We start from the raw sequence: 57671 nt of genomic DNA on the forward strand, positions 1-57671 counted from the left end.
CTAGAACAGGATGGCAAGAAATATCATCATATCATGGATCCTAATACAGGTTATCCTTTAGATAATAATATTTCTGGTGTTACAGTATTCGCACCTACATCTTTCGATGGCGATGCTTATTCGACCGCCTTATTCTTATTAGGAATTGATCAAGGTTTAGACTTGATCAATCGGCTCGATGGTTATGAAGTGGTTTATATTGATAAAGATAAGGGTGTTCACTTATCCGATGGATTAAAGGAAAGTTTCCAGCTAACCAATAAGGAGTATCATATTGTCAATGAATGAGTCAAAGAAGCATAGTTACATAAATCTATCGCAGTTCTTGGAATTCGTCGAGATTAAGACCAAATTAGCTAGTTTTTTCCCAATGCTTGTTGGTTTTCTTTGGTCAGCCTACCATTATCGGCATTTTAACTGGATTAATAGTCTGGTCTTCTTTATTGCTGCCAGTTTTTTTGATATGGCTACGACAGCGATTAATAACACCATGGATTATCTCAAGGCTGTCGATCAAGAGTATAAATATAAAGAGAACGTGATTGGTCGCCACCACTTAGATATTAATTTTATTATTTTTTTATTACTAGCCATTTTATCCATTGCCTTTGTTTTTTCGATTCATCTCGTCTGGTTAACCGACCCAATCCTCCTGTTAATTGGATCCATCTTCTACATAATCGGTATTACTTACACCTTTGGGCCTTTGCCGACCTCGCGTCTACCCTTGGGTGAAATCTTATCGGGTTTGACCATGGGACTAGGTATCTTCTTTTTAGCAATTTTTGTTAATAACTATTCAATTATTTTATCAACCACGTGGTCGAGTCATTTCATTCAAATAAATGTTTATTGGCAAGAATGTCTGCGGATTGTCTGGTTGGCCCTGCCTTTTGTCTGCCTAATCGCTAATATTATGTTGGCCAATAATATATGTGACTTAGCTACTGACCGCTTGAATCAACGATTTACCTTAGTCCATTATATCGGCAAAAAGTGGGCACTCGTTTTATACAGTGTCTTAAGTGGTCTACCTTGGTTATTCCTAATGATTTATGCTTTGTCAGGTCTATTACCGACTTGGAGTCTCATCTTCCTCATTTTTATCTGGCCGCATTATCGTAGCTTGCAACGATTTCGCCAGCAACAAATTAAGGATCAAACTTTTGTGGAGTCCATTAAATCTTTTGTCTTGTTCTCCTTGGTATATTCGCTGTCGGTAGGTTTAGCTTTAATTTTAACGTTTCTTTAGGAGATCTTTGCTTATCGCTCCTAATAAAAAACGAGCTTCCCTACCTAGCTAGAGAGGCAGAATCAGCTCGTCTTCTTCTTGGGGTCCTAAAACTTCGATAATCAATTGGTGGGGGAGACAGATCGCTGTTTGTCCAGGTTTAGAAATCCAACCGGTCAATACACCCACCTGGTCTGGACTATTATCTTCCTTAATCCGTATTTTATGATCCTCGACTTGGATGATATTGTATTGACCCGGATTAGGATGGTAAGTTTTTTCTGCTGCTTGTCCCGGCCCTAGGGTAAAGCGATCAACTTCTTCTCCCTTAATCTTGACGATGGCCACTAAAGTTTCTGTATCAGATCCCTGCTGAAATTGTAGGCCAGTAATTAGGTTAGGGAGAAAAGAAAGCATTAAGGCTAAGAGGATGAAAATATAGTCAAAAGGTTTCAATAAGTGAAAAATATTCTTCATAAGGCCTCCTCTCTAAGAATTACTCTATTTTACAAAATAATGGCAATTTATTCTAGCAATTTACTTTTATTTTTGATACTATAATGTATGTGCTAAAATGCCCATGTTTTTGGGTGAAAATTTTAGAATAAAGGAGAAACGTATTCATGAATTTAAAAGCAGTCCTAAGAAATGAAACAGGATCGTCCTCAGCTAAAAAAGCACGCCGTGAAGGACAAATCCCAGTATCTTTATATGGTAAAGAAGGCGAAGCCAGCTCTTTATTAATTGATAAACGCGAATTTGTAGCTCTTCTGAAGAAGGAAGGAACGAACGCGGTTTTCGATTTAGATTATGATGGCAAAACTCAAAAAGTTTGGATTAAAGATTTCCAAAAAGCAGCCTTAAAAGATGAAATTTATTCTGTCGACTTAGAAGCAATCTCTGCTGATCAAAAACTTGAGGTTGAAGTACCAATTGTACTATTAAATGTTGAAACCGTTAAGGTGGGTATTGTTGAATTGGTTATGAATACCGTGCTTGTAGAATCTAAACCAGATGCGATTCCTCAATCATTTGAAGTGGATGTTACGGGTCTTGAAATTGGGTCTACCTTAACGATTGCTGATATTGATGTTCCTGCAGATGTTGAATTGCTTGATGACTCAGAACAAACCATTGTCACTGTATCTGCTCCTCAAGAAGTTGAAGAAACTGAAACCGAAGAAGAAGCTGCTGAACCTGAAGTTATCGGTGAAACTGAAGAAGAGACTGAAGAATAATTATTCAAAGCATCAAGAGGTAGCTAAAGAGGCCACCTCTTTTTTTGATGAATGGATATAGATGGGAGGGCATCAATGGATCGCCAAAGCATAAAAGATAAAGTGATTGCTTACGCCAAATCCATTGGCATCGACAAAATTGGCTTTGCTTCGAGCCAGCCCTTCGACGATTTGCGTGAATCTTTAATAGAACAGAAAGCCAAGGGACATACCACAGGCTTTGAACATCCCATTATTGAAGAACGACTTTATCCCGATCGAATATTGCCCGGGGCTCAATCGATCATCTCGATTGGTCTGGCTTATCCAAGTCGAATACGTCAAGAAGTTCCCAAGGACAAACTGAATAAGCGCGGACAATTTGCCCGTGCGTCTTGGGGGCTAGATTATCACCATGTACTGCGGAATAAGTTACAACAATTAGATCAATTTCTTAAGGAATTATGTCCCCAAGCCCAAACCGAAATGATGGTAGATACTGGGGCCTTGATTGATGTCGCGGTAGCGGCGCGAGCGGGTCTAGGCTTCATAGGGCGTAATGGTTTGCTGATTAGCAAGGAATTTGGTTCATGGCTCTATTTAGGTGAGATGATTACAAACATAAATTTTGAACCCGATACCGAAGTAGCTTATGATTGCGGGCAATGTTTCCGTTGTATTCGTGCCTGTCCAACGCAAGCTCTGTTGGGTGATGGCAGGATGAATGCACAGAAATGCTTGTCTTATCAGACCCAGACTAAATCGATCATGCCGGAAGACTATCGACGTAAGATAAGTTCGGTGATCTATGGTTGTGATATTTGTCAACTGGTATGTCCCTATAATCAGGGGATCGATTATCATCTTCATGAAGAAATGGAGCCGATTGTCGATCAAGTTCAACCCCAATTAAAACCCTTGTTGACTTTGTCAAATCGTGAGTTTAAAGCTCAGTTTGGTCATTTGGCTGGCTCCTGGCGAGGTAAGAAGCCGATTCAACGCAATGCCATTATTGCCCTAGCTAACATGGGCGATAAATCTGCCATGCCAGAATTAATTCGAGTGATGGAAGATGATCCTCGGCCCGATATTCGCGCGATAGCAGCCTGGGCCTTGAGTCAAATCGAGAAATTCTATAATCCTGTGCTATTAGAAGCAGTGATTGCCCAAGCTGATAGCGAGACTGATTCTGCAGCCCTTACTGAATTTGATCAGGCTATCCAACATTTGAAACAAAAACGCCCTGCAAGAACGACCCATAGAAAGCGTGATGACTTATCATGAAGAATCATATTGCTCTATATCAACCTTTGATGCCCGCTAATACGGGGAACATTTCCCGGACTTGCGCAGCGACTAATACTGCACTTCATCTGATTCATCCTTTAGGTTTTTCAACGGATGATCGCATGCTAAAACGAGCCGGCTTGGATTATTGGCATCATGTTGAAATTATTGAACATCAGGATTTGCAAGCATTCTTAGATTACGTTGGTCAACGGCCTTTATATCTGATTAGTAAATTTGCTCCCCAGATTGTATCGGATGCGAATTTAGCCGAGAATTCTCAGGGAGAACAATTCTTCTTGTTTGGCAAAGAGACGACCGGTTTACCCATTGAATTAATGGAAGCCCATAAAGAACACTGCTTACGCTTACCGATGAACGATCAACATGTGCGCTCGCTAAATCTTTCTAATACAGCAGCCATTGTCATCTATGAGGCTTTACGGCAACAAAATTGGGCAGGATTAGATCGAACCCATCATTATCAAGAAACAGCAAAAGCCCGTGAACTGAATTGGTAAGCTCAGCGCATGTTTGACTTCGTTAACGAGGATGGAAGTTGACATTTAAAGATAAAATTCTTATAATAAACTTACAAATGAGAAGTGAATAGTAATAACTTATTTGCCAGAATAGAGATACAGTGGCTGGTGGAAACTGTACAAGTAAGTTGTGAATCCACACTTTATTCAACCTATGAACTCAAGTGATTGATTAAATAGCGTCGGCCATCCCCGTTATGGATAGTGAGTGTAAATAGTGGTTAAAGTCTTCACTATTTGAAATCGGGTGGTACCGCGAACGAGCCTTCGTCCCAGATGGGAGAAGGCTCTATTTTTTTAATGAAAATTATGGAGGGATTCGATGTTAGACCGCAAATTATTAAGAAATAATTTTGAACAAGTCGCTGAGAAATTATCGCACCGGGGTGTTGATCGGCAACTATTGGAACGTTATCTGGATTTGGACCAACAACGTCGTGATTTAATCGTCAAAGTCGAAGAAGCTAAGAAGACCAGAAATCAAGTGACCGGCGAGATTGCTCAATTGAAACGCCAACAAGCGGATGCCAGTGATAAAATCGAAGAAATGAAAGCAATCGGTGTCAATATTAAAGACATGGATCAAGAGTTAGAAACCTTAGTTCAGAAAATTGAAGCCATTGAATTTCGCTTACCAAATCTACCACATGAAGACGTGCCGATTGGTGAAGATGAAGATGATAATGTAGAAATTCGTCGATGGGGAGACCTTCCGGAATTCGATTTCCAACCGTTAAATCATTGGGATATTGCAGAAAATTTAGGCATTTTAGATTTTGATCGGGGAGCAAAAGTAGCCGGGGCGCGCTTTGTATATTATCGCGGGTTAGGGGCACGCTTAGAGCGGGCTGTTTATAATTTTATGTTAGATACCCATACCCAGAAAAATGGCTATCGTGAAATGATTCCACCATATATGGTAAATCAAACGGCGATGTTTGGTACTGGTCAATTTCCTAAATTTAAAGAGGATGTCTTTGAACTCAAAGATGATCGTGGCTTAGTCTTAATTCCTACAGCTGAAGTTCCTTTAACGAATTATTACGCTCAAGAAATCTTAGACCTTGAACAGCTTCCAGTGAAAATGACGGCCATGTCACCTTCTTTCAGGTCTGAAGCTGGCTCAGCGGGTCGAGATACCCGAGGCTTAATCCGTATGCATCAGTTCCATAAAGTGGAATTAGTCAAATTAGCTCATCCAGATCATTCATATGAAGAATTGGAAGAGATGACACAAGCAGCCGAGGGCATTTTACAAGCTTTAGAAATTCCTTATCGGACCATTGTTCTTTGTACTGGAGATATGGGCTTTTCTGCGGCTAAAACTTATGATATCGAAGCTTGGATTCCTGGTCAGGATACCTATCGTGAAATTTCTTCATGTTCTAATTGCGAAGACTTCCAAGCACGACGGGCGATGATTCGTTATCGGAACACCGATGGCAAGGCTGAGTACCTACACACCTTGAATGGATCTGGTCTAGCTGTAGGTCGAACAGTCGTCGCGATATTAGAAAATTATCAACAAGCCGATGGTTCAGTAAAAATTCCTCCAGTCTTAGTTCCTTATATGTCAGGAGTCACTGAAATTCGACCTGATAATGCCTTAGCCTAAAAGAATAGAATCGGATTTATATTCAATCAAGCTCGCTGATCTGTATGGTAATCTTTCTTTCTTTGCGTTAAAAAAGAATGCTACGATTCATGAGACCAAAAAAAAGATCTCCCAGACCAAGTCTAGGGGATCTTTTTGAAGTTAAGTAATCTTTTCAATAGGTTTAAGTTAAGCTTTATTTTGATAATTATAAGCTAACATTCTCAAACCGTTAAGAATGACCAGAATAGTCGAGCCTTCGTGACCAACAACACCAATCGGCAAGTTAATCGCTTGGAATAGATTGGAAATAATTAGTAAGACAATCACAGAGAGTGAGAAGATAATATTTTGCTTGGTAATCTGATGCATCTTATGTGATAGACCAATGGCGAATGGTAATTGATCTAGACTATCTTTAATCAAGACAATATCTGAAGTTTCCATAGCGATGTCGGTCCCTGAACCCATCGAGATCCCCACATTGGCAGTGGCTAAAGCAGGGGCATCGTTGATTCCATCACCGACCATGGCCACACTGTTATATTTCTCTTGCAAATCTTTCACATGGCTGACTTTATCCTGAGGTAATAGATTGGCCCGCACTTCATCAATTCCTAATTCTTTAGCAATATATTTGGCGGTTTTTTCTTGGTCTCCAGTTAACATGACGGTTTGAATCCCAAGTTTATGAAGTTCATCGATAGCTGATTTACTTTCAGCCTTTAATTCATCCATTAAAGCAAAGTAAGCCAGTAATTGATTATTGGCTGAAACGTAGATGACCGTGGCTCCTTGGGTTTGCAGCTCATCGATTTTGGCGAGAGATTCTTGGCCAATTTTTTCGGTTAAGTTATCAATAACGAAGTTTCTTGAACCAATCTTCCAAGATTGATTGAATGCTTGAACTTCTAAGCCTTTACCGGTGATATCTTTCACGTCATCTAATTGAATCAGTGGAGTATCTTCTAAATGATCCAATATTGCGGTGGCAATTGGGTGAGTGGATCCATTCTCTGCTGCTTTAATGACTTGATTAACGGCTTGACGATCAGCCGCTTCTTCATAGAATACTTCGTGGACTTCGGGTTTGCCAATCGTTAAGGTTCCTGTTTTATCAAAGATAATCGCTTTAAGATCAGTCAATTGCTCAACGGTATCCGCGCCTTTAAAGATAATTTCCTTCTTTGCCGCTCTTGAAATAGCTGATAAGTTGGTTGGGGCAGCTGAAGCTACTAGGGCACAAGGTGAAGCGACGGTTAATAAGACCATGCCTCGATAGAAGGCTTCTGATAAGGTCCAACCAAAGATAGATGGGGCTAGAATAATGAATAGGGGAACAGCAATTAAGACAATCTTGACATAGTTGTCTTCAATTCCTTTAATAAAACTATCAGTTTTTGAAGGAGAATTTTGCGCTTCTTCAACCATTTTAATAATTTTGGAAAAGAGGGTGTCCTCATTCTCAACACTGACTTCCATATCAAAGGTTTCTTCTTCATTGATGGTCGCGCCAATCACATCGTCACCTGTTTCCTTAGTCACAGGAACGGGTTCACCGGTAATGGAGGCTTCATTAATTACCGCATGTTTGCTAAGAAGTTTCCCGTCGATAGGAACAGATTCTCCTTTACGAACTTGAACCTTATCACCGATCTTTAATTCATTGGTGGGAACTTCAATAATTTGACCATCGTTATTATATTTGCGGGCGGTATCCGGTGTCATCTTCATTAATTTAGTAATGGCATCGCGACTTTTAGCCATGGCCATAACTTCAAGGGATTCTGAAAGTGAGAAGATAAAGATGAGCAAGGCACCTTCCGTCCAATAACCGATAATACAAGCACCTACTGCTGCTAGAATCATTAAGACGTCCACACTCAGATGATAATCTTGAACTAATTCTAAATAGGCGTTTTTAGCTGAATTATAGCCTCCAATTAAGAAAGCCAAGATAAAAATAGGCACACTTGTATCATTTGTTTGTGAATATTTAAGGATAAAGCCAATAATGATTAGCAGACCACTGATAATAGTCAGCGTCATTTCTTTATTTTCTTTAACCCAACTTTTTATTGATTGCATAAGCATAACCTCCTATAACCCTATTATACATTAGAATCATTCTAAATACAACTATCTCTTGAATCAATCTAAGTTTTCTTTTTATTGATGTTGGCAGGACTAATTTGGTTAATAGTATTGTTTTTTAAAATAACCCAGATCATAACAAAGCCGTTGGAGGGGCTTTGCCACGATCTAGGTTAGATGGAAGCTAATATACTATTATTTAAGCACAAAGTAGAGCAAAATCAGCGCACCGAGGATAATTCGATAATATCCAAACGCTTTAAAGTCATGTCGTTTGATATAAGATAAAAGGAACTTAATCGCTAAGATGGAAACGATAAAAGCAATGACCATACCGATGCCTAGATAAACATATTCTAGACTTGTTAAGCCAAAGCCTAATTTGACCAGTTTCATCAGACTGGCACCAAACATAATGGGGACACTCATGAAGAAAGAAAATTCGGTCGCAACGAAGCGAGACGCGCCGAGAATTAAGGCACCAATAATGGTTGAACCTGAGCGTGAGGTTCCTGGAATAATGGCTAAGGCTTGGAAGAGGCCAATCTTAAAGGCTGTGGCGAAAGATAAGTCAGCCAAGGTTTGAATTTGAAAGGCATGCTTACCTTGTTTGTGACTTTCAATCCAAATAAAGCCAATCCCATAGACAATCAAGGCAATGGCCACAACCACCGGGTTATAGAAATATTCATCCATATAATCATCAAGTACAAAGCCAAAGAGCACGGCTGGTAGCGAAGCAAAGGCGACCTTTAACCATAGAATCCAGGTTTGTTTCCGTTCTCCAGGGTCTTTACTTAAACTAAAAGGATTTAATTTTTGGAAGTAAAGGACCAAAACGGCGATAATGGAACCTAATTGGACTAAGACTAAGAAGAGCTCACGGAAGTTACTGCTTAAGCTTAGTGGCATAAAATCTTCAATCACAATCATATGACCGGTAGAAGAAATTGGCAACCATTCAGTAATTCCTTGAACAACACTAAGGATAATAATTTTAATTAATTCAAGTATATCTATATTTTCCATCGGCTACTCCTTTAAAAATTGATATTCAGAGAAATAATCCGAACTTATTTCAGTTCCGATAATAGAGTGTAACATAAGTTTATGTTAAAATGAAATAAATTTAAAGAGAGGATGAGAAGATGTTTGATTTTTTGAGAAAAAATAAAAACAAAGAAGAGAAAGTCAAAGAATTCGACCTATTTGCGATGGTTGATGGTGAATTAGTGTCGATTGAAGAGGTAGAGGATCCGGTCTTTGCTCAACGTATGATGGGGGACGGCTTTGCTTTCAAGCCTACCAATGGCGAAGTTCAATCACCTTGCCAAGCTGAAATCTTAAATGTCTTTCCAACTAAACATGCCATTGCTTTGAAAAATTCCGGAGTAGAAATTCTACTCCATTTCGGGATTGATACTGTGGCTCTAGAGGGGGCACCTTTTGAGGTTCAGGTTCAAGAAGGGGATCAGGTCTCTCCCAATACTGACTTAGCAAAAATCGACTTATCAGCGATTAAGGAAGCAGGCAAAGATGATATTATGATTGTTATTTTGACCAATGGCAATGAAACGGTTGAAGAAATGATTATCGATCAATATGGCCCGGTTAAACGTGGCGACAAGATTGGTAGCATCCGCGTTAAATAAATATAAGAAAGTCTATTAATAAAAATAACCCTCGCAGAAACTATCTGCGAGGGTTATTCGATATTATCGTTTCATTTTAGAAGGGAATGATAGATACACTTTCAGGAATTTCCGTATCATTATTGGCAAATTTCAAGCGACCATCTTGAGGATTGCGTCGGAATACACTGACAAAATCACTATCTTGGTGAGGAACTAATAAATATTCTTCATTTTCGTCAAGGGCGAAATCACGCGGAATTTGGCCAACGGTATCGATACTTTGAATCCGTTCTAACTGACCTTGTTCATCGACAGCAAAGACAGAAATGTAGTTGGCAAAACGGGTTGAACAGTATAGAAACTTACCATCGCGAGTCATTTTGATGGCTGCGCCACTAGCTTCTCTCAACTGATCTTGATCCAAGGCGGCAACAGCATCTTGCTCAATGAGTTGGTCATTTTCGTTGACGGTCATCCGATGAATATAATTGTCATATTCACCAATAACATAAATGATCGGTAATGTTGGATGGTGGATGAAGTGGCGCGGCCCCACACCTTCAGCTAAACTAAAGCTTTGCCGATAAACCAGTTGACCATCTTCTTTAATATCGAATAGTTCGATCAGGTCTTGCCCTAAATTACAGGCATATAATAGCTTTTGACTAGGATCGGCCCAGGTAAAATGCATTTGCACTGGCGCTGATAAGTCTGGGTGAAATTCTTTGACGGCCACTTTTTGAAGATGGCTTAATTGTTCCTGTTGAAATTGATAAACATCAATGCATCCTTGGTGATAATTCGCTAAGTAAAGGGTCTGGCAAGGTTCATAATAGCTAATATGGCAGGCATTAATTTGGCTGGCTAGACAGCGATCGATTTCTTGCCAACGCTGATCTTTTTCCTGTAAAGCAATAACCCCAGCTTGATTGCCATCCTGAATCAAGGCAAAAAGGGTGGAATGGGCTTTATCTGTGCAGACATAAGTAGGTTTATCTAATTTAAAAATCAAACGGGAGTTTTCTAATTTACCGGTTTCAGAATCAAGGATGGCCTCATGAATCCCTTGATTGATGCGTTTAGTATAGCCACCGAAAATAAATTTTTGTTTCATAAAGAACTCCTTTCAAGAGCATTGATACATTGATAAGTATAACATAAATATTTGCTAGATATTTTATTAAAAAAAGAAATTTCGGCCAAACTATGATAGAATAAGCAGAGCGTAAAGGGAAGGTGATCAGAATGAACCCCTCACAAAAAGAAAGTAAAAAACCATTTGTCGATCGCTTATTTAGTAACAAAACGATCGTCACTTTATTTGGTATTTTAATCTTTATTTTAATTATTTTTCTATTGACTCAAATATCCTACTTGTTTAGTCCCCTGGGACAATTATTTTCAATCATCGGTTTTCCGATTATTGGAGCTGGGGTCTTGTATTATTTATTTATCCCCATGATTGAAAGGTTGGAAGTCTATGGTGTGAAGCGCCAATTTTCCATTTGGATTATTTTTCTAGTAATTATTATTCTCCTGGTCTGGGGAAGTCTGAGCTTATTCCCAGTGCTACAGAATCAAACCAATTCTTTTATTGAGAATCTACCCTTCTATATTGAGCAATTTGGTAATCTTCTTGAGGATATGCGGAAGAATAGTAGCCAAGGAAATTCTGGAACTTTTATGAATAACATTCTAGAATCAATAGACTTGCAGGCTCTAGGGGAGAATTTAAATCAAATGATTACCCGTTCGATTGAAAACATTGGTGGCGTCATTGGGACCGTCACCCAGGTTGTGGCAGGACTGGTGACGATTCCAGTTGTATTATATTATTTGCTTCTGCAAGGACAGAATGTGCCTAACCAATTGATTAAATTGGTACCGAGCAAACAACGCGATTGGTTCAAGCGAGTCCTATACAATTGTAACTACCAAATTTCCCAATATATTCGTGGCCAGATTATGGTCGCCATTATTGTGGGAATTATGTTTGCTATTCTTTATGCCATCATAGGGTTAGATTACGGGATTTCTTTGGCGGTCTTAGCAGGAATCTTAAATGTGATTCCTTATTTGGGATCGATTATTTCATTTATTCCGGCCTTCTTTATTGCTTTATTTATGGGGCATATGATGGTCTTTAAATTTTTGATTGCAGTGATGGTTGAACAAACGATTGAAGGGCGGATTGTGGCGCCTCAAGTCTTAGGAAATAACTTACAAATCCACCCAGTCACCATTTTATTTATTTTATTAGGTGCGGGGAAATTATTCGGCTTAACAGGTGTGATTCTTGGGGTCCCAATTTATGCAGTGATTAAAGTGATTGTTAAAGAATTATTTGTGATTTATCAAGTGAAGTCAGGTTTGTATGACGAGAGTGATATTATCGGGGTGAATCATGAACAAACATCTAAATCCATGCCAATGGATTAGCTTATTTTGTGTATTATTAATCGGTCTCTCAACGGTGCTTAGGCCAGAAATTCAAGCACAAGTCAGTGAAACAGAGGAGCAGGAGCCGGTCTTTGATGTTCAAGATGTCTTGCCTTTTGATCTTCGCTTAGTTCCTGAGCTCCAAGAAGTTGATCAAGCTATCTTAGAGGATAATCACTATATCCAGATTCAGCGTGAATTTCAGAGTCAAAATGGCCCCCGTTTACTATTAAATGAGGGTCAAATTCAAGTTAACAGCATTTCTTTCTATGGCGTAAAAGGGCGGTCAGAATATCAAGATCGCCCCCGTCAACAGAATCAAGAGGGCTTGCTTTTGATTAATGTGGCGATAAGTAATTATGCTGAGCAAAATTTATATATTCCTAATAATTTTATCGGTCTCGAAGACGACAAGCCAGCAGAAAAGGCCACGGATAAATCTGTTTATCCATTAGAATTTGGTTACTTGGAAGCCATCTTGGACAATACAAAACGAGTCATAGAACCCGAACAAACGATTGAAGGCTATTTAATGTTTCAGCTGTCTGCTCGACAATATTTTACTGGAATGCGACAGGGTTACTTAGAATTAGTTCTAAAAAGTTGGCAAAATGAATTTAAACCGCTTCAATCGGAGACAAATGGGTTGGCCAGCCCAGAGGGAAACTATTCCTTAGTGCTCCCACTTAATCAGACCATTGCTGAACGCATTCTAGAAACACAACAATTTATTCAGGATCTACCTAGTCAGGAATGGTGGGGCGACAAGCAGCTCGTGAGTCGCCTTCAAGGACCTGAAAATCTTCAGCAGGGTTCAGTAAATCTTCAGCTGAACAAGATGGAATTGTGTGATTTAAAACTTAGACCTGAGTATCGTCAACTCTTTCAGCAATTTCCGCAGGGACAACTCCTACTCAGTGTGGACTTGCTTCTAGAGAATAAAGCCGATTCGATTTATTTACTAGAACCGCAAGATCTGACTTTGACTTTAGATTTAGCTGGCCGTCAATTTATGACGGAAGATAGTCTGGTTAAGAATGTTCTGCCCAAGTACATCGGTCCCCGCGACCAGCAAAAAATTCAAAAAGTTTTTGTCATCGATAAGGCGTTCTATCAGCAAAATTCCCAAGGTAAAGCCCTGACTTTAAAAGTCTATTTACCTACTAGTGGCTACGGTCGACTGCCAAATTTGCATCGTCTGGTCAAGCCTTTGACATCCGCATATATCTATGACGTATATTGGTCTCAACTCACCTTAGCCAATCAGTTAAGCTTTCAGGGCAATTATACCTGGCAGGTCAAAGCAGACATACTTTTCGACGAACATTTAAAAATGATTCATGATAAATAATTATTTTATGAAGGAGGAAATGGATTGGGCGCGGTTATTAATGCCATTGTTGTCACAGTGTCAGGTCTAATAGGCCTATTATTAAAAAAAGGAATTCCTTACAACCTCCATCAACGTCTCATGGAAGCCATCGGCCTGGCAATTATGGCCATGGGCATTGCCGGAATTATGCAAGGAAAGAATACTTTAGTTATGATTCTGTCTATGATATTAGGGGTATTTATTGGTGAACTTCTGGATATCGATGCTCGAGTGATTCAGTTTGCTAATAGTTTAGGTGCTCGACTGGTCCGTAGGAACAGTGCTTCACAAATCGATTGGGTTCAAGGATTTATCTCGGGAACAATGTTGACCTGTGTTGGCTCCATGTCGATTATCGGTGCCTTAGAAAGTGGTTTATTAGGCAACAATACTACTTTGTATACCAAGAGTATTATAGATGCCATTACATCGATTCTTTTAGCTTCTTCTCTGGGTCCAGGAGTGGTGTTATCCGCCTTTTCGGTATTGATCTTAGAAGGTGGTCTGATTCTAGGGGCCTCTTTTTTATCGCCACTCTTACCTCAACCGGTTATTAGTGAAGTGGTTTGTATGGGGTCTATCTTGCTCGTCGCCCTGGGTTTAAATATTCTTGAAATCACTAAATTTAAAGTTTTGAATTTTACTCCGGCCATTTTTATGCCTATCCTCTTGATGCTTTGGCTTGGTTAAAGTAGTCTTACCAGTTAATGATCATTCATCTCGGATGTTGTCAAGATCAAATTCTTTTTAAAATAGTAATTATCTTATAGCGTAAACAAGAGAAAGGATGAAGTCGATGGAAGCTCAAGACATTATTGAATTTTGGTTTACTGACTTAACGTACAGGGATTGGTTTAATAAAGATGATGATTTAGATCAGACCATTGCAGATCACTTTAAGGAGCTTCACCAGCAAGCCAGTCAAGCAGAATTATTTACTTGGCGGGCGACTTTATTGGGTCGTTTAGCAGAAATTATCCTGCTTGACCAATTCTCACGAAATCTCTATCGTGGTCAGGCTCGAGCTTTTAGCCAAGATGGGATGGCCTTAGTATTAGCCCAAGAAGCCATAGCTTATCATGATCTATCTGTGCTTAGTCCAGATCAAAAAGCCTTTATCTATATGCCTTTGATGCACTCAGAATCTATAACGATTCATGAACGGGCTCTAGAATTATTTGCTCAACCGGGCCTGGAACGTTATTTAAAGTATGAACAAGCTCATCGCGATATTATTCTTCAATTTGGACGATATCCACATCGCAATCAAGCATTGGGTCGAATTTCGACGCCTAGCGAAATTGAATTCATGGCTCAACATCCCGGATTTTAAAAAATACCCCATTGACTTAGTAAGATGAAGGATTAACCTTCAAAGATACTAAATCAATGGGGTTCTATGATTGGACGATCAATCAGTGTTTTATTCGCTTAAATAACCTTGTTGGATTAACAACTTACGGAATTCTAAGGTTGCTGTATAAGAGGCTAAGATATGAATTTGTCGACGTGGGCTGGCTTTTATCAATTCGATGATTTGGTCATAATCGCTGACAGGATGAATATTTTCTTGAGCAAAACCCGCTTGACTGAAACGTTCTTGAAGAGCTTGTGCTTGACTTCCTCCAGTATAGACTTGCTGGAAAGGTTGTTCCTTCAGACTTTCAAAATCAGCTTCATTGATCCAAGAAATATCGGTGCCATCTGCATAATTCGTATTGAAAATTGCCACCAAATCGCTTTCTTGTTTTTCTAATGAGAGCATGTCGACAATTTGATTAAAACCAACAGGATTCTTGACTAAGTTCATGGTAACTTGATGATCCGCAATATTAATCTGTTCTTGACGGCCGAAGACAGGTTTGATTTTTTTGAAGCCGACCGCGATATCTTGGGGTTCCACGCCAAAATAATGGGCTAGGGCAAAGGCAGCTAAAGCATTATAAATATTATAGATACCCGCTACCGGTATTTGTAGCGGAAACTCATTAATCGTAAATTGCGAACCTGATAGATTTAATTGATCGACCGAGGTCACTGCGTATTCCAATGGGGGTCGTTTAAAGAAACAGTGCTGACAATAATAATCCCCCAGCTCACCATACGTCCGTGCTTTATATTGCAAGGGGTGCTGGCATTTTGGACATGTTTGTTCTTTTGTCTCATTAGAAGCCAAATCTTGCGAATTTAATAATTGGAAACCAAAGTATTTGTGGGGATTTGGTGTATCTTTTGCTTGAAGGATTGGACAGTCACCGTTGGCAATCACCATGGCTTCAGGAACTTCGACGGCGGCCGAGGTTAATAGATCGAGCACTGCTTCAATACTGCCATATCGGTCGAGTTGGTCTTCGAATAAATTAGTATGAACGAAAACCTTGGGCTTAAGATATTTTACAACATGTTTGAGCGATCCTTCGTCAACTTCAAGCACCGCTAAACGACGTTCTGAGTGCGTCTTATTTTTAGCCCCAAGAAAGGTCGAGATAATCCCTTGAACCATATTTGAGCCAGAAGAATTGGTAAGCACTTCAGGATACTTCATTCTTAAAGCATGAACTGCTAGAGAGGTGGTTAAGGTTTTTCCATTGGTTCCGGTTACGATGGCCACATCATAATCTCTAGCCAGATGACTAAGGATTTCAGGGTCAATTGTCGCAGCTAATTTTCCGGGGAAACTTGTGCCTCCTTGGGTAAAACGATTGAGTGTCCAATATGATAACTTACCCAGTGTTTTGGCTAATTGACTTTTTAATGACATGGTTCTTCTCCTTTAATCGATAGATTTTCTATTGACTCATTTTACCTTATCTGGAAAAAACAAGCTATAAAAATTTTCGAACAGTCTATACTTCTAATATACCCTTGATTCGGCCAAATCACAAAGATTATAATAAAAGCTCGCCAGCCTAGATTGACGAGTCAGCAATCTTATTCTATTATAAGTACTTGAAAGTAAGTAAAAGGAGTGTTGGAGTGTGGCGAAGTTATATTTTAAATATGGGGCGATGAATTCAGGTAAATCCATTGAAATTATCAAGGTAGCTCATAATTATGAAGAACAGAATAAAGCGGTGAAAATTTTAACTTCAGCCATCGATAATCGAAAAGCCGTGGGGCAAATTGCCAGCCGAACAGGATTTGAACGGGCAGCGACTCCCGTCTACTCTGATACTGATATCTTCGAGTTAATTCAAGCTGAAGAAGAGGATTTATATTGCGTGTTAGTTGATGAATCGCAATTTCTGACCAAGGCTCATGTCTTGCAATTGGCTCGGATTGTTGATGACCTGAATATTCCGGTGATGGCTTTTGGTTTAAAGAATGATTTCTCCAACGAATTATTCGAAGGGTCTAAATATTTACTACTTTATGCTGATAAAATTGAAGAAATCAAGACAATTTGTTGGTTCTGTCATAAGAAAGCAACGATGAATTTACGCTTTCACGATGGTAAGCCGGTTTACCAAGGAGAACAGGTTCAAATCGGTGGCAATGAATCTTATTTACCCGTTTGCCGGAAGTGTTATAAAAATCCCGGCCGCTTAACTGATTAATTAAAGGAGTGACAATGTGTTTGAACAGTTAGATACTATCCTCATTAGATATGAAGAAATTAATGAATTATTAGCTGACCCTAGTGTAATTGCCGATACCCAACGTTTGCGTGACTTGACTATTGAAGAAGCAGACCTTCGTCCCAAAGTCGAAAAAATTAAACGATATAAAGAAGTTCTCTCTGAAATTACCGACACAGAAGAATTGCTCAATGAGAACAATTCTGCTGAGTTTACCGAAATGGCTAAAGAAGAATTGTCTTCTTTAAAAGAGGAGAAGGATAAACTTGAAGCTGATATTCGGTTATTGATGATTCCAGAAGATCCGAATGATGGTAAAAACATCATTATGGAAATCCGCGGAGCGGCTGGTGGTGACGAAGCTCAACTCTTTGCTGGAGATCTATTGAATATGTACACGAAATTTGCTGATCAACAGGGTTGGCGGACTGAAATTTTAGATGCCAATATCACTGGCATTGGTGGTTATAAAGAAGTCACCCTAATGATTACGGGTAACAAGGTGTATAGTAAATTGAAATATGAGAATGGGGCTCACCGCGTTCAACGGGTACCAGAGACTGAATCTCAAGGTCGGGTACATACATCGACGGCAACGGTCGTAGTCATGCCAGAACAAGAAGAGATTGATTTTGATTTGGATGAGAACGATATTCGGGTCGATATTTATCATGCTTCCGGAGCTGGTGGGCAGCACGTTAATAAGACGGCTTCTGCAGTACGCTTAACCCATATTCCAACTAACATTGTGGTCGCGATGCAGGATGAACGTTCGCAGTTAAAGAACCGTGAAAAAGCGATGAAAGTGTTACGGGCTCGTGTCTATGACAAAGTTACCAGTGAAGCTCAAGCGGAATACGATGCTGACCGAAAATTGAAAGTTGGAACGGGTGACCGGTCGGAACGCATTCGAACCTATAATTTCCCGCAAAACCGGGTGACTGACCATCGAATTGGCTTAAGTATTCAACAATTGGATAAGATTTTGAATGGAGAATTGGCTGAGATTACCGATGCGCTTATTTTATATGATCAAACGCAAAAATTGGAGGAACTGAATGGAAATCAGCTCTAAGTCAACTTTTAAGGAAGCTCTAGCATGGGCTTCCATTTTTTTGCGAACCCATCAGTTTCCAGCCGAACATAGTCGTATGTATTTGTTATGGTTAATGGATTGGACCTTGACTGATTATGTAAATAATAAAGACCAGACACTAGGTCAGCAAACCTGTTTATACTTGCAAGACGGCTTTGCTCGAATTGTTCAAGATGAACCTATCCAGTATATCGTTGGTTACCAAGACTTTAATGGGCGTCGCTTTCAAGTCAGTCCGGCAACTTTAATACCTCGTGAAGAAACGACGGGGATTTTAACCTTAGCTAGGTCCTTTTTATTAAAGCATCCTCAAGCCCGTGTTTTAGATATTGGCACCGGGACCGGTGTTTTGGCAATTAATTTAAAGCTAGATTATCCAGAAATTGACATGGTTGCTAGTGATATTTCAGCAGCGGCTTTAGAAATTGCGCGATTGAATGGTCAAAGTTACCAGGTTGATGTTCACTGGTGTCTTTCAGATCTTTTTAGCAATCTTGCCGAAGAAAGCTTTGATCTCATTGTCAGTAATCCACCTTACATTGGTCAGGATGAACTATATTTGATGGACCAAAGTGTGATAAAATATGAACCGAAAGTGGCTTTATTTGCTGATTATCATGGCTTAGTCATCTATCAAGACCTCGCCCAAGTGGCTAGCCAACACTTGAAACCTGGTGGGCAGATGATTCTGGAGATGGGTTACCAACAAGCTCAGGCGCTTAAACAAATCTTCCATAAACATTCTGATTATCGGCAAATCAGTATTCACCAAGATTTTAATGGCTTGGACCGCTTTATTACGATAGAAAGTTAGAAGGAGATAGTAGTGATAGATACTAAAGTCTATTATCCGAATCAATTAAAAGATGCCGCTGAACAACTCAAGGCAGGCCAACTCGTAGCCTTTCCTACGGAGACCGTTTTTGGACTTGGGGCAATGGCGAACAATGATCAAGCCATTGCCAAAGTCTTTGAAGTTAAGGGACGACCTGCAGACAATCCTTTAATCGTTCATGTATCGAGTATCGATTCGGTCAAGAATTATGTTACCGAAATTCATCCATGGGCCCAAAAATTAATGGAAGCTTTTTGGCCTGGACCTTTGACCATTATCTTTCCCACCAATGAACATTTGATTTCACCCTTAGCAACTAACCATCAACCTAGTGTTGGCTTACGAATGCCAAATCAAATTGAGACCCTATTATTAATTGATATGGTCGGCTTTCCTTTGGTAGGGCCGTCGGCGAATCTTTCGACCAAACCGAGTCCGACTCAGGTTGAGCATGTTCTACATGATTTTTCTGGCAAAATCGCTGGAGTGGTAGCTAATCGTCAACCCTTAACCGAAATTGGTGTCGAGTCAACCGTGGTCTATCCGACAGATGATCAGATCACCATTCTGAGACCGGGTTATATTACAGCTGACATGATTCAAGAATATGTTGATGTACCGGTGGTGGAAAAGACGGCCCAAGAACAACTTTCAGGTGAGAAAGTGATGAGTCCTGGGGTTAAATATAAACATTATGCCCCCAAACAGCCAGTTTATTTAGTGCCAGCGAGTGCAGACTTGGCTGATTGGCAGTTATTGATTGATCAATTGCCTAGCGCAATAGGACTTCTAGCTGATCAAAGCCTATGCGATCGCTTGAAAGACCAAGTAGCTGTCACTTATTCTTTAGGAGCTCCGGGTGATATCTTGACAGCGACGCGAAATTTGTATGCTGGTTTGCGTTATTTCGATCAACGACCGGTAGAAGTCATTATCGCGCAAGGCCTTGATTCAACGAATCCGCAGGCTCGCGCTTATATGAATCGATTAAGCAAGGCTAGTCAACATGTGCTATAATACAACAGATCAGATTGGTCAAGTTGGAAATAGATTAATATATAGGAGGAAAAATATGTCAAAATTTGTGATTGTAGATCATCCCTTAATTCAACATAAGTTAACCTTAATTCGGGATAAGGAAGCTTCGACCAAAGTCTTTCGTGAGGTAACGAATGAAATAGCTATGTTGATGGTTTATGAAGTGACCCGGGATCTTCCTCTAGAAAATTGCCAGATTGAGACGCCTTTAGTCACCACGACACAAAAAAGATTAGCCGGTAAAAAATTGGCAATCGTACCCATTCTACGAGCAGGCCTTGGGATGGTTGATGGGATTATTAATCTTATTCCAGCAGCTCGCGTAGGTCATATTGGGATGTATCGGGACGAAGAAACCTTAGAAGCGATTGAATATTTTGCTAAACTTCCTCAAGATATTGAAGAACGTCAAGTCTTTGTAGTTGACCCCATGTTAGCTACTGGGGGCTCTGCTATCGCAGCCTTGAATCAACTAACTCAAAAATACAAAGTCTTACCAGAAAATATCACCTTTGTTTGTTTGGTGGCTGCCCCTGAAGGCGTCATGGCTTTACAATCAGCACACCCAGATGTGGATATTTATGCAGCGGCTTTAGATGAAAAATTAAATGAAAATGGTTATATTATTCCTGGTCTAGGGGATGCTGGAGACCGGATTTTTGGTACCAAATAATAGAATGAAGTTGTCCACCCATTCTATCTAATGGGTGGATATTTTTATTTAGGAGGACGATAGTCGTGCAAGATTCTAAGTGGAGCGGCTTTTATAAATTATCTCGAGCAGAACGACTAGCCCGCTTAAATCAGCAAACGGGACTGACTGGTCAGGTGCCTGATTTACCCATTGAAGTTGCTGAACAAATGGTTGAAAATGTAATCGCTTGCTATAGCTTGCCTTTAGGCTTAGCGGTCAATTTTGTGATTAATGATCACGAATATATTATTCCGATGGCCGTCGAAGAGCCCTCCGTGATTGCGGCTGCCAGCCATGGAGCCAAAATTCTGGGAAATATCCGGGTAAGTCAAGAAGAGAAGACCTTGGTTGGCCAAATTATTATTGAAAACCTGCCAAATATACCACAAGCAATGGCCAAACTAATGGATCAAAGAGAAGAATTACTGGCGATCGCTCGCAGTTATTCACAAAGCATGGTAAATCGTGGGGGCGGACCACGGGACATTCGCTTCGAACAGAAACAAAACGTGATGGCGCAATATTTATGTTGTTATCTAAGTTTTGACCCATGCGATGCGATGGGCGCTAATGCGATTAATACTGTCTTGGAAGGCTTATGTCAACCTATTGAAGAAATAAGTTCAGGGAAAGTATTAATGGCCATCCTCTCAAATTATAATGAAACATCCTTAACTCGAGCTCAGGTTTCTCTTCCGTTTAAGCGTTTAGGAAAATCGGAAGCAGAAGGAGAGCACATTGCTAAACAAATTCAGAAAGCGAGTGATTATGCAAAAATTGACCCTTACCGGGCAACCACGCATAATAAGGGCATTATGAACGGGATTGATGGAGTTGTTTTAGCCACAGGGAATGATTTGCGAGCCACTAGCGCTAGCGCTCATGCCTATGCTGCTCGTTTAGGACATTATCAACCCTTGTCGACTTGGGAAATCCGCGAGCGATATCTTTATGGTGAATTAGAAATCCCCTTACCCTTAGCAACCGTTGGTGGATCCCTGGCTAGTCATCCGACTGCTCAATGGGTCTTGGATGTTTTAGGTCGTCCTTCAGCCAAAGAGCTAGCCATGATTGCAACGGCGGTTGGCCTGGCTCAGAATTTCTCGGCCGTGAAAGCCTTAGTGACCGACGGGATTCAAAAAGGACATATGACGATGCAGGCTCGTAATTTGCTGATGCAGGTCGGAGCCAAACCTGAAGAGGTCAGTCAAGTGGTTAAGGCCTTAGTTAAAGAGCCAAGAATGAATTCTCAGATTGCTTTGGAGGTTTTAAAACGGTTTCGTGGGCAGAAATAGCTTTGCACTTGTTTAAAATTTTAGTACAATGAACTTTATCTTATGATTTGAAATGAGAGGAGGTTCTTTCTTGTCAGTTGGAATTGATCGAATTAATTTTTATGTTCCGCGCTTTTATCTAGACTTGAGAGAATTAGCCCAGGCTCGCCAACAGGATCCTGATAAATATACCATTGGTATCGGCCAAGATCAAATGGCGATTGCGCCCTTGGAACAAGATATTATTGCTATGGCTGCCAATGCAGCTTATCCATTGTTAGAAGAAGATGATAAAGACCTAATTGATATGGTCTTGTTTGCGACGGAAACAAGCTTTGATTTTTCAAAGGCGGCGGCAGTCTATTTACATGATTTATTGGGTATCCAGCCCTATGCACGTGCGGTAGAATTTAAAGAAGCATGTTATGCGGGGACGGCTGCTTTGCAGATGGCCTGCGACTATGTGCGCTTAAGACCAGAGCGTAAAGTCTTAGTGTTGACTTCTGATATTTCGCGTTATGGACTAAGCAGCTCGGGAGAGGTCACACAGGGAGCAGGTGCCGTGGCTTTTGTGGTTTCTGCCAATCCTAGCATCCTAGCAATTTCTTCACAAAGCCTGGCTTACACTAGCAATCAATTTGATTTTTGGCGGCCTTATTATCGTCGTGAAGCTCTGGTCGATGGTAAATTCTCGAACCAATTGTATCAAGATATCTTTGTTCGCTTAATGGGTCAGTTTCTAAACATTGATCGGGAAACCATAGCGGAACTTGAAACAATTCATTTTCATTTGCCATATTCGAAGATGGGAATGAAGGCTTTGAAAGCCCTACGAGATCAGAACTCAGATTCACTGATTCAAGAAAAAGTTGACTTATGGCTGGAACGCTATCCACAGACAACATACTTAGGTAGAAGAGTAGGCAATATTTATACCGGATCACTTTACTTGAGTTTAATTTCTTCATTAATTTATCAAGAGAGCTTTGAACCAAGTCATAAATTAGCTTTGTTCTCTTATGGATCTGGGGCAGTGGCTGAATTATTAATTGGCGAGTTACAAGACGGTTACCAAAAACACCTGGACATCGAGTCTATGTTGGATCAGCTTGATCAGCGCCAAGCGCTGACTGTGGCGCAATATGAGCAGCTTTATCAAGAAAGTATCCCGGTTACGGAGGATGAATTTATCGTTTGCCAACAAGCCACAGAACCAGGCTTTTATTTACACCGAGTAGATGGCCATCGACGCTTCTATATATTTAATAAAATAAACCCTAATCCTAAGACAGAAATTAGGGTCGAGTGATTAAGCGTCCTTTTTAAAATAATACGAATCAGATATACTCGCAAGACACAAGAAAATCCATGCAGCTTACAAGGACTTAGCGACTTGTCGGTTAGAACTTGTCTAGAGGATTTAGTCCGGGAAAGTAAATGCTTTGAAGGACGGTCGCTTTTTAATTGTTTTAGTTAAATATTTTTGAGCGAGATTAGTTTTATTTGTACAGCGTGAGATTATTTGCTTACATCAGGTCATAGCTGGAGAAGAAAACCATCGGATCAGCATACTTTACCCACTCAGTCCCTTGAAGCCTGAGGCTTATGTGAAGTGAGCCCTAAAGTAAGTCTGGAGCTTATATTAATAAGCGGAAGACGGTGCCCGATAGTTTGATACTCCAGGTAAATGACCCAAGTAAGCAAATTTTTAATTTATTGAACAAAAAAGATTTAATCCCTTAGTTTTAGCTTAGTAATGGTGATTATGTTTATTAATATCATCTTGCTTTGTTACTTTTGATATCATTATGTAACCAAAAGTTATTTGAATTGCCTTTTTTTTGTGCTATTATGACAATGAGTCAGAAAGGTGGCTGGAATAAATGACGGTTTTTTATGGTATGGCAGTACTATTAATCCGAATTTTATTCATCTACATGAGTTATTTTCTCTTAGAGAAAGTTAACTGGCGACTAATCTTTAGTCAGAAGAATTACACCTATGCCCAATTTTTGTGTATTATCGTAAGTCTTTCAATCGGACACCTCGCTGGTTCATTTGTGATCACGATCATCGAGCTCTTACAAGATATCCTTTTGTCGAGCTTTTATTAATATGAAATTTACAGTCAGCCGTTCGCTCCAAAACGGTTGATTCATCCAAAGGAGAAAATTTATTATGGAAGAAATTCTAGTTCAAGGTGGCAAGCGTCTTGAAGGTGTTGTGAAGGTTGAGGGAGCTAAGAATGCGGTTTTGCCAATATTAGCAGCTTCGATTCTAGGTCAGACAGGTCAAAGCCACTTAGAAAATGTTCCAGTCTTATCTGATGTTTTAACAATTAATGCCTTATTAAACAATATTAATGTAAAAAATTCTTTTAATCACGAAACCAATACTATGGTTATTGATGCCAGTGGAGAGATTGATACGATTGCAGACTATGATTTCGTTAGCAAGATGCGTGCTTCAATCAATGTCATGGGACCTTTATTGGCTAGATTTGGTCATGCCAAAGTAGCGATGCCTGGGGGTTGTGCGATTGGAACTCGGCCGATTGATATCCACTTGAAAGGTTTTGAAGCTCTCGGAGCTAAGATAGAAGTTCATGCAGGTTATGTCGAAGCTTCTGCTGATCATCTCTTTGGGGCTCAGATTTATTTAGACTTTCCAAGTGTAGGAGCGACAGAGAATATAATGATGGCTGCTACTTTAGCTGAAGGCACGACCATCATTGAAAATTGTGCCAGAGAACCCGAAATCGTTGACTTAGCGAATTATTTAAATAAAATGGGTGCAAAAATTACAGGTGCCGGAACCGAAACCATTAAAATTGTTGGCGTGAGTTCAATGCATGGGGCTGAGCACACGATTATTCCTGATCGTATTGAAGCTGGAACCTTCATGGTTGCCGCAGCAGTAACTCAAGGCGATGTCATGATTGAAGGTGGCATTTCTGAACACAACCGACCTTTAATTAGCAAACTTAAAGAAATGGGCGTAAGCTTTATTGAATATGATGATGCTTTACGGGTTATCGGTCCAAAGGCTTTAAAAGCAACGAATATTAAGACCTTGCCTTATCCAGGTTTCCCGACAGACATGATGGCGCAAATGTCGATTGCTCAATTGGTAGCTGAAGGAACGTCAGTTACCAATGAAACTGTTTTTGAGAATCGTTTCATGCATTTTGAAGAATTAAGACGGATGAGCGCTCGCTTTAAAGCTGATCGTCAGACTGTCGTGATGTATGGTCCTTGTGAATTATCAGGAGCCGCGGTCAAAGCGACGGATTTAAGAGCAGCTGCTGCTTTGATTATTGCGGGATTAACCGCTAAAGGTTGGACTAGAGTTTCAGAATTGAAGTATTTAGATCGGGGCTATTACAAATTCCATGAGAAATTAGCCGCTTTAGGCGCATCGATCGAACGTTTAGACCTTAAACCTATCAAAGTAGAGGCTAATCCAACCACTCAGTATATTTAGTCAGTAAGAGTGGAGGATAGACTATGACCAAAGCCATTGGAATTGATCTGGGAACCACAAATGTTTTAATTCATTTAAAAGGACGGGGAGTTATACTCAACGAACCGTCCTTGGTTGCTATTGACAAAGAAAGTCAGTCGATCTTGGCCTACGGTAAAATGGCCTACGCTATGCTCGGTCGAACGGGTTCAAATGTTGAAGTCATCCGTCCTTTGAAAGCAGGAGTGATTGCTGACTTTGATTTAACTGAAGCCATGCTTCTTCATTATCTGGAACAAATTCATGGACGTCGCTGGTTTAATAAGCCAAATGTGTTAATTTGTACCCCGGCAGAGATATCAGAATTAGAACAAGCTTCATTAATCGAAGCGATTGAACGTGTTGCTGGCGGGAATATTTATCTTGAGGAAGAAGCCAAGGTTGCAGCAGTAGGTTCAGGGATTAATATCTTGTCTGCCAAGGGAGCGATGGTGATTGATATTGGTGGTGGAACGACTGATATTGCCGTCATTTCGGCTGGAAATATCATCGCCAGTCGATCTTTGAAGTTTGCTGGAAACCAGTTTGATGCAGCAATTATCCAATATTTTAAAGAACACCGACATCTATTAATTGGTGAAGCTAGTGCCGAGGCGGTAAAGATAGCGATTGCTACTGCAGAGCCTCTGTCCGCGAAATTGAATCAACATTATGATTTGCGTGGCCGTGACTTACTCACAGGCTTACCTCGATCGATAAATGTCGATGCCAATGAAATCTGTCAAGCTTTGCAACCATCACTTGATTTCATTGCACGCAATTGTCGAGAAGTGTTAGAAGAAGTTAGCCCTGAAATTGCTGGAGATATTATCGAGAACGGAGTAACTTTGACGGGTGGCAGTGCTTTGATTTATAATATGGATAGTTTTCTAAGCCAAACATTGAAAACCAGTGTGATTAAAGCAGATCAACCCATGCAAAGCGTCGTCTTAGGGACGGGCTTAATGCTAGAAATGATTCAAGCAGGTCGTTTTGATCAAAGCGAATCGACTTGGCAAGACAAGCTGAAACGTCGTTTGCGACGTTGGCGCCGTAGGATATTCGGATAAAGGAAGTTATACATGGAAGATACTTATCTAAAAGAATCGACCTTACTCAGAGGCCTAAAAGTTCTGGTTAAATTTTTAGTCTTTTTGTTATTGGTTATTCTATGCTTTATTATCGGTTTATTTATAGGGTATTCTGTGATTGGTGGCGGACCTTATTGGGAAGTGCTTAATCAAGAGACTTGGCAACATATTATTAACTTTATTAAATAATCAGATCCTCGATGATTAAATCGAGGAGTTTTTTAAATGGGAGGGATTCGATGATTAATCATTTTGTGTTTGGCGAAATTTTTCTTTATCTAGTCCCACCCTTGCTTATTTATTTATTACAAAATAAATTTCACTTTGTCTTAGATTATTTCAAAACATTTCGGATTAATCTGCAGATACTATTGTTGCCTTTATGTTTATCTTTGATTCAAAGCTTTTCAGTATTAATTTTTACCTATAGTCTGCTTCCTTTAGCCTTATTTTTAACCATATTTATTTTGTTTATTCACTTATATTATTATATTCAAGGAATTGCCATTTTTGATTTTAAAGAATATTTTCCAGGAGCAGCAAAATTAGCCTTTCTTTGTTTATCAAGTTTTTTACTGGGGTTAGTCATATTAAGAATTTATACTTATTTTATTCTATAACCCCCCACTTTTAATAAAATTATAAAGCTGATAAGATCAAGCTTTGCGGCCCATTACTTTGTGTAGTGGGTCTTTTTTTTAGGAAAAATTGGAAAAAGGTGGTTAGAAGTGGGGAATTGTGGTAAGATTTAAGTAACTTAGGGTAGAGGAGGATGATGGGTCGTGCTCATTGGCGAATATCAACATAATATTGACACCAAAGGTCGACTCATTATGCCGGCTAAGTTCAGACCAGATTTGGGAGAAAGATTTATTGTAACTCGCGGTTTGGATGGTTGTTTATTTGGGTTCCCACAGAAGAGTTGGGAGAATATTCAAGAGAAACTGAGCCAATTACCTGTTGCTAAAAAAGATGCCCGAGCCTTTACTCGATTCTTCTATTCAGCTGCCACTGAGGTAGAAATCGATAAGCAAGGGCGGATAAATTTGCCTAATAATTTAATTGAGTTCGCCAAGATCGATAAGGAATGTCGTGTGATCGGCGTATCAGACCGAATCGAGATTTGGAGCGGTGAACAGTGGGATGTATTTGCTGAACAAGCAGAAGAAGATTTTGAAAGTATTGCTGAAGATATGATTGATTTTGGCTTTTAGTCTGCCAATTTATAGGAGGGAATATCTTGGAGTTTGAACATACCTCAGTATTGTTGAAAGAAACAATCGATGGGTTGGATATTCATCCACGAGGCATCTATGTGGATTGCACCTTAGGTGGGGCAGGCCATGCGAAATATCTATTAAGTCAGTTATCTGATTCAGGACACCTTTATGCTTTCGACCAAGATGCGAGTGCGATTGAACACGCTAAAGTTGAATTAGCTGAAGAAATTGATCAGGGAAAAGTGACTTTAATCCATAGTAATTTTAGAAATATCAAAGAAAAATTAAATGAATATGACGTCAACTTGTTGGATGGCATCTATTATGATTTAGGAGTTTCTTCTCCTCAACTGGATCAAGGCGAACGAGGCTTCTCTTATCATCAGGAAGCGAAACTAGATATGCGTATGAATCAAAGTCAAAATTTGTCCGCTTATGAAGTGGTCAATCAATGGGATTATAATCAGCTCGTTCGAATTATCTTTCGATATGGAGAAGAAAAATTTGCTAAACGGATTGCTCGAGCCATAGAACGGGAGAGACAAGTCAAAGCGATTACGACAACGACACAATTAGCAGATATCGTTAAGGAAGCTATTCCGGCAGCAACCCGTAGAACTGGCGGTCACCCAGCGAAGCGTACTTTCCAAGCTATACGGATTGCAGTCAATGATGAGCTTTCTGCATTAGAAGAAAGTATTGAAGCCGGATTGGATTTATTGAAAATTGAAGGCAGAATGTCAGTAATTTCGTTCCATTCATTGGAAGATCGGATTGTTAAACAAATTTTTAAGCAAAAATCAAGCATCGAAGAAACACCGCCTAATTTACCAATATTACCAGATCAAGAAGTCGCTGAGTTTGCCTTAGTAAATCGTAAACCGATTACTGCAAGTGAAGCTGAATTAGAAAATAATAATCGGGCTCGCAGTGCCAAGTTGCGAATTATTGAACGCAAATTTATTAAGGATAATATTTAGAAAGGAGCCTTGTATGAACGAACAGAATTATCAAGAACAAGCTCCTTCAATCGCAGTATCCGTTTCGAATAAAGTTATGCGACCATCGCAAAGAACCTTTAATCGTGATATTTCTATGCCGTTGGATCGAATTTCTGCCGATGTTAGATTTCGCTCATTGAAATTTAGTCGAGCAGAAATGGCAATCTTAATAACCAGTTTGACCATGATGATCGTGATGATTGCAGGACTATTGTATTTGCAATATAATAATAGCCAACTGCTTGAAGCTACCCAGCAATATAAAGTAAATACAGCGGAAATCCAAAAGCAGTCAAATCTTATGACTGAATCAATTACACAACAGTTTAATTATGATAAAATAAAAGAGACTGCTGATGAGAATCAGATGTCAATTGATAAATCACGTGTAAGGACTGTCCATGAATGACTTATAACAAAGATCGAAATAAGAATATTTTACTGGTAGTTGCTTTTGTCTGTGCAACCTTTCTTGTCATGATATTTCGTATCTATCAACTTGCGATTATGAAGACAAGTAATGGTGTAGATTTAGCTAGCTATCATAGTGAAGAGTTTAATAGAAGTAGTATTGCATCAGCTAGACGCGGCAGCATTTATGATATAAATGGCTACCCGATTGCGATGGATACTACTTCTTATTCACTTTACGCTGTACTTCAGGGCGGAGATGGGGTAGAAGTGATTGATGATGTTGATCATGTGGCCAAGGTTTTAAGTCAATACATCGATTTGTCTCGCGATCAAATCCTCGAACGATTATTAACCCCAGACGCTTATCAAATCGAATTTGGTCAAGCCGGTCAAGACTTATCCCAAGATACCAAAGAAGCAATTGAAGCAGAACATTTAGCTGGGATTAAATTTCAAGAGAAGTCTAGACGAGTGTACCTCAATGACTATTTTGCCGCCCACTTGATTGGTTATTCTTCGGTGAATGAAGAATTATCTCAAGATTTACCCGTAGAAATTCAGACAGGTCAGATGGGTATTGAAGCAATGCTCGATGAAAAATTATCAGGAATCAAAAATTTCCGTCAACTGATTAAGCAAGATCCTAAATTAGATTATTTAAATGGTGAAGATGTCTACTTAACGTTAGATTCTCGTTTGCAGAACTATTTGGACGATTTAATGAATCAAGCTTATCAGACATATAAGCCAGAACAAATGATGGCTTACTTAGTTGAGACCAAGACTGGTAAACTAATCGCAAGTTCACAAAGACCTACCTTTAACCTGAATACCCGTGAAGGGATTGATCAAGAGTGGAAAAATGTGCTCGTAGAAGAAGCCGTTGAGCCCGGTTCTACTATAAAAATTCTGACCCTAGCCACAGCTAAGAACATGGGACTTTATCAAGACGGAGAACGGTTTAAATCCGGATCCGTCCAAGTCTATGATCAAATTGTTAAAGATTATAATGGCTATGGCTGGGGCGATATTACTTATGATGAAGGCTTGATTCATTCTTCGAATGTGGCTATGGTTAAATTAGTCGAAAAGATGGGAATCGATCAATGGGAAGACGCCTTAAGCCGTTTTGGCTTTGGTAAGTCTACCCAATCAGGCTTGCCTAACGAAGCCTCAGGTAATGTGGCGTTTGATAATCCAGTCAATGCAATTATGTCTGGATTTGGCCAGGGGGGGTCGGCTACCCCTCTTCAATTACTTCAAGCTTTCACAGCGGTAGCCAATCAAGGGAAAATGTTAAAGATTCAATTTATCGATGGCATCGGTAGTCGGGGAAATACATATAAATTACAAGAACTCGGGCAAGTCTTCAGTCCTGAAACGGCTCGACATGTTCTTAATGTGATGGTTCAGACGGTCGAGCATCCTGAAGGAACAGCTAAACCATTTAAGAATAACCAAGTAACCATCGCTGCCAAAACAGGAACCGCCCAAATTGCCGATCCTGATGGAGTAGGCTATTTAACCGGGCCCAATGATTATTATTTCTCGGTCGTTGCATTCTTCCCGGCGGAAGATCCTCAATATATGCTTTACATGGCTATTAAGCGACCAACCGATGATCATCAGAAGATGGGGAGTCAAATATTGGCCGAAATATTTAATCCCTTTGTCGATAATATTATGTTGACCAACTAGAAAGAAGGATAAAAATGAATCAAGTCAATTTATTATCAGTGATGAATAACAAAGAAATTTACGGCAAAAGTCCTAGTCATGAAACAGTTACCGCATTGGTAAATGATCACCGTCAGATTGTGCCAGGAGCTTGTTTTATTGCGATTAAAGGCCAAAATTTCGATGGTCACAGTGTTCTTGGTAAAGCCGTTCAATCCGGAACAAAGATTCTGATTGTTGAAGAACTTCCAATGCCCCTAATTTCAGAAGACGTTGTCTGGGTCCAAGTACCATCAACCTACCGGGCTCAAGCGATTCTGGCGAATCATTTCTTTGAAGAACCCTCAACAAAATTAGATTTGGTGGCAGTCACTGGAACCAATGGTAAGACCACCACGACGACGATGATTAGTGAATTGTTAACGAATCTCGGTCATCGGACAGGTTTAATTGGAACCTTGCATTATAAAGTTGACCAAACATACTATCCAGCCATTAATACGACGCCAGACGCCTTAAAGCTACAGTCATTATTTAAAGAAATGGTTGATCATGACTGCGATGATGCTATTATTGAGGCATCTTCCCATGCCTTAGCTTTGGGACGAATTTGGTATACTGATGTGAATTGTGCCATCTTTACCAATATTAGCCGGGAACATTTAGATTTTCATAAGACCATGGACCATTATGCCTATGCAAAAAGTTTATTGTTTGCTCATTTAGGTGAACATTTTGAGAAGGGACAAGCCAAACTAGCAGTAATTAATGCCGATGATGCTTATGCTGATTTGATGATGCAAGCCAGTGGCGCTGAAATAGCTACTTATAGTCTTAAAGACCCATCGGCTACGGCCTATGCTCATTCAATTGAGTCTTTAGAGGATGGAATTCGTTTTGTGTTAGACTTTAAGGGGCAAAGTCATTCGATTCAATTACCGATGTTAGGGAGTTATAATGTGGCTAATTATATGGCTGCTTTCTTATGTTTGGCGTTATATTATCATTTCTCTGTAGAGGATATTCTCCAAGCTACGGAAGACTTCACTGGGGTTCGCGGACGTATGCAGATGATTGATGAAGGTCAAGATTTCCAGGTCATCGTTGATTTCGCTCATACACCTGATGCCTTGGAAAATGTTCTGACCGATTTAAATCAACATAAACGGGGTCGATTAATTACCATGATGGGCCACTCAGGGGGGAATCGCGATTCAGGAATGCGCCCAGATCTGGGGGATATTTTATTTAAATATTCTGATTGGGTTGTATTAACTGCAGATAACCCTCGCCATGAGAATGTTACAAAAATTTGTCAAGAAATGCGCCAAAATCATGACGAAATACCTTATACCATTATAGAGGATCGTCAAGAAGCCATTGCCTACATTCTCGATCAGGTTGAAGCGAATGATACCGTTCTGTTTGCTGGTAAGGGTGGCGAACCTTATCAAGTCATAGGCGATGAATATGTGCCATTCGATGAAATTGAGATTGTTCGTCAATTATTGCATAATAGGGGGAACGAATAATGGTTAATTTCTTATGGCTTATACTAGCAATGTTGTTAACTTGGTTATTGATGCCTCAATTTATTTCCTTTTTCCAAGCTAAGAAATTAGGACAGACTACCCGAGAAGAAGGTCCTTTATGGCATGAAGCCAAAACAGGTACCCCTACCATGGGGGGCACCGTTTTTATTAGTCTTTCCATTCTGGTTATGTTATTGATGTTAATATTTACTCAAGAAATTATCTGGCCAAGCTTAACTTTATTGCTGACTTTATTTTTGTTCGGCTTGATTGGTTTCGTCGATGATTTCATTAGTATTTTTAAGAAACAAAATGAAGGGCTTAAAGCCAAACAAAAATTTGCCTTGCAAATAATATTTGCTTTATTAGTTAGCTTATTTGCCATCATGGGTGGCCAAACATTGACAGTACCGTTATTTAATTATCAAATCACCCAACTTTGGTTGATTGTTCCTTTTGCAATAATATGGATTAACGGTTTTTCAAATGCTGTGAATTTGACGGATGGTTTAGATGGTTTGGCTACCAGCTTAAATATTATCGCTTATGCCACTTATGCCTGCCTATCTTTTATAGAAGGAGAATGGCTCTTAGGACAATCTTGTTTAATCGTCGTAGGCTCATTAATTGCTTTTCTTTATTATAATCGTAAACCGGCCAGAATTTTTATGGGAGACGTAGGATCTTTAGCGCTTGGCGCCGGCTTAGCCGTCGTGTCTCTTCTATTAAATAATCCCTGGTCTCTGATCATTGTGGGTATTGTATTTGTCATCGAGACCTTGAGTGTAATTCTTCAAGTCTGGTCCTTTAAGACCCGAGGGAAACGAATCTTCAAAATGTCACCGATTCATCATCATTTTGAAATAATCGGCTGGTCAGAAAATAAAGTGGTGTTGCGTTTCTGCTTAGTGGGATTCCTTGCCAGTTTATTGATCTTAGTTTTGAATGTTTTGTAAGGAGTAAGTTATGTTAGCAGATCTAAATTTACAAGATAAACATGTATTAGTTCTCGGTTACGCACGTTCAGGGCGTAGCGTAGCAGAGTATTTGTTAGCTCAGGGAGCTAAAGTAACCATCAATGAAAAAAAAGATCTAAGCGGAGATCCATCGATCGAATCACTCGTGAAGCAAGGTGTTCAAGTAATTTGTGGCGATCATCCATTAAGTTTATTAGACCAAGGCTTCGACTTTATCGTGAAGAATCCAGGCATCCCTTATCAAATCCCTTTCTTACAACAAGCCCAACAACAGCAAATTCCGATTTACACCGATATTGAAATAGCTTCCTGGATTAATAAAGGAGACATTATTGGCATTACTGGTAGCAATGGAAAGACGACCATTACTCAACTTGTCTATGAAATCTTAAAAGCTGATAAACCGAAACAAACTCATTTGGCCGGGAATATAGGTATCCCAATTATGTCGCAAATCGACCAGGTTAAAGAGGGAGATGCCTTAGTCTGCGAATTATCTAGCTTCCAATTACAAGGAACCGCAAAATTTAGAGCTGAGATTGCCGTCTTTGCCAATATTTATTCAGCACATCTAGATTATCATGAAACACGGGCGAATTATATTCAAGCTAAACTTAATTTAGTTAGAAATAGTCGACCTGAAGATGTGATTATTTATAATTATGATCAAGAAGAATTGGCTGATTGGTTAAGTCCTTTTGCCGGTCAAAAAGTACCTTTTGCAAGCTCTCGGGTGGATGATTTTGTCCGTCAAAACGGCGCCTACATCGACCATAGTCAGCTCTATTTCCGTGATCAATGGATTTGTGATGTAGCAGATATTCAAATTCCCGGTCAACATAATGTGATGAATGTGCTCGCAGCCGTAGCTGTGGCTATCATCCGTTCGGTGGAGCCAAAGACGATTCGCCAAGTTATCTTATCTTATCAAGGGATGCCGCATCGTATACAACCCTTGGGTGAGTTTCATGGACGGAAATTCTTTAATGATTCTAAAGCAACGAATACGGTGGCGACCATTACCGCTCTCAAGAGTTTCGACCAACCTATTCATTACATTGGTGGAGGGTTAGATCGCGGCAATGGCTTTGACGACTTGATTGAACATCTATCTTACGTTAAAGCCGCCTACTTGTATGGGCAAACTAAAGAAAAGCTGGCCGACACCATGAATAAAGCTGGAATCGAATCGGTTCATCTGTTGGATGATTTATATCAAGCAGTTGAGTTAGCCTATCATGCGGCTAAAGCGGGTGAAGTGGTGCTCTTCTCTCCAGCTTGTGCAAGTTGGGACCAATTTGATAATTTTGAACAACGGGGCGATTTGTTCGTCGAAACCGTTCATGCTCTACAGGAAAAATATCCATATGCCTAGAAGGAGACAATTATGACTATGATTCAGCGGATTATTCTATCAGGTGGAGGGACAGGTGGCCATATCTATCCTGCATTGTCAATATACCGCCGCTTAAAAGAAATGAATCCAGATTTAGAGTGTTTGTATATTGGAACCGAGCGAGGGTTAGAGGCTCGAATTGTTCCCCAATCCGGGATTCCATTCGAAAGTATTGAAATTCAAGGACTTAAACGGAGTTTAAGTTTGTCTAATTTCAAGGCGCTCTGGTTAATGCTTACTGCCAGTCAGCGAGCCAAAAAAATGATTCAAAAATTTCAGCCAGATGTCATCGTCGGCACGGGTGGTTATGCCTGTGCTCCGGTCGTTTCTGCTGGAGCTGACCTAGGCATTCCTACATTGATTCATGAGCAAAACTCTGTGGCCGGTTTAACCAATAAGTTTCTAGCCAGGAAAGTTGATCGGATTGCTACATCTTTTAAAGCTGTTCACCATGATTTTGCTAAATATGCAGAAAAAATACGTTTTACGGGGAATCCTCGGGCGCAAGAAGTGTATCAAATTAAACGGGATCGGCAAATATTAGCCAGTCAATTCAAGCTTAAGTCAGACCAAGCTACCATTTTAATTTTTGGTGGTAGCCGTGGAGCTCCTTCAATCAATCATGCAGCTTTAGCGGCTTTAACTGATTGGTCAGCCAAAGATTATCAAGTAATTATTGCGACGGGTCAGGATCATTATCAAGCTTTGATGGCTGAAATCAAAGCAGATAATATAGGCGAGAACATTCGGATTGTTCCATATATCGAGAACATGCCTGAAGTATTTCAAGCGATTGATTTAGTGATCTGTCGGAGTGGGGCGACGACCTTGACTGAAATTATGGCCCTGTCTTTAGCTAGTATTTTGATTCCAAGTCCCTATGTGACCAATAATCATCAAGAAGCCAATGCGCAAGCTTTGGTAGATCAAAATGCGGCTATTATGATTAAACAAGATCAACTAAATCCTCAAATCCTGGTAAGTCAGGTGGATCAATTAATTCAGGATCCCGAAAAATTGAAAACCATGGGAAGCCAAGCTCGGTCGATGGCCGTGGTCGATGCGACCGATCAGATTATTCAACAATTGAGCGAAATTGTGGGTTAAAGTTAAGCTAAAAAGGGGGTGAGCGGATGAATTCGTGGTTTAGAAGAAATTACAATCAAAAAAATTACCGACGTGATCAAGAGGCGATGCAAGAAAGATTTAGTCAGCCTCGCCAAGGTAATTACCGGGTCGATCGAGCTGGACACCCCATTATTAATCAGGCTAATCCTATCGATGATCGTGACTATTTCGACCGGGCAAAGGAAGATAATCAGAATTCATCCTCACCTAAGTATACTGATTTTAAAGCGACCGATTATCAACGACGCCAATCTGTCTGGCATGCTCGAAATAATCAGCCCCAAAGTCAATATTCGACCTCGCCCAGACGACCGGCTAATTATCGAATTGATCAAAGAAGAACCGGTTCACCCGTAGCCAAGGCCAGTCAACAACCAAGTAGATTGGCCAAAAATTGGTATTATCGTTGGCAAGAACAACGAGGACAAAAGTATTCCAAAAGTAATAAAATGACGCCACCTAGGTATCCCTTACCTCAAAATCGGCTTCAATTATTAGCGGTTTTTGTGTTATTATTTTTCGGCTATCTGGTGACGGGTTGGCAATTGATACCGATGCGCCGACTTAATCAGCTCAGTGTTTCTGGGAATCATTATATTAATCAGGATGCTATTTTGAAGTCTTCTCGTCTAGATCCACTGGATCAATATGCCACAGTTTTGCAACAAAAGTCAGCCATAGAAGCTAAGATTAAAGAAGAAATCCCAATGATTGAACAAGTCGATTTTCAGCGAGATTCATGGCAGAATTTAAATTTAAAAGTGGTTGAATATGATATGGTGGCCCTGATGAATTTGGAGGGAAGACAAGTTCCGGTCTTAAGTAATGGAGAATTATTAATGGACGCTAGTGAACAAGCGCTGGTTCATAGTATGGGACAAAACTTACCTTTATTAGTAAACTTTGACCAAAAAGGAAAAGTTGTTGATTTAACTAATAATGCTTTACGCAACATTTCACCTGAGCTATTAAATCAAATCAGTGAAATTGAACTTTCTACTGAGCCTGAGAAGCCGAACACTATTTATGTTAAAATGGCGGATGGTAATCGTGTTGTTGCTATTATTAATACCTTCTCGCAGAAAATGAAATACTATCCGCAAATGGTAGAACAAGTCGAAGGTCAAAGAGGAACCTTTAATTTAGAGGTGGGGGCTTACTTTATCCCAGACAGTTCTGCCAATTCTGTCAAGTTAGATAATAATTAAGATAAAGGCATCCATTTATCTTTATTGATTAGATTTTTTTCTTCTCTAACATTTGCCTTTATGCTAAGATAAAAGAGTGTAAGCTAGTCTAAAGAATGGAAAATAAAGGAGGTCTATGCCTAAATGAGAAATCCGGAGATATATGTCAGTCTAGATATTGGAACCACTTCGATTAAAGTAGTGGTTGCAGAAACCAATAACGGACGCGTAAATATCATTGGTGTAGGCAATGAGAAATCTCGCGGTTTAAGCCGAGGGGTTATCGTAGATATTGATGAAACTGTTTATTCGATTCAACAAGCTGTTGAACAAGCAGAACGAAAAGCAGGCGTTAAAATTAATGAAGTGATCGTGGGTGTACCGAGCAATCAATTAGCCATTGAAGATTGTCATGGGATGATTGCGGTAGCCAGTGATAACCGAGAAATCACGGCTCGAGATGTTGATAATGTCATCTCAGCGGCCAAGGTCAGATCAGTGCCACCTGAACGAGAAATTATTTCGATTATTCCAGAAGAATTTATCGTGGATGGTTTTAATGGGATTCGAGATCCTCGTGGCATGATTGGGGTTAGATTAGAGTTATACGCCCGCTTAATTACTGGACCCAAGACGATTATTCATAATATTCGCCGTTGTGTTCAAAAAGCTGGGCTACAAATTTCAGAACTTGTCCTTCAACCACACGCCATCGCCCAAGTGGCCTTAAACCGTGATGAGCGAGAATTCGGTACGGTGGTCATTGACATGGGTGGGGGCCAAACTTCAGCCTCTATTTTATATGACAATCAGTTAAAATATTCTTTCGTTGATCAAGAAGGTGGCGACTTTGTTACCAAAGATATTTCCATCGTTCTTAATACATCATTAGATAGTGCCGAACGGGTTAAGAGAGAATATGGTTATGCGATTGCAAGTCAAACCTCTGCTGAAGAATATTTCCCAGTAGAAACTGTTGGTAAGAAAGAACCGATTCGTGTCGATGAACATTATTTGGCAGAAATTATCGAAGCCCGAATTGCTCAAATTTTTGAGACCATTCGTGAAGATCTTGAGCGGGTTGAAGCTTTGGATCTGCCTGGTGGATTCGTCATTACCGGAGGAGCTTCAGCATTACCGGGTGTCATTGATTTAGCTAAACGTTATTTTGGTGGTAAGGTACGAATTTTTGTTCCCGAAGAGATGGGGATGAGGAATCCTATCTATACGACAGGATTGGGACTGATTCAGTATGCAGCACAGTTAGATGATATTCATCGGATTGCTCAAGGAACTTTCCGCACGGTTCAGCCAGATCACAATGATAACAGACGACCTCAGTCAGGATTTGAGCGTCATGTACGTCAAGCGACTAGAGAACCTCTAGCCAGTCAAAATCAATATGGCTATCCAAGTCAGATGGAGGCTGAACCAAGATCTGAATATCCGGAACGCTTCGATTCATATCCAACTAGCCAAGTCGAAGACGATTTGGATGATAATGTTTATTATGAAGACTATTATGTGGATGAAACCAATCCTAATCATTCCGACCGCGTAGGTAATTTTACCGATAAAGTAAGATCATTTTTCCAAACATTTTTTGACTAAATTGACTAGATAATAGGAGGAAGACAGAATATGGAATTATCATTTGATTCGCAAGCATATAATCATGGCGCTGTGATCAAAGTTATTGGTGTCGGTGGTGCTGGAGGCAATGCTGTCAACCGTATGATTGCTGAAGATGTCAAGGGTGTAGAGTTTATTGTAGCCAATACAGACACCCAAGCCTTAGAAGGCTCTAAAGCTGAAACTAAAATTCAATTAGGTCCTAAAGTTACCAAGGGTCTTGGCGCAGGGTCTTTACCAGAAATTGGTTTGAAGGCTGCCGAAGAAAGTGAAGAACAATTAAGAAAAGTTATCGAAGGGGCAGATTTGGTCTTTGTTACCGCTGGGATGGGTGGCGGGACCGGAACCGGTGCGGCCCCTATTGTCGCTAAGATTGCTAAAGAATCAGGCGCTTTAACTGTTGGAGTGGTAACCCGTCCATTTACTTTTGAAGGCCCTAAACGTGGTCGCTTTGCTGCGGAAGGGTTGAAGAATTTAAAGGACAATGTAGATACCTTGATTGTAATTTCTAACAATCGATTATTAGAAATCGTGGATCGTAAGACACCAATGCTCGAAGCATTTAGTGAAGCAGACAATGTCTTGCGCCAAGGGGTCCAAGGTATTTCTGATTTAATTACTGCTCCAGGTTATATTAACCTTGACTTTGCCGACGTGAAGACCGTTATGCAGAACCAAGGTACCGCTTTAATGGGTATTGGGGTTGCTTCTGGTGAGAACCGTACAGCGGAAGCCACCAAGAAAGCTATTTCTTCCCCATTATTGGAAGTTTCGATTGATGGAGCGGAACAAATCCTATTAAATATTACTGGGGGCTCTGATCTTAGCCTGTTCGAATCCCAAGATGCGAGTGAAATTGTGGCCAATGCTTCTTCTGGAGATGTTAATATCATCTTCGGTACCTCAATTAATGAAGATCTAGGTGATGAAGTCATCGTTACCGTCATTGCAACCGGAATTCAAAATGATAAAAATGAACGTAAATCAGTAACACCTTCACAACCTCGTCGTACTTTTGGCAATCCAGATAATTCTGTCAACCAAAATACAAACTTGGTCAATAATGATAACCGACCAAGTGAAAAGATGACGAGTCCAAGTCGTCAGAAAGAACCTAGCAGAGATTTATTCTCTGATTGGGACATCAATCGTGAACAAAATACTCGTGATGTTGAGGCGCCTCACTTAGAGGTTGATTCACCGCGAAATTTTGAACCGTCACCATCTGAACCTATTAGCCGGACGAATGAAAGTAGTAACGAAGAACTTGATACCCCACCATTCTTTAGAAAACGTCACCGTAATTAATTAGACAAGATTGATGGAATTTTATTATGACTTCATAGTAAAATTCCATCATTTTTCTAAAGTTATCTCTGTAGTAAAGATTCATCTTTACGTGTTGAAGGAGTGAATGACTTTGTCATTATTTGTAGTTTATAAAGTAATTAATGAAGCAATCAATATTTATAGTATTATTTTAGTAATCTATGCCTTATTATCATGGTTTCCTAACGGACGCGAATCAGCTTTGGGACAGATTATCCGACGCTTAGTACGTCCTTATCTTGATATTTTCGACCGTTTGATTCCACCCATCGCGGGCATTAGTTTTAATGTGATCATCGCTATATTTGTTTTAGATTTAATTAAGCAAGGTTTATTTACTTTGCTAAGTTGGTTAGCCTAGAAGGAGTAATATGGACCACATCTATCAGCACTATCGACCAGAAGAATATGAATTTATTGACAAGGTGGCTGGTTGGATTGAACAAGTTGTATCTTCTTTTGCGCCCTATGTCACTTTGTTTCTTACCCCTAGAGAATTGATGATTGTTAAACAAATGGTAGCCAGCTCTGAAGATCTGCAAGTGAGTTCTTTTGGCGCTTATCAGGGTGCGGAACGTCAACGGGCAATTATTTATCCATTATATTATCAACCTTTAGAAGCGGACTACCAGTTAACTGCGTTAAATATCAATTACCCTCAAAAATTTGGGGAATTAAGTCATGGCAAAATCCTTGGAAGCTTAATAAATTCTGGGATTGAACGTGATCGTATCGGTGATATTATTACCGATGGTTCATCCTGGCATATCATATTGGATCAGACCATGGCCGATTATATTATGAATTCGGTTCGAAAGATTGCTAATGTTGGGGTGCATTTAGAGCCGATTGCCTTATCTGAAATCTTAGAATCCAATGAGACTTGGGAGGAGATCACAGTGATTGCTTCTTCCTTGCGGCTTGACACCTTACTTGGCAAAGTCTATAATTTTTCTAGGCAACGTGCTAAAAATTACATCGCAGCTGGCATGGTAAAGGTAAATTTTGTCCCCATGGAACGCCCTGATCGGGAAATTGGGGAGAATGATATTGTATCTTTAAGAAAGTTTGGCCGTTTTTGGATTGATCAAATGTTTGAACCGACTAAGAAGGGCAACTTTCGTTTAAATATAAGAGTCTTGCTTCGCTAGTATTATGATAATTAACTTCAATCAGGAAGGACGTGTTGGTTTTGGGACTTACCCCGAATGAAATTCTAAATAAGGAGTTCAATACTCGATTTAGAGGTTACGATACTGACCAAGTCAATGATTATTTGGATATTATTGTCGCTGATTATGAGCGCAATATTCAAGAAATTCATGATTTAAAACAAGAATTAGCCACTGCTAAAGAGAAAAATGCTTATTTTGCCCAACTACAAGAATCTTTAAATTCTTCCATTGTTGTGGCCCAAGAAGCTGCTGATCGTCTTAAACAAAATGCACGTAAAGAAGCTGAATTGATACTCTTTGAAGCAGAGAAAGAAGCCGACCGAATTGTTGGAACAGCTTCTGACCGGGCTCGAAATATTGTGACTGAGACTGAAGCCTTAAGACGATCAAGTAAGACCTATCGTCAACGGCTTGAGAACTTGATTCGCTCACAACTTGATATCGTCTCTGGTGAAGAGTATAAGGTACTCTTTGATGAAGCCTTTGAATCTGAGCTTAAAGTGGAAGATTTCCGTGAAGCTACGGAACGAGCTTCTCAACGTGTGGATCAAATCGAAAAGAATAGTCAAGAAGATTTTGACCAAGCAGAGCAAATGATTCCAGATAAAGATCAGACAATTTTTGTGCCTCGCGATATGTCCTATGTGTCTGAACGAGATAAGGTTGAAAATTCCGCGGATCAAGTGACTGAGAATATCGAAGAAACCAGTGCTGATCCAAACCATTTACATGTTGAAGGCACCGACTATACGGTTGAACCAGAAAAACCATCAGAAAGTGTTCTCGGCCAAACCATTCGAATTGATTTACCTAAACAAGATGACTAGTTTGAACAAGAATCTTATTTGATACGCTAAGCGAGTTAGGGAAGGTGGGAGCCTAACGGTTACTCATTTAAGATTTATCCTCAAACCTCTTTGCATTTATGAAAGGATGAGTAGTAAATGCCGCTCATAGCGTTATCATGATTGAGCATTCATTAATGAATGAAAATTGGGTGGTACCACGTTTTTGACGTCCCTTTGCGGGGGCGTTTTTTTATTGGATTTATTTTGGGATAGAAAGAAGGATTTCTAAATGAAAATGAAAGAGACGTTAAACTTAGGCAAGACAGATTTCGCCATGCGAGCCAACTTGCCTAAGAAGGAAGTAATTTTACAAGAGGAATGGACCGAGCAAAATATTTATCAAAAAATTCAAGAAAAGAATCAAGGAAAGCCTACCTTTATCTTGCATGATGGCCCACCTTTTGCCAATGGTAAGGTTCATATGGGGCATGCCTTGAACAAGGTAAGTAAGGATTTCATTGTTCGTTTCAAATCAATGAATGGTTTCCGAGCACCCTATGTTCCTGGCTGGGATACGCATGGTTTACCTATTGAAACGGCACTCGCTAAATCGGATAAAGTAGACCGCAAGACCCTATCAATCTCTGAATTTAGAAAGCTTTGTCATGATTATGCGATGAAGCAGATTGAAAATCAAAAAGCTGACTTTATGCGTCTAGGTGTGACCGGTGAATGGGATCATCCTTATATTACCTTACAACCTGAGTTTGAAGCACAACAATTAAGAGTCTTTGCTAGAATGGCTGAAGCAGGTTATATTTATAAAGGTATGAAGCCAATTTACTGGTCACCTTCAAGTGAATCTTCGCTAGCTGAGGCTGAAGTTGAATATCAAGATGTGACTTCACCGTCTATTTACGTGGCTTTTAAAGTGAAAGATGGCAAGGACCTTTTGCCTAAAGACGCTAAATTTATTATTTGGACCACTACACCATGGACTTTGCCGGCTAACCTGGGTATTTCGGCTGCGCCGCTCGCAGAGTATGTCTTGGTACAAGTAGGTCAAGAAAAATTTGTTCTGGCTCAAGATCTTTTGGCAGAAGTGAGTGAGATTCTAGATTGGACCAATGTCGAAATCCTAAACCGTTTCAAAGGACAGGATTTGGAATATATGACAGCCTACCATCCATTCTATGATCGTGAATCGCTGGTCATGGTGGGTGATCATGTTACTTTAGATACCGGGACCGGGCTGGTTCATACCGCACCAGGTCATGGGGAAGATGACTACTTAATTGGTAAACAGTATGGTTTGGACATCTTGTCGCCAGTAGACTATCGCGGTCACTTTACCGAAGAAGCTCATGGATTAGAAGGTATGTTCTATTTAAAAGGCCAAAAAGAAGTTTTAAAGATGATCGAAGAGAATGGTTCATTATTGCATTATTCAGAATTTGTCCATTCTTATCCACACGATTGGCGTACCAAGAAACCGGTGATTTATCGAGCGACTCCGCAGTGGTTCGCATCGATTGATGCTTTTCGAGATGAATTATTGGATACCGTCGACCATCAGGTTAAATGGCACCATCCATCTGGTCAAACACGGATCCATAATATGATTCGGGACCGAGGAGATTGGGTCATCTCCCGTCAACGTGCTTGGGGTGTTCCGCTGCCAATCTTCTATGCCGAAGATGGAACCGCGATTCTTGATCGAGCGGTCATTGATCATGTGGCTGACTTAGTTGAAGAACATGGTAGTGACATTTGGTTCGAATGGGACACTAAAGATTTGTTACCGGCTGGATTCACTCATCCAGCGAGTCCAAATGGCGAGTTTAGTCAAGAAAAAGATATCATGGATGTCTGGTTCGATTCGGGTACGTCTTACGCGGGTGTTCTTCAACAACGTGAAGACTTATCTTTCCCAGCTGATATGTATTTAGAAGGATCCGACCAATATCGGGGTTGGTTTAACTCCAGTTTGACGACTTCAGTAGCTGTGAATCATCAAGCGCCCTATAAAGAAGTCCTCTCTCAAGGATTTGTGATGGATGGTAAAGGCCAAAAAATGTCTAAATCGATTGGGAATGTTATCTTGCCGGAAGATATTATGAAGGAATATGGGGCAGACATCATTCGTTTATGGGTAGCCAGTGTGGACTATGAATCGGATGTACGTATTTCTAAAGAAATCTTGAAACAAATTTCTGAATCATACCGGAAGATTCGTAATACCATTCGCTTTATGCTGGCTAATACCAGTGACTTTGATCCGGAAAAAGATAAAATAGAAGAAGCTGACTTGAATCTAGTCGATCAATATATGCTGGCTAAGTTTAGAGTCTTAACGGATGAAATTTTAGCAGCTTATGAGCACTATAAATTCTCTGAAATTTATAAGAAAGTGATTAATTTCATTACCGTTGATCTTTCTGCCTTTTATTTGGATTTCGCAAAAGATATTGTTTATATCGAAGCCGCCAAATCAAAAGAACGATTAGCCATGCAAACCGTTATGTATCAAATTCTGCGCGATTTGATTCCAATGTTAACCCCTATCCTGGTTCATACGATGGAAGAAGCTTGGAAAGAATTACCAGGTGTAGATGGTTATGTTCAAGTAACTGAACTGCCTAAAGCCCACCATCGAGCTGAAGACCAAGCAATGATTCAACGTTGGGATATCTTCTTCCAAATTCAAAGTGTGGTCCGCAAAGGTCTCGAAGAAGCTAAGAACGATCAACAACATCCGATCAAAAAATCTTTTGAAGCTAAAGTTCAATTATTTACCGATGAAGAAACCATCAAACAATTATCAACTTTAAGTTCATCCTTAAATCAATTACTCATTGTCTCACAATTCGAAATCGATGTCCTGGATCGGGCACCTGAAGATGCTTTAGAATTTGATGGCATGAAAGTTAAAGTTGAGCCGGCGGATGGCCATGTTTGTCAACGCTGTCGGGCAGTCCGGCCAGAAGTGGGTAGCATTGCTCAAGCGCCAGACCTTTGTCAACGCTGCTATGATATTTTAACTGAGCATTTCCCAGAATATTTTGAAGAAGCCGTTGAATAATTGAACCCAGTGATTTAGCTACCAATTGTTATATAAGAGAATAAATTTATCGGAAAAACGCTAGAATACTCTGAAAACAAAGAGTAGACTAGCGTTTTTTGTGGAAATTAGATTCTGAATACGAGTTAAGTGACGCTAGATGACAGCAAAATAATATAAGTACTGTTAGTTGATAAATTCATCGAAGTGTTTAGGGAACAGGTCAATGAATGCGATTTTGCGCGAGCGAACCATTTTGAAAACCGGATTATCTTAGAATAATTCTAATTTGGTCTTGAAGGACGACGGAGAAATGATATAATAAAAGTAGAAATTGTTAACGGTTTCGAGAGGAAAGAAGGGATTAGATAAAAAATATCTGCGGTAGAGTTATTTACAATCATAGGAGGTAAAGAAATGAATAATCCAATGGATAAAAATAAAGTTGAACCTACTTCTAGTTTGAATAATCGTGTCAATTATGATAAATTCCGTCGTGCTGGTGGACAACCCGTAGATAATAATGAAGATGCCATGACCTCTGGTAAACGTGGTCATATTTCCATTCAAGATACCTGGTTATTAGAAAAACATGCTCATTTCAATCGCGAGGTCATTCCTGAAAGACGGATGCATGCCAAAGGTTGGGGAGCTTGGGGTGAGTTTAAGGTTACAAATGATATTAGCCAATACTCTAAGGCCAAAATATTCGATAAAGTTGGCAATACTTGTAAAGTATTTGCTCGTTTCTCTACCGTAGCTGGAGAACGCGGAGCAGCCGACGCTGAACGGGATATTCGTGGTTTTGCCGTTCGTTTCTTTACTGAAGATGGTAACTGGGATATCGTGGGTAATAATACGCCGGTCTTCTTCTTCCGTGATCCAATGAAATTTATCGACTTAAACCATGCGGTTAAACGTGATCCGAGAACCCATATGCGGAGTCCGAATACCAACTGGGACTTTTGGACTTCTCTACCAGAAAGTCTATTACAAGTGACGATTACCATGTCTGACCGTGGAATTCCTTCTTCTTTCCGCTATATGCATGGATTCGGTTCCCATACTTATTCTATGATGAATGCAAAGGGTGAACGGGTTTGGGTTAAATTCCATCATCGTAGCCAACAAGGCATTCAAAATCTAACCGACCAAGAAGCCGCTATGGTAAATGCTAATGACCGTGAAAGTCATGGTCGAGACTTATATAGTGCCATTGAACGCGGCCAATTCCCTAAATGGAAGTTATATATTCAAGTGATGACTGAAGAACAAGCCAAGGTCTATCCAGTAAATCCATTTGACTTAACCAAGATGTGGCCGAAAGACAAATTCCCATTCATTGAAGTCGGCGAGTGGGAACTGAATATGAACCCAGATAATTTCTTCCAAGACGTTGAACAAGCTGCCTTTACCCCTGCTAATGTGGTACCCGGGATTGCTTTCAGTCCGGATAGAATGTTGCAATTGCGGGTCATGTCATACGCCGATGCTCAACGTTATCGTTTGGGAGTTAACCACCATCAAATTCCAGTGAACTCTCCTCAAGGGGTTGAACATCCTCATGACTTCCACCGTGATGGCATGATGCGGGTCGATGGAAATAAAGGGAGTGAACTTCACTATTCACCAAACTCATATGGAGCTTGGCAAGATGACCAAAGTGCTGAACAAACGCCAGATGAAGGCGGAACAGTTAAGCGTTGGGACTTCCGTGAAGATGATTCCGATTATTATACACAACCTGGCCAATTATTCCGAGCGATGACCGCCGACCAACAATTGGTGCTTTGTGAGAATACTGCGCGCAATATGGGGGATTCTACTTTACAAATTAAGTACCGTCATATCCGTAATTGTTATGCAGCCGATCCTGAATATGGTAAGGGTGTCGCAATGGCCTTGGGTATCGAGATTAATGACGTTGATTTAGAGCCTAATGTATCTGATAGTCGCAAACAATGGGAAGAAGATCGTGACCGGGATAAAATGCTTCAAGAACCAACCGAACCAGCTTGGCCAGAATCTGCTAAAGACCTGCCAGCAGAAGGTCGCGATACCAATGTGGAAGATCCAAGTAGCCTATCTTCTTGGCAAGATGACCCATATGTGCTTTAATCGAGAATAGCTGAAATAAGAAAGGTATTTTGTCGATTTATCAAGCAAGAATTTGGTAGATGAATATAGGGTAGAATATAGAAAAAATAATAGCCTGTCGATTTTTTTAATCGACAGGCTATTGTTATGGGCTTGAAATTAAGTTGAGCTATTATGGCCAGACTTAGAAATTATAGGGATCTTGATCGGTATTGGGTTGAACTTGAGCACGTGCTTTCTGTTCATTAGAGATAGCCAATAATTTATTTCGTAATTCATTCTCCATTGAAGAAAGTTCTTGTTCAGCCAGACGACGTTGTTGACGACCAGTTTCCTGGATTTCCAAGGTTTCTTCAAGTGCACCGATTAGGTTAGCTTGGGTCTGTTTCAAGGTTTCTAAATCAATAATACCACGTTCAGCTTCACGAGCTACATCCACCGTAGATTGTTTAAGCATTTCTGAATTCTTCAATAGTAAATCATTCGTGGTATCAGAGACCATACGCTGTGAAGAAGAAACTTGTTGTTGACGCAATAGGGCTAAGGCAATAGTAATTTGATTTTCCCAAAGGGGAATAGCAGTATGAACCGATACTTGAATTTTCTCTGCCAAGACTTGGTTAGTATTCTGGATTAAACGGATTTGAGGAGCTTGTTGGATGGTCATTTGCCGGGTAAGTCTTAAATCATGCGTCCGTTTATCCAAACGATCAAGAAATTGATTGAGATCATTGACTTTTTGGACATCCATTTGACTTTGACTGTTACGCGCTTCTTCGATGGCTTGCGGAATAATTGTTTCTTGTAATTCCTTCATCTTGACTTCGCCAGCAGCAATATAGATATTCAAAGCCTCGAAGTAGTCTTTGTTTTTTTGATAGAATTGCTCTAACATTAAATTGTCGTTAAGCAGTTCATCTTTCTCCCGTTCTAATTTTATCGCGACCCGGTCAATCGAAGCACCGATTTTCTGATAGCGCATCTGGGTTTCGGAAATGGACTGGCGAACTTTACCAAAGAGTTTGCGGAAGATATTCGGTTCAGCTGTTAAGTCTTTCGGGTTAGTCGTTTGAAGTTGGCCCATCAATTCAGCAAGACTATCACCAATTTCACCGGTATCCTTAAATTGAACATGTTGGAGGACCGAGCGAGAGAACTCACTTAATTTCTTCTGAGCATTAGCTCCATAAGCAATAATGGCTGACATATTATCTTCATCAATCTGCTCGGCTAAAGCCAAAGCTTGTTTCTTTCGGTGTTGGGGGAGTCGATCAATTAAATGCTCATTGGAAACAGTTCTCTGAGCTAGAATTTCGGCTTGCGACAGATTTTGATTAAAGGATGGACTCTCCTTCTCAGCGGTATCAAAGGGATTCGCTAGTAAATCATCAATATCTCCTAAGGGATCTTGTTTCTGAATCATCTCTTCGAATAATTGATCATCCTTAGTGGTTGGCATGGTTTCTTGTTTGATTTCTTCCTTACTCATTCATTTCTCCTCCTGAATCTGTTTCTTGCTCATCTTGAATTAACTGATCGAGTAAATCATCGACGGATTGATCAAGGTTCTCTTGATGTTGGCGCCGTTCGATATTCCGGTGGGCGAGTTTAATTTCATCATTCAATTCATTAAAGGTATCTTGATGGAATAGAATATATTCATCAGTGATTTGCTGGCAGACTTGGTCGATTGTTAAGGCTGTCTTATCCAGAATTTGATAAGTTTGTTTATTTTTGGCGATATGTTGGTTAATTTCATTGTATTTAGCAATCAAATCCTGCAGAGAAGGCAAGAATTTGTAGAGAAATTGACTGGCATCGCTTAACCGCTTAGGCTGATTGACAATATCTTTAAAGAAAGACTGGCTGACTCGAATGGTATTATGTCGGGTTTCAATGGCTCGTAATTTAGCGGTTTGGGGAAATTCTTGAGTGATTGATTGAATTTGACTTTTGGCTTGAGCCATTTGCTCACGGAAATATTCAATTTCTTGGTTATCCAGACCTTGGGCTAGGTAATGTTCTTTCATATCTTTTGAAGTTTTGTGAATTTTCTGCTGATGTTTGCTAAAGAGTCCAGATTTATTCGCTGTATGACGTCTTTTTTTGGCCAAGAGATAGACTATTTTGCTTCCCACGAAGAGACAAAGGGCACAGATTAAACCAATGGCCAAAGCTATCAACGTCGAGCTAATAATCAAGATAAAATAGGGTTCTTCATAAAAATCATAATAATAATGATCTTGGGCGATGAAACTCATCATGAATGTCATCATCAGAATACTTATCCCATAATTTAACAGGGTAAACATCGTTTGTTTCTTCTGAGCGAAAAGGCCAAAGACAAAAGTGAGACCACCGGTGGCTAAAAATAAGCCAATGATGTTAGCCGTTAGATATCTGATTAAAGGAAAAACCCAAAAACCAATAAAGGAAAAGAAAATCGTTGAAATAAAACTTAATGCTAATATAATCAGACTAGGTTTCAAAAAGAAATGTCTGAAAAGTCCTTTGAAATCGATGGCACCCGATTGCGTCCATTGTATATAAATTCGATTCAAAAAAAGACAAGCTATAATAAGTAAGGGAAGTTGGTTGATTAAGAAAATCATGGCTATCCTCCTTGGACTGAAAAAAGTCTAATAATATTCTATGTATTTCCTTAGCTTCATAGTATCATGAATATGTGGAAATTAATCAGACCCAAGACCTATGTTCTCTAAAGATAAGGAAAAAACAATTTATGATAGCGGAAAGGAGTCCTTTGATGAAAACCAATCCAGCCTATATTAAATTCTTACAAGATCCGCGCTTAAGAAGTCAGCGAACGATCTATGATGGTAAAATATTTCAAGTTCATGCCAACCAAATTGAAATCGAACCTGGTGTGGAGGTTCAACGTGATCTGATTCATCATTTGCCAGCAGTTGCTATTTTAGCCACAACGGCTGAGAACCAAGTCATTCTGGTTAAACAGTATCGGCCGGCTACTGCCGGGAAATTATTAGAAATCCCAGCGGGTCTCCTAGACATTGTAAACGGACAGTTGGAAGAACCCCTGCAAGCAGCCAAGCGTGAACTTGAAGAAGAAACAAATTATCGAAGTGAAGATTGGCAAACTTTAGGTTCTTTTTGGGTGTCACCCGGATTTACTGATGAAGTGATTCATTTATTTTGGGCCAAGCAGGCTTATCTGGTAGATTCAGAATTAGAGCAAGATGACTATGAGAATGTGACTACCTCTTTGTCTACTCAAGAAGCGGTGTCATCTTGGTTACGTCAACAAGAAGCGGTCGATTTGAAGACACGCTATGCGCTTGAAATTTGGTTAAAGCAAGGAGAAGATCATGAAACTCTTTAAACGATTAAGAAATAAGACAGCTAGAGAGGAAGAGCGTCAGTCTAATTTTTCTGACCTGAATCCAAATTCCTTGGAGAGGGATCCTTATTCTGCCCAGGATAATCAATTAGATGAGGATTACTATGAATGGATTCAAGATGATATGGCCGAGGGTCAAGAAAAGTATCAGGATTTCGGTCGCCAAGAGTTAATATCTTCAAGACAAGATTGGCCGGATGAAGTACACCAATGGGATGATGCAGACTTAGACCAAGCTAAATGGAATTCAGAAGGCCAGACAATTCAAGAATCCGAAGCTTATGATGCCTATAATGAAACGAATCAAGAACTCTGGCCAGAGGGCAGTGCAGGTCCATCTCGTCTTGATAAATATGATTCTCAGCAGATGGGGCACCGGGCTAAGTATTCAGCTAAGATTGACCGCTTTCTAAATAACGGAATTATCATCGTCGGCATATTGTTGCTAGCAGTTCTGTTAATAGCATTTCTAGTCTAAAAGGAGGAAAAGATGAAGTACGGAATTATCGGCGCCATGGAAGAAGAAATTTCATTGCTGAAAGAACGCTTAAGTAAAATAGAAATGATTCAGGTGGCCAATTTTGAAATTGTGACAGGTTACCTCGGCAAACATCAAATTTATTTAATGAAGTCAGGCATTGGTAAAGTCAATGCTACTATTTCGACAACTTTGCTTATTCAGCATTGTCAGCCTGATGTCATTATCAACACCGGCTCAGCAGGGGCTCTGGACCCTGGTTTGAAGGTGGGCGATATTGTGATTGGCCAGGCCTTTCGTTATCACGATGTCGATGTGACTAGCTTTGGCTATCAGCTAGGTCAGATGGCTGGTATGCCAGCGGAATATTTCCCTGATAGTGTCTGGGTTCGGTCCGCTCAAACTCAAGCCCGTCTGTTAAATAAAGAACCGGTCATCTGTACGATTGTATCGGGCGACCAATTTATTGGCAATCAAGCTGGACGTGAGAAAATCCGCCAGAATTTTCCCCGGGCGCGGGCTTGTGAGATGGAATCCACAGCCATTGCCCAAACTTGTAGTATTTTCAACGTACCTTTTGTCATTATTCGGGCAATTTCAGACCAAGCTGATGGATCGGCTTCAATCGATTTCGATCAATTCATTATCGAAGCCGGACGCACTGCAGCCAGTTTGGTCGAAGCCATGATTATGGCAAGTTAATGATTGATGTGTTTGAAAGTTGACTTTAACTGAATAAATTTAATTTAGTCCTTGCGTCTGGTCCGAGCTTATGTTATATTATCCTTTGTGTAAAATAATGCAGCGTAAAAAAAGAAAGCGCGTCAACAGTTGACAACCAAAAGGGATATCAGTAACTGCGGCTGCAAGGGTGAAAGTATCGTGGCAACTGCACGCATTCGGTTTTTTATCAATTATTTTACTCCAAATCAAATCATGGAGGAATAATATTATGTCAAGATATACTGGACCATCATGGAAAAGATCTCGTCGATTAGGTATTTCATTAACTGAATCTGGAAAGGAATTGGCTAAACGTCCTTTCCCACCAGGACAACATGGTAATGCACGCCACAAATTATCGGAATATGGTATGCAATTGCAAGAAAAACAAAAATTACGTTTTATGTATGGATTAAATGAACGTCAATTTGCTACTTTATTCAAGAAAGCTGGCAAAATGGAAGGTAAGCACGGTGAAAACTTCATGCGCCTTCTAGAGACTCGTTTAGATAACTTAGTGTTCCGCTTAGGTTTTGCCGCTACTCGCCGTCAAGCCCGTCAAATGGTTAACCACGGTCATATTTTAGTGGATGGCAAACGAGTTGATATCCCATCATACTTGGTTCAACCGGAACAAGTCATCTCAATTCGTGAAAAATCACAAGATTTAGCAATGATTAAAGAAAATCTTGAGAACTTGGTATCTCGTTTAGACTTCGTATCATATGATGAAGCGAGCAAATCTGGTAAGATGACTCGTTTACCAGAACGAAGCGAACTTAATGCCGAAGTTGATGAAGCCCTTGTCGTAGAATACTACAACAAATTAGGTTAATCATAAAGTATCTTAGGCAGGTAGGAATCGTTGATTCTTACCTGTTTTCTTTTTTGAATGGCTATGTTTTGTCGAAATAAGTTGACAGAGGCATTTTTGCCTTTAAATAAGGGTAATTGAATGATATAATTTAGGATGATAATCCATACTCATAAACCACATGGGATAGGCAATTGATAGTAGAGGAGCGGAAACATGTCACTAACATTTACCGATATATTATTTATCTTAGTGATTTTATTCGTTGTAGTTCTCGGCATTATATATTATTTAAAAACACAACGGAACAAAGAAATTACTGAATTAGAAGAACGTAAAGAAGCCATGATGAGTGTCTCTGTGGCAGATCAGCTTTTCACCCTCAAGAATATGGATCTTGCTGGTCAAACCAAACGTAAGTATGAAAGTTTGGTGGCTTCTTGGCAAACGATGACTAATTTCAAATTTACTGAGATTGAAGCTGCCTTGGTAGGCGCAGAGCAATATACCGAGCAGATGAATCTTGGTCGAGCTAAGAGAGCCCTAGATGAGGCTCGCGAAATGCTCGATGAAACAGAAAGCGCGGTCTACGAGCTTCATGAAGAGCTGACTGCCTTACTCGAACTACCAGAAACCAACCATGAACGTCATGAAGGTTTCTTAGATCGATACAATAAAGCACGTAAGAATGTGATGAACCATAGTTTTGATTATGGACCAGCTATTGAAACATTGGAGAAAAACTTACAATATATGGAACTCAACTTCACTCGTTATAATGAAGTGACCACGGAAGGGGACCATATCGAAGCCGAAGCCATGTTGGATCAAATTGAAACAGAAATTTCGACTTTAGAAGACATTTTGGAAAAAATACCGAAAATGTACGAAAAGATTAAAGATGATTACGAAGATGCCTTAGATGATTTAAAAGATGGCTATCAACAAATGCTAGACCAACATTTCAACTTTGAGAATCATCATGTCATCGAAGATATTGACGAAATTCGTGAGAAATTAAATGAAGCCAAATCAGAAATAAAGAATGCCGATTTAGCCGATGCCCAAATCCTGATGGATAAATCTCAACGTGAAATCAATGCTTTGTATGAATACTTAGAGTCAGAAATTCAGGCCAAGGACTATGTGAATAAACATTTGAACCAACTTAAAGCACAGATTGAAGCTGTGATGGAACACAATCGTTATGCAGGCATCGAGGTGGATCGTATCGCTCAATCTTACTTATTACATGAGAATGAAGTGGATCAAATCAATGAACTCACCGATCAAATTTCTGCCGAGCATCGCAAGTATATAGACCTAGATAATTCACTGGTTGAAAGAGATGCCGTTTATTCCAATGTCGCTGAAATGATCCGCAAAATTGGTCAAAGACTTAGCGACATTGATGAAAAACAACAAGCCATTATCGCCCGTCTAGGAGAATTAAATAAACGCGAGAAAGAAGCTAAATCTAATCTCGATTTATATGAGCTGGATATGCGTAATATGAAGCGCCGACTTGAAAAGCAACACCTGCCTGGTTTACCAGAATCGTACTATAGTAAATTCTATAATGTGACAGACCAAATTGAATTTCTCTCTCAGCAGTTGAATCGGGTTCGAATTGATATGAATGAGATTGAACAGATTGCTGACAAATTAGAGAACGATCTGAGCGAGTTGGAAGAAACGACTGAGCAAATTGTCGATGCTTCTGCTCTTACGGAATACATGATTCAACATTCCAATCGTTTCCGCTATGATGTGCCGGAAATGGATCGGGCCATTCGTGATGCTGAACATTATTTCTATGATGAATTTAGATATCCAGAAGCTTTAAATGTAATTGAGAAAGTTCTTCGGCGGGTGGATCCAGATGGACCAACTCAAGTCCGTCGCATGTATCACCAAGAGAAACAAAGCCGTCTGTAGATTTAACCGAAAAACGGATCGTAGGTCATCGACTTATGATTCGTTTTATTCTTTTTGATTGTTAATTTGATAAGGGGGAACTCTATGTATTATTTTGATAATAGCGCCACCACCCAACCCTTAGAGGAAGTCTTGACGACTTATCAAAAGGTGGCTGAAAGATATTTCGCCAATCCTTCCAGTGCCCATCGTTTAGGTGAAGAGGCCAAGGCTTTATTAAATCAAGCCCGGCAACAAATTGCGGATATTTTGGCTTTTAAGGAAGATGAGATTTACTTCACTGCTTCGGGAAGTGAGGCCAATAATTGGTTCTTAAGAGCGGTAGTGCCGGCTTTGAAAGAGCGCCGTTCGAAGAATCAAGCCAAAGTCTTAATATCGGCGATAGAACACCCTTCGATGTTGAGACAACTGGATATCTTATCGAATTTTGCTTGTCAATTCGAACTCATTCCAGTCGATGACCAAGGCCAAATTGACTTAATCGCTTTGGAAGAGGCTTTGAAAGACGAGCATGTACTAGCGGTGTCGACAATGGCAGTCAATAATGAAGTAGGTAGTCGACAGCCTTTAACCAAGATTGGTCAAATATTGAATAAATATCCACAAATCATCTGGCATGTTGATGCAGTTCAAGCCGTAACAGCTTGCCTGAATGATTTACACCATCCAAGAATTGATTGCTTGTCTTTATCCAGTCATAAATTCTATGCTGTTCGTGGGGTAGGTATCTTTGCTAAGAGACAACGGGTGGCCTCTCAACCGATGATTTATGGAGGTGGCCAAGAAAGATCACTGCGTTCTGGTACCGAGAATTTAGCGGGGATTGTAGCTACGGCTAAAGCTTTGCGCTTGGCGGCAGAACGGCAACATCAAACGCAAGCAAAGTTGAGCAACTTTCGCCAACAAATAATTGAACAATTCGAAACGTGTGGCTGGCACGTTTTTGCTAAAGAGCAAGCTAGTCCGCATATCATCTGTGCGGCTCTGCCACCGATTCCTGGTGAAGTGCTTCTCCATGCCTTTGAACAGGCTGATATATTTATTTCAACAACCAGTGCCTGTTCCAGTCGCCAACACCGAGCCCACGCCAGTTTAACGGCAATGGGAGTACCGGCTGAGATTTCGAATTCCGCTGTTCGACTGAGTATGTCACAATATACCACTGAAGACGAACTGAACTATGTACTTGGCCAAATACCTAAGATTAGTCAAGCATTCCAAGCCTAGAAAGGATGTCCTATGAAACGTATTGTTGTTCACTATGGAGAGCTCTCAACAAAGGGACGAAATCGCAAGTTGTTCCAACAGAGACTGGCCGACCATATTCGCTATCAGACCAAAGACTTAATAGGCCCGATCAAAATCAAACCTTGGTATGACTTTATGCATATCGAGTGGGAAGAAGAAAGCTATCAAACCATGATTGAAATATTGAAGAAGATTCCTGGCATTACTCGCTTTGAACCCTCATATCAGGTTGCCAAAGATATAGAAGCAATTAAAGACCAAGCTCGCCAGCTTTTCCAAGCCTTGAATCTCAAAGAGGGGGATTCTTTTAAAGTAGTGGCCAAGCGATCTGATAAGACCTTTGCTTATGATAGCTATGATATTCAGCGGATTGTTGGTGGAGATTTAGATGATCATTTTGCAGAACTCAATGTTTCTTTGAATCATCCCGACTATGTTTTGACGGTCTCCATTCATCAGGGCGATTATGCCTATTTAAGTCTAGATTCTTATCAAGGGATGCAAGGATTGCCTTATGGATCTAGTGGCAAAGGAATGTTGATGTTATCAGGCGGTTTTGACTCGCCGATTGCGGGCTACTTGATGATCCGACGGGGGATGGAACTTGAGATGGTTCATTTCTCCAGTCCACCTTATACCAGTCCCCAAGCTTTAGAGAAAGCTAAGAAATTAACGGCCCAGTTAAGTAAATATGCCATGCCGATTACTTTCCATGCGGTTCCTTTTGCTCGGATTCAAGAGGCTATCCGTGATCAGGTCCATGAGAATGAATCCATGACGGTCATGCGACGGATCATGTTGAGAATTACTGAAGCATTGATGCATCAACAAAAAGGTCAGGCCATCATTAATGGGGAGTCCTTAGGTCAAGTGGCTTCGCAAACCTTAACCAGTATGCAGGTGATTAATGAAGTGACTTCCACACCGATCTTAAGACCGCTGATTGCAACCGATAAGAATGATATCATTAAATTAGCCGAAGAAATCGGCACTTATGACTTGTCCAATCAACCTTACGAGGATTGTTGTACAGTCTTTGCGCCTCGTTCTCCTCATACCAAGCCCAAATTAGCAGTCATCGAAGACCAAGAAGCTAAGTTAGATTTGGAATCTTTAATTGAAGAGGCTTTGGCCAATGTCCAAACCACAGTGATTGATCCAGCATACCTCTTAAAAGAACAGCAAGAATTTTCTGACCTGCTTTAATATAATTAAAATCAGATATATTGCAAAACGACTTAGATTATCTGATAATTAAGTTATGAAGAAGGAAAGGATGATTTGAATGCAAGTAACTTTTAAAGGGAAACCCATTGAAATTCAAGGAAATCCAGTTCAAGTAGGAGAACAAATTCCAGACGTACAAATGAAGAATGGACAAGGCGAATTAGTTAGCCTACATGATTTGCTAAAAGGTAAAGTCACTGTATTAAGTGTCGTTCCAGATGTATTAACTCGTACCTGCGAATTGCAGACGAAACATTTTCAAGATGCGACGAAAGATAAAGGGTATCAATTTATCACAGCCAGTCGAAATTCGGTTGATGAATTTAACCAATGGAATCGCGATAATCAATTGAATGTGGCTAGTTTATCTGATACCAATCAAGAATTCGGTCAAGCCATGGGGATTGAAATTGATTTAGGTGGCAAAACTGTCTTAACGCGATCAGTCTTTGTCGTCGACCCTGAATTACATATTGTTTATGCTCAATATGTCCCTGAAATTGCGGAAGAACCCGACTATGAACCGGTCCTTACGGTGGCCGACCAAATTAAAGAATAATTACTCAAGCTGGCTTAAAAAGGCCAGCTTTTTTGGTGTCTTGATTCATTTACCCAAATTGTTAGCAGATTCAGCCACCTTGACTTATAATTAAACTAAGTCATATTAGGAGGTAATTTATGGAGATTCAGCAGAAGATTAAAGCATTGAGCCAGGATTTTGAAAGTTTCTATC

Annotated in this window: 55 protein-coding genes and 1 other annotated feature (2 of these 56 cut by a window edge); of the genes, 48 read left to right on the top strand and 7 right to left on the bottom strand. The window is 40.0% G+C overall.

The window, feature by feature from the left end; genetic code table 11:
• Together BMX34_RS05965 and BMX34_RS05970 are read left to right on the top strand one after the other, a co-directional pair.
• A protein-coding gene (locus tag BMX34_RS05965) for an FAD:protein FMN transferase (RefSeq protein ID WP_234971685.1) crosses the window boundary here: on the top strand, positions 1 to 288 show its 3' portion. Its footprint begins 702 nt before the window's first position; 288 of the gene's 990 nt are visible here — the last part of the coding sequence; its start codon lies off the left edge, out of view; the stop codon is at positions 286 to 288.
• Positions 281 to 1252, top strand: coding sequence for a 1,4-dihydroxy-2-naphthoate polyprenyltransferase (locus BMX34_RS05970; protein WP_092571935.1), 972 nt, complete (start codon positions 281 to 283; stop codon positions 1250 to 1252). The genes BMX34_RS05965 and BMX34_RS05970 overlap by 8 nt, the downstream gene beginning before the upstream one ends.
• Positions 1253 to 1300: 48 nt before the next feature.
• Here the strand turns inward: BMX34_RS05970 and BMX34_RS05975 are convergent, their stop codons facing one another.
• Entirely contained in the window at positions 1301 to 1708 is a 408-nt protein-coding gene (locus tag BMX34_RS05975; RefSeq protein ID WP_092571861.1) for a NusG domain II-containing protein, read from the bottom strand.
• A 146-nt stretch (positions 1709 to 1854) separates the two neighbouring features.
• Here BMX34_RS05975 and BMX34_RS05980 point away from each other — a divergent pair, with 146 nt between their 5' ends.
• The 4 genes from BMX34_RS05980 to serS all read left to right on the top strand — a co-directional run bounded on the left by BMX34_RS05980 (position 1855) and on the right by serS (position 5892).
• On the top strand, positions 1855 to 2469 hold the full coding sequence (locus BMX34_RS05980; protein WP_092571863.1) for a 50S ribosomal protein L25: 615 nt from the start codon (positions 1855 to 1857) through the stop codon (positions 2467 to 2469).
• A gap of 75 nt (positions 2470 to 2544) precedes the next feature.
• Complete coding sequence (gene queG / locus BMX34_RS05985; protein WP_092571866.1) at positions 2545 to 3732, top strand: tRNA epoxyqueuosine(34) reductase QueG; 1188 nt, start codon at positions 2545 to 2547, stop codon at positions 3730 to 3732.
• Positions 3729 to 4256 (top strand): tRNA (cytidine(34)-2'-O)-methyltransferase, encoded by a 528-nt coding sequence (locus BMX34_RS05990; protein ID WP_092571869.1) that lies wholly within the window; start codon positions 3729 to 3731, stop codon positions 4254 to 4256. The genes queG and BMX34_RS05990 overlap by 4 nt, the downstream gene beginning before the upstream one ends.
• Before the next feature lie 69 nt (positions 4257 to 4325).
• Positions 4326 to 4555, top strand: a binding site (T-box leader).
• A gap of 44 nt (positions 4556 to 4599) precedes the next feature.
• A complete protein-coding gene (gene serS, locus BMX34_RS05995) occupies positions 4600 to 5892 on the top strand; it encodes a serine--tRNA ligase (RefSeq protein WP_092571871.1) in 1293 nt (430 codons plus the stop codon).
• A gap of 168 nt (positions 5893 to 6060) precedes the next feature.
• On the opposite strand, the gene BMX34_RS06000 is transcribed toward serS, so the two are convergent.
• Together BMX34_RS06000 and BMX34_RS06005 are read right to left on the bottom strand one after the other, a co-directional pair.
• On the bottom strand, positions 6061 to 7959 hold the full coding sequence (locus tag BMX34_RS06000; RefSeq protein ID WP_092571873.1) for a heavy metal translocating P-type ATPase: 1899 nt from the start codon (positions 7957 to 7959) through the stop codon (positions 6061 to 6063).
• A 201-nt stretch (positions 7960 to 8160) separates the two neighbouring features.
• On the bottom strand, positions 8161 to 8994 hold the full coding sequence (locus BMX34_RS06005) for an undecaprenyl-diphosphate phosphatase (protein WP_200793419.1): 834 nt from the start codon (positions 8992 to 8994) through the stop codon (positions 8161 to 8163).
• 119 nt (positions 8995 to 9113) lie between these two features.
• Here BMX34_RS06005 and BMX34_RS06010 point away from each other — a divergent pair, with 119 nt between their 5' ends.
• The gene (locus tag BMX34_RS06010) at positions 9114 to 9617 is read left to right on the top strand and encodes a PTS sugar transporter subunit IIA (RefSeq protein ID WP_092571875.1); all 504 of its coding nucleotides are present in this window, start codon (positions 9114 to 9116) and stop codon (positions 9615 to 9617) included.
• Positions 9618 to 9693: 76 nt separating this feature from the next.
• Here the strand turns inward: BMX34_RS06010 and BMX34_RS06015 are convergent, their stop codons facing one another.
• On the bottom strand, positions 9694 to 10713 hold the full coding sequence (locus BMX34_RS06015; RefSeq protein ID WP_092571878.1) for a lactonase family protein: 1020 nt from the start codon (positions 10711 to 10713) through the stop codon (positions 9694 to 9696).
• 131 nt (positions 10714 to 10844) lie between these two features.
• Between BMX34_RS06015 and BMX34_RS06020 the strand changes: the two genes are divergently transcribed.
• From BMX34_RS06020 to BMX34_RS06035, 4 genes are all read left to right on the top strand, one after another.
• Positions 10845 to 12038, top strand: coding sequence for an AI-2E family transporter (locus tag BMX34_RS06020; RefSeq protein WP_092571881.1), 1194 nt, complete (start codon positions 10845 to 10847; stop codon positions 12036 to 12038).
• A complete protein-coding gene (locus BMX34_RS06025) occupies positions 12004 to 13389 on the top strand; it encodes a hypothetical protein (protein WP_092571883.1) in 1386 nt (461 codons plus the stop codon). Before BMX34_RS06020 ends, BMX34_RS06025 begins: the two co-directional genes overlap by 35 nt.
• A gap of 24 nt (positions 13390 to 13413) precedes the next feature.
• The gene (locus BMX34_RS06030) at positions 13414 to 14100 is read left to right on the top strand and encodes a DUF554 domain-containing protein (protein ID WP_092571884.1); all 687 of its coding nucleotides are present in this window, start codon (positions 13414 to 13416) and stop codon (positions 14098 to 14100) included.
• 106 nt (positions 14101 to 14206) lie between these two features.
• Entirely contained in the window at positions 14207 to 14743 is a 537-nt protein-coding gene (locus BMX34_RS06035) for a DUF924 family protein (RefSeq protein ID WP_200793420.1), read from the top strand.
• A 90-nt stretch (positions 14744 to 14833) separates the two neighbouring features.
• Here BMX34_RS06035 and BMX34_RS06040 read toward each other — a convergent pair whose 3' ends face one another.
• Entirely contained in the window at positions 14834 to 16171 is a 1338-nt protein-coding gene (locus BMX34_RS06040) for a MurT ligase domain-containing protein (RefSeq protein ID WP_092571886.1), read from the bottom strand.
• Positions 16172 to 16388: 217 nt separating this feature from the next.
• Here BMX34_RS06040 and BMX34_RS06045 point away from each other — a divergent pair, with 217 nt between their 5' ends.
• The 28 genes from BMX34_RS06045 (at position 16389) to BMX34_RS06180 (ending at position 47152) form a co-directional block, all read left to right on the top strand.
• A complete protein-coding gene (locus BMX34_RS06045) occupies positions 16389 to 16967 on the top strand; it encodes a thymidine kinase (RefSeq protein ID WP_092571887.1) in 579 nt (192 codons plus the stop codon).
• Between the two features lie 16 nt (positions 16968 to 16983).
• Complete coding sequence (gene prfA / locus BMX34_RS06050) at positions 16984 to 18063, top strand: peptide chain release factor 1 (RefSeq protein ID WP_092571888.1); 1080 nt, start codon at positions 16984 to 16986, stop codon at positions 18061 to 18063.
• Positions 18047 to 18898, top strand: coding sequence for a peptide chain release factor N(5)-glutamine methyltransferase (gene prmC, locus BMX34_RS06055; protein ID WP_092571889.1), 852 nt, complete (start codon positions 18047 to 18049; stop codon positions 18896 to 18898). Before prfA ends, prmC begins: the two co-directional genes overlap by 17 nt.
• Before the next feature lie 12 nt (positions 18899 to 18910).
• The gene (locus tag BMX34_RS06060; protein WP_234971681.1) at positions 18911 to 19936 is read left to right on the top strand and encodes an L-threonylcarbamoyladenylate synthase; all 1026 of its coding nucleotides are present in this window, start codon (positions 18911 to 18913) and stop codon (positions 19934 to 19936) included.
• A gap of 55 nt (positions 19937 to 19991) precedes the next feature.
• The gene (gene upp, locus BMX34_RS06065; protein ID WP_092571890.1) at positions 19992 to 20630 is read left to right on the top strand and encodes a uracil phosphoribosyltransferase; all 639 of its coding nucleotides are present in this window, start codon (positions 19992 to 19994) and stop codon (positions 20628 to 20630) included.
• Between the two features lie 65 nt (positions 20631 to 20695).
• The gene (locus BMX34_RS06070) at positions 20696 to 21946 is read left to right on the top strand and encodes a hydroxymethylglutaryl-CoA reductase, degradative (RefSeq protein ID WP_159428867.1); all 1251 of its coding nucleotides are present in this window, start codon (positions 20696 to 20698) and stop codon (positions 21944 to 21946) included.
• A gap of 70 nt (positions 21947 to 22016) precedes the next feature.
• On the top strand, positions 22017 to 23234 hold the full coding sequence (locus BMX34_RS06075; RefSeq protein WP_092571892.1) for a hydroxymethylglutaryl-CoA synthase: 1218 nt from the start codon (positions 22017 to 22019) through the stop codon (positions 23232 to 23234).
• Positions 23235 to 23862: 628 nt separating this feature from the next.
• Positions 23863 to 24039: a DUF1146 family protein gene (locus BMX34_RS06080; RefSeq protein ID WP_234971686.1), complete on the top strand. Its 177-nt coding sequence runs from the start codon at positions 23863 to 23865 to the stop codon at positions 24037 to 24039.
• Positions 24040 to 24103: 64 nt separating this feature from the next.
• Positions 24104 to 25408 (top strand): UDP-N-acetylglucosamine 1-carboxyvinyltransferase, encoded by a 1305-nt coding sequence (murA, locus tag BMX34_RS06085; protein WP_092571894.1) that lies wholly within the window; start codon positions 24104 to 24106, stop codon positions 25406 to 25408.
• Positions 25409 to 25431: 23 nt separating this feature from the next.
• Positions 25432 to 26496, top strand: a complete 1065-nt coding sequence (mreB, locus tag BMX34_RS06090) for a rod shape-determining protein (RefSeq protein WP_092571895.1) — start codon at positions 25432 to 25434, stop codon at positions 26494 to 26496.
• A gap of 12 nt (positions 26497 to 26508) precedes the next feature.
• Complete coding sequence (locus BMX34_RS06095) at positions 26509 to 26706, top strand: DNA-directed RNA polymerase subunit beta (protein ID WP_092571896.1); 198 nt, start codon at positions 26509 to 26511, stop codon at positions 26704 to 26706.
• 50 nt (positions 26707 to 26756) lie between these two features.
• The gene (locus BMX34_RS06100; RefSeq protein WP_092571897.1) at positions 26757 to 27137 is read left to right on the top strand and encodes a hypothetical protein; all 381 of its coding nucleotides are present in this window, start codon (positions 26757 to 26759) and stop codon (positions 27135 to 27137) included.
• Between the two features lie 162 nt (positions 27138 to 27299).
• Positions 27300 to 27731 (top strand): division/cell wall cluster transcriptional repressor MraZ, encoded by a 432-nt coding sequence (gene mraZ, locus BMX34_RS06105; RefSeq protein WP_092571898.1) that lies wholly within the window; start codon positions 27300 to 27302, stop codon positions 27729 to 27731.
• A 23-nt stretch (positions 27732 to 27754) separates the two neighbouring features.
• The gene (gene rsmH, locus BMX34_RS06110) at positions 27755 to 28717 is read left to right on the top strand and encodes a 16S rRNA (cytosine(1402)-N(4))-methyltransferase RsmH (RefSeq protein ID WP_092571899.1); all 963 of its coding nucleotides are present in this window, start codon (positions 27755 to 27757) and stop codon (positions 28715 to 28717) included.
• Between the two features lie 13 nt (positions 28718 to 28730).
• Entirely contained in the window at positions 28731 to 29147 is a 417-nt protein-coding gene (locus tag BMX34_RS06115; RefSeq protein ID WP_092571900.1) for a hypothetical protein, read from the top strand.
• Complete coding sequence (locus BMX34_RS06120; protein ID WP_092571901.1) at positions 29144 to 30850, top strand: peptidoglycan D,D-transpeptidase FtsI family protein; 1707 nt, start codon at positions 29144 to 29146, stop codon at positions 30848 to 30850. Before BMX34_RS06115 ends, BMX34_RS06120 begins: the two co-directional genes overlap by 4 nt.
• A 14-nt stretch (positions 30851 to 30864) precedes the next feature.
• Positions 30865 to 32361, top strand: a complete 1497-nt coding sequence (locus tag BMX34_RS06125; RefSeq protein ID WP_234971682.1) for a UDP-N-acetylmuramoyl-L-alanyl-D-glutamate--2,6-diaminopimelate ligase — start codon at positions 30865 to 30867, stop codon at positions 32359 to 32361.
• Positions 32361 to 33317: a phospho-N-acetylmuramoyl-pentapeptide-transferase gene (mraY, locus tag BMX34_RS06130; RefSeq protein ID WP_092571903.1), complete on the top strand. Its 957-nt coding sequence runs from the start codon at positions 32361 to 32363 to the stop codon at positions 33315 to 33317. Before BMX34_RS06125 ends, mraY begins: the two co-directional genes overlap by 1 nt.
• A gap of 10 nt (positions 33318 to 33327) precedes the next feature.
• Positions 33328 to 34713, top strand: a complete 1386-nt coding sequence (murD, locus tag BMX34_RS06135; protein ID WP_092571904.1) for a UDP-N-acetylmuramoyl-L-alanine--D-glutamate ligase — start codon at positions 33328 to 33330, stop codon at positions 34711 to 34713.
• Positions 34714 to 34725: 12 nt separating this feature from the next.
• Positions 34726 to 35841 (top strand): undecaprenyldiphospho-muramoylpentapeptide beta-N-acetylglucosaminyltransferase, encoded by a 1116-nt coding sequence (gene murG, locus BMX34_RS06140; protein ID WP_092571905.1) that lies wholly within the window; start codon positions 34726 to 34728, stop codon positions 35839 to 35841.
• A 26-nt stretch (positions 35842 to 35867) separates the two neighbouring features.
• Positions 35868 to 37070: a cell division protein FtsQ/DivIB gene (locus BMX34_RS06145; RefSeq protein ID WP_092571906.1), complete on the top strand. Its 1203-nt coding sequence runs from the start codon at positions 35868 to 35870 to the stop codon at positions 37068 to 37070.
• Between the two features lie 123 nt (positions 37071 to 37193).
• Positions 37194 to 38660 (top strand): cell division protein FtsA, encoded by a 1467-nt coding sequence (gene ftsA, locus BMX34_RS06150; protein ID WP_092571907.1) that lies wholly within the window; start codon positions 37194 to 37196, stop codon positions 38658 to 38660.
• Between the two features lie 30 nt (positions 38661 to 38690).
• Positions 38691 to 39989 carry a cell division protein FtsZ gene (ftsZ, locus tag BMX34_RS06155; protein WP_092571908.1) on the top strand — a complete coding sequence of 433 codons (1299 nt, stop codon included), beginning with the start codon at positions 38691 to 38693 and terminating at the stop codon, positions 39987 to 39989.
• Between the two features lie 112 nt (positions 39990 to 40101).
• Complete coding sequence (locus tag BMX34_RS06160; protein ID WP_234971683.1) at positions 40102 to 40371, top strand: YggT family protein; 270 nt, start codon at positions 40102 to 40104, stop codon at positions 40369 to 40371.
• Positions 40372 to 40381: 10 nt separating this feature from the next.
• Positions 40382 to 41161, top strand: a complete 780-nt coding sequence (locus tag BMX34_RS06165; protein WP_092571910.1) for a YlmH family RNA-binding protein — start codon at positions 40382 to 40384, stop codon at positions 41159 to 41161.
• 35 nt (positions 41162 to 41196) lie between these two features.
• Positions 41197 to 42012: a DivIVA domain-containing protein gene (locus BMX34_RS06170; RefSeq protein WP_159428868.1), complete on the top strand. Its 816-nt coding sequence runs from the start codon at positions 41197 to 41199 to the stop codon at positions 42010 to 42012.
• 250 nt (positions 42013 to 42262) lie between these two features.
• Positions 42263 to 45055: an isoleucine--tRNA ligase gene (gene ileS, locus BMX34_RS06175; protein WP_092571912.1), complete on the top strand. Its 2793-nt coding sequence runs from the start codon at positions 42263 to 42265 to the stop codon at positions 45053 to 45055.
• A 396-nt stretch (positions 45056 to 45451) separates the two neighbouring features.
• Positions 45452 to 47152, top strand: coding sequence for a catalase (locus BMX34_RS06180; protein WP_092571913.1), 1701 nt, complete (start codon positions 45452 to 45454; stop codon positions 47150 to 47152).
• Between the two features lie 163 nt (positions 47153 to 47315).
• Here BMX34_RS06180 and BMX34_RS06185 read toward each other — a convergent pair whose 3' ends face one another.
• Both BMX34_RS06185 and BMX34_RS06190 read right to left on the bottom strand, forming a co-directional pair.
• On the bottom strand, positions 47316 to 48554 hold the full coding sequence (locus BMX34_RS06185) for a toxic anion resistance protein (RefSeq protein WP_092571938.1): 1239 nt from the start codon (positions 48552 to 48554) through the stop codon (positions 47316 to 47318).
• 58 nt (positions 48555 to 48612) lie between these two features.
• Positions 48613 to 49743 (bottom strand): 5-bromo-4-chloroindolyl phosphate hydrolysis family protein, encoded by a 1131-nt coding sequence (locus tag BMX34_RS06190; RefSeq protein ID WP_092571914.1) that lies wholly within the window; start codon positions 49741 to 49743, stop codon positions 48613 to 48615.
• A 155-nt stretch (positions 49744 to 49898) separates the two neighbouring features.
• On the opposite strand from BMX34_RS06190, the gene BMX34_RS06195 reads away from it, so the two are divergent.
• From BMX34_RS06195 to BMX34_RS06235, 9 genes are all read left to right on the top strand, one after another.
• Positions 49899 to 50492 carry an NUDIX hydrolase gene (locus tag BMX34_RS06195; protein WP_092571915.1) on the top strand — a complete coding sequence of 198 codons (594 nt, stop codon included), beginning with the start codon at positions 49899 to 49901 and terminating at the stop codon, positions 50490 to 50492.
• On the top strand, positions 50479 to 50988 hold the full coding sequence (locus BMX34_RS06200; RefSeq protein WP_092571916.1) for a hypothetical protein: 510 nt from the start codon (positions 50479 to 50481) through the stop codon (positions 50986 to 50988). Before BMX34_RS06195 ends, BMX34_RS06200 begins: the two co-directional genes overlap by 14 nt.
• Before the next feature lie 12 nt (positions 50989 to 51000).
• Entirely contained in the window at positions 51001 to 51690 is a 690-nt protein-coding gene (locus BMX34_RS06205) for a 5'-methylthioadenosine/adenosylhomocysteine nucleosidase (RefSeq protein WP_092571917.1), read from the top strand.
• Between the two features lie 250 nt (positions 51691 to 51940).
• Complete coding sequence (rpsD, locus tag BMX34_RS06210; RefSeq protein ID WP_092571918.1) at positions 51941 to 52546, top strand: 30S ribosomal protein S4; 606 nt, start codon at positions 51941 to 51943, stop codon at positions 52544 to 52546.
• Between the two features lie 195 nt (positions 52547 to 52741).
• Entirely contained in the window at positions 52742 to 54463 is a 1722-nt protein-coding gene (locus BMX34_RS06215) for a septation ring formation regulator EzrA (RefSeq protein WP_092571919.1), read from the top strand.
• An 84-nt stretch (positions 54464 to 54547) separates the two neighbouring features.
• Positions 54548 to 55690: a cysteine desulfurase family protein gene (locus BMX34_RS06220; RefSeq protein WP_092571920.1), complete on the top strand. Its 1143-nt coding sequence runs from the start codon at positions 54548 to 54550 to the stop codon at positions 55688 to 55690.
• Between the two features lie 12 nt (positions 55691 to 55702).
• Positions 55703 to 56917, top strand: a complete 1215-nt coding sequence (gene thiI / locus BMX34_RS06225) for a tRNA uracil 4-sulfurtransferase ThiI (RefSeq protein ID WP_092571921.1) — start codon at positions 55703 to 55705, stop codon at positions 56915 to 56917.
• Between the two features lie 79 nt (positions 56918 to 56996).
• Positions 56997 to 57497 carry a redoxin family protein gene (locus tag BMX34_RS06230; protein WP_092571922.1) on the top strand — a complete coding sequence of 167 codons (501 nt, stop codon included), beginning with the start codon at positions 56997 to 56999 and terminating at the stop codon, positions 57495 to 57497.
• Positions 57498 to 57616: 119 nt separating this feature from the next.
• Positions 57617 to 57671, top strand: the 5' portion of a protein-coding gene (locus BMX34_RS06235; RefSeq protein WP_092571923.1) for a diaminopimelate decarboxylase family protein. Its footprint extends 1163 nt past the window's final position; the window shows 55 of its 1218 coding nt (coding positions 1-55); its start codon is at positions 57617 to 57619; the stop codon falls past the right edge of the window.

Source organism: Ignavigranum ruoffiae, from assembly GCF_900110675.1.
GTDB lineage: Bacteria > Bacillota > Bacilli > Lactobacillales > Aerococcaceae > Ignavigranum > Ignavigranum ruoffiae.

Bases quoted from the DNA above. Each gene is read 5' to 3' on its own strand.
- BMX34_RS05970 (WP_092571935.1), top strand. From the start codon at position 281: ATGAATGAGTCAAAGAAGCATAGTTACATAAATCTATCGCAGTTCTTG.
- BMX34_RS05975 (WP_092571861.1), bottom strand. From the start codon at position 1,708: ATGAAGAATATTTTTCACTTATTGAAACCTTTTGACTATATTTTCATC.
- BMX34_RS05980 (WP_092571863.1), top strand. From the start codon at position 1,855: ATGAATTTAAAAGCAGTCCTAAGAAATGAAACAGGATCGTCCTCAGCT.
- queG (WP_092571866.1), top strand. From the start codon at position 2,545: ATGGATCGCCAAAGCATAAAAGATAAAGTGATTGCTTACGCCAAATCC.
- BMX34_RS05990 (WP_092571869.1), top strand. From the start codon at position 3,729: ATGAAGAATCATATTGCTCTATATCAACCTTTGATGCCCGCTAATACG.
- serS (WP_092571871.1), top strand. From the start codon at position 4,600: ATGTTAGACCGCAAATTATTAAGAAATAATTTTGAACAAGTCGCTGAG.
- BMX34_RS06000 (WP_092571873.1), bottom strand. From the start codon at position 7,959: ATGCAATCAATAAAAAGTTGGGTTAAAGAAAATAAAGAAATGACGCTG.
- BMX34_RS06005 (WP_200793419.1), bottom strand. From the start codon at position 8,994: ATGGAAAATATAGATATACTTGAATTAATTAAAATTATTATCCTTAGT.
- BMX34_RS06010 (WP_092571875.1), top strand. From the start codon at position 9,114: ATGTTTGATTTTTTGAGAAAAAATAAAAACAAAGAAGAGAAAGTCAAA.
- BMX34_RS06015 (WP_092571878.1), bottom strand. From the start codon at position 10,713: ATGAAACAAAAATTTATTTTCGGTGGCTATACTAAACGCATCAATCAA.
- BMX34_RS06020 (WP_092571881.1), top strand. From the start codon at position 10,845: ATGAACCCCTCACAAAAAGAAAGTAAAAAACCATTTGTCGATCGCTTA.
- BMX34_RS06025 (WP_092571883.1), top strand. From the start codon at position 12,004: ATGAACAAACATCTAAATCCATGCCAATGGATTAGCTTATTTTGTGTA.
- BMX34_RS06035 (WP_200793420.1), top strand. From the start codon at position 14,207: ATGGAAGCTCAAGACATTATTGAATTTTGGTTTACTGACTTAACGTAC.
- BMX34_RS06040 (WP_092571886.1), bottom strand. From the start codon at position 16,171: ATGTCATTAAAAAGTCAATTAGCCAAAACACTGGGTAAGTTATCATAT.
- prmC (WP_092571889.1), top strand. From the start codon at position 18,047: ATGGAAATCAGCTCTAAGTCAACTTTTAAGGAAGCTCTAGCATGGGCT.
- upp (WP_092571890.1), top strand. From the start codon at position 19,992: ATGTCAAAATTTGTGATTGTAGATCATCCCTTAATTCAACATAAGTTA.
- BMX34_RS06080 (WP_234971686.1), top strand. From the start codon at position 23,863: ATGAGTTATTTTCTCTTAGAGAAAGTTAACTGGCGACTAATCTTTAGT.
- murA (WP_092571894.1), top strand. From the start codon at position 24,104: ATGGAAGAAATTCTAGTTCAAGGTGGCAAGCGTCTTGAAGGTGTTGTG.
- mreB (WP_092571895.1), top strand. From the start codon at position 25,432: ATGACCAAAGCCATTGGAATTGATCTGGGAACCACAAATGTTTTAATT.
- BMX34_RS06095 (WP_092571896.1), top strand. From the start codon at position 26,509: ATGGAAGATACTTATCTAAAAGAATCGACCTTACTCAGAGGCCTAAAA.
- BMX34_RS06100 (WP_092571897.1), top strand. From the start codon at position 26,757: ATGATTAATCATTTTGTGTTTGGCGAAATTTTTCTTTATCTAGTCCCA.
- BMX34_RS06115 (WP_092571900.1), top strand. From the start codon at position 28,731: ATGAACGAACAGAATTATCAAGAACAAGCTCCTTCAATCGCAGTATCC.
- BMX34_RS06120 (WP_092571901.1), top strand. From the start codon at position 29,144: ATGACTTATAACAAAGATCGAAATAAGAATATTTTACTGGTAGTTGCT.
- BMX34_RS06125 (WP_234971682.1), top strand. From the start codon at position 30,865: ATGAATCAAGTCAATTTATTATCAGTGATGAATAACAAAGAAATTTAC.
- mraY (WP_092571903.1), top strand. From the start codon at position 32,361: ATGGTTAATTTCTTATGGCTTATACTAGCAATGTTGTTAACTTGGTTA.
- murD (WP_092571904.1), top strand. From the start codon at position 33,328: ATGTTAGCAGATCTAAATTTACAAGATAAACATGTATTAGTTCTCGGT.
- murG (WP_092571905.1), top strand. From the start codon at position 34,726: ATGACTATGATTCAGCGGATTATTCTATCAGGTGGAGGGACAGGTGGC.
- BMX34_RS06145 (WP_092571906.1), top strand. From the start codon at position 35,868: ATGAATTCGTGGTTTAGAAGAAATTACAATCAAAAAAATTACCGACGT.
- ftsA (WP_092571907.1), top strand. From the start codon at position 37,194: ATGAGAAATCCGGAGATATATGTCAGTCTAGATATTGGAACCACTTCG.
- ftsZ (WP_092571908.1), top strand. From the start codon at position 38,691: ATGGAATTATCATTTGATTCGCAAGCATATAATCATGGCGCTGTGATC.
- BMX34_RS06165 (WP_092571910.1), top strand. From the start codon at position 40,382: ATGGACCACATCTATCAGCACTATCGACCAGAAGAATATGAATTTATT.
- ileS (WP_092571912.1), top strand. From the start codon at position 42,263: ATGAAAATGAAAGAGACGTTAAACTTAGGCAAGACAGATTTCGCCATG.
- BMX34_RS06180 (WP_092571913.1), top strand. From the start codon at position 45,452: ATGAATAATCCAATGGATAAAAATAAAGTTGAACCTACTTCTAGTTTG.
- BMX34_RS06185 (WP_092571938.1), bottom strand. From the start codon at position 48,554: ATGATTCAGAAACAAGATCCCTTAGGAGATATTGATGATTTACTAGCG.
- BMX34_RS06190 (WP_092571914.1), bottom strand. From the start codon at position 49,743: ATGATTTTCTTAATCAACCAACTTCCCTTACTTATTATAGCTTGTCTT.
- BMX34_RS06195 (WP_092571915.1), top strand. From the start codon at position 49,899: ATGAAAACCAATCCAGCCTATATTAAATTCTTACAAGATCCGCGCTTA.
- BMX34_RS06200 (WP_092571916.1), top strand. From the start codon at position 50,479: ATGAAACTCTTTAAACGATTAAGAAATAAGACAGCTAGAGAGGAAGAG.
- BMX34_RS06205 (WP_092571917.1), top strand. From the start codon at position 51,001: ATGAAGTACGGAATTATCGGCGCCATGGAAGAAGAAATTTCATTGCTG.
- rpsD (WP_092571918.1), top strand. From the start codon at position 51,941: ATGTCAAGATATACTGGACCATCATGGAAAAGATCTCGTCGATTAGGT.
- BMX34_RS06215 (WP_092571919.1), top strand. From the start codon at position 52,742: ATGTCACTAACATTTACCGATATATTATTTATCTTAGTGATTTTATTC.
- BMX34_RS06220 (WP_092571920.1), top strand. From the start codon at position 54,548: ATGTATTATTTTGATAATAGCGCCACCACCCAACCCTTAGAGGAAGTC.
- thiI (WP_092571921.1), top strand. From the start codon at position 55,703: ATGAAACGTATTGTTGTTCACTATGGAGAGCTCTCAACAAAGGGACGA.
- BMX34_RS06230 (WP_092571922.1), top strand. From the start codon at position 56,997: ATGCAAGTAACTTTTAAAGGGAAACCCATTGAAATTCAAGGAAATCCA.